At 46.8% G+C, this 46,987-nt stretch carries 47 protein-coding genes and 1 tRNA gene; 13 read left to right on the plus strand and 35 right to left on the minus strand.

Translation table 11 applies throughout. The features are described 5' to 3' along the window. The 19 genes from C1I60_RS06290 to rpsF form a co-directional block, all read right to left on the minus strand. Positions 1-682 (minus strand): ABC transporter ATP-binding protein (locus C1I60_RS06290; RefSeq protein ID WP_434784374.1); only part of this gene is annotated, 682 nt, incomplete at its 3' end. 49 nt (positions 683-731) lie between these two features. Continuing rightward, a complete protein-coding gene (locus C1I60_RS06295; RefSeq protein WP_137060955.1) occupies positions 732-1,556 on the minus strand; it encodes an ABC transporter permease in 825 nt (274 codons plus the stop codon). Between the two features lie 243 nt (positions 1,557-1,799). Continuing rightward, positions 1,800-3,086 (minus strand): adenylosuccinate synthase, encoded by a 1,287-nt coding sequence (locus C1I60_RS06300; RefSeq protein ID WP_137060956.1) that lies wholly within the window; start codon positions 3,084-3,086, stop codon positions 1,800-1,802. A 378-nt stretch (positions 3,087-3,464) separates the two neighbouring features. After that, on the minus strand, positions 3,465-4,823 hold the full coding sequence (gene dnaB, locus C1I60_RS06305) for a replicative DNA helicase (protein ID WP_014278975.1): 1,359 nt from the start codon (positions 4,821-4,823) through the stop codon (positions 3,465-3,467). 2 nt (positions 4,824-4,825) lie between these two features. After that, complete coding sequence (gene rplI / locus C1I60_RS06310) at positions 4,826-5,269, minus strand: 50S ribosomal protein L9 (protein WP_014278976.1); 444 nt, start codon at positions 5,267-5,269, stop codon at positions 4,826-4,828. Then, positions 5,266-7,254 (minus strand): DHH family phosphoesterase, encoded by a 1,989-nt coding sequence (locus C1I60_RS06315; RefSeq protein ID WP_137060957.1) that lies wholly within the window; start codon positions 7,252-7,254, stop codon positions 5,266-5,268. Before C1I60_RS06315 ends, rplI begins: the two co-directional genes overlap by 4 nt. Before the next feature lie 11 nt (positions 7,255-7,265). Further along, positions 7,266-8,183 carry a DUF2232 domain-containing protein gene (locus C1I60_RS06320; protein ID WP_137061024.1) on the minus strand — a complete coding sequence of 306 codons (918 nt, stop codon included), beginning with the start codon at positions 8,181-8,183 and terminating at the stop codon, positions 7,266-7,268. A gap of 5 nt (positions 8,184-8,188) precedes the next feature. Continuing rightward, positions 8,189-8,491: a MazG-like family protein gene (locus tag C1I60_RS06325; RefSeq protein WP_134911781.1), complete on the minus strand. Its 303-nt coding sequence runs from the start codon at positions 8,489-8,491 to the stop codon at positions 8,189-8,191. Between the two features lie 185 nt (positions 8,492-8,676). Further along, on the minus strand, positions 8,677-9,105 hold the full coding sequence (locus C1I60_RS06330; protein WP_137060958.1) for a CBS domain-containing protein: 429 nt from the start codon (positions 9,103-9,105) through the stop codon (positions 8,677-8,679). Between the two features lie 46 nt (positions 9,106-9,151). Beyond that, entirely contained in the window at positions 9,152-10,210 is a 1,059-nt protein-coding gene (locus C1I60_RS06335; protein ID WP_137060959.1) for an LCP family protein, read from the minus strand. A 246-nt stretch (positions 10,211-10,456) separates the two neighbouring features. Further along, on the minus strand, positions 10,457-11,398 hold the full coding sequence (locus C1I60_RS06340) for a D-alanyl-D-alanine carboxypeptidase family protein (RefSeq protein ID WP_137060960.1): 942 nt from the start codon (positions 11,396-11,398) through the stop codon (positions 10,457-10,459). A gap of 178 nt (positions 11,399-11,576) precedes the next feature. Next, positions 11,577-12,542, minus strand: a complete 966-nt coding sequence (locus tag C1I60_RS06345) for an ABC transporter ATP-binding protein (protein WP_137060961.1) — start codon at positions 12,540-12,542, stop codon at positions 11,577-11,579. Beyond that, positions 12,539-13,522, minus strand: a complete 984-nt coding sequence (locus C1I60_RS06350) for an ABC transporter ATP-binding protein (RefSeq protein WP_137060962.1) — start codon at positions 13,520-13,522, stop codon at positions 12,539-12,541. Before C1I60_RS06350 ends, C1I60_RS06345 begins: the two co-directional genes overlap by 4 nt. Positions 13,523-13,535: 13 nt before the next feature. Beyond that, positions 13,536-14,459 (minus strand): oligopeptide ABC transporter permease, encoded by a 924-nt coding sequence (gene opp4C / locus C1I60_RS06355; RefSeq protein ID WP_137060963.1) that lies wholly within the window; start codon positions 14,457-14,459, stop codon positions 13,536-13,538. Positions 14,460-14,470: 11 nt separating this feature from the next. Continuing rightward, entirely contained in the window at positions 14,471-15,433 is a 963-nt protein-coding gene (locus tag C1I60_RS06360; RefSeq protein ID WP_137060964.1) for an ABC transporter permease, read from the minus strand. Between the two features lie 71 nt (positions 15,434-15,504). Next, positions 15,505-17,238: an ABC transporter substrate-binding protein gene (locus tag C1I60_RS06365; RefSeq protein WP_137060965.1), complete on the minus strand. Its 1,734-nt coding sequence runs from the start codon at positions 17,236-17,238 to the stop codon at positions 15,505-15,507. A 535-nt stretch (positions 17,239-17,773) separates the two neighbouring features. Further along, positions 17,774-18,046 carry a 30S ribosomal protein S18 gene (gene rpsR / locus C1I60_RS06370; RefSeq protein WP_013312800.1) on the minus strand — a complete coding sequence of 91 codons (273 nt, stop codon included), beginning with the start codon at positions 18,044-18,046 and terminating at the stop codon, positions 17,774-17,776. A 21-nt stretch (positions 18,047-18,067) separates the two neighbouring features. Next, complete coding sequence (gene ssb / locus C1I60_RS06375) at positions 18,068-18,547, minus strand: single-stranded DNA-binding protein (RefSeq protein ID WP_069012449.1); 480 nt, start codon at positions 18,545-18,547, stop codon at positions 18,068-18,070. Positions 18,548-18,596: 49 nt separating this feature from the next. Further along, positions 18,597-18,881, minus strand: a complete 285-nt coding sequence (gene rpsF / locus C1I60_RS06380) for a 30S ribosomal protein S6 (protein ID WP_014278989.1) — start codon at positions 18,879-18,881, stop codon at positions 18,597-18,599. 318 nt (positions 18,882-19,199) lie between these two features. On the opposite strand from rpsF, the gene C1I60_RS06385 reads away from it, so the two are divergent. Further along, positions 19,200-19,394, plus strand: a complete 195-nt coding sequence (locus C1I60_RS06385; protein WP_137060966.1) for a YjzC family protein — start codon at positions 19,200-19,202, stop codon at positions 19,392-19,394. A gap of 366 nt (positions 19,395-19,760) precedes the next feature. Further along, the gene (locus C1I60_RS06390; protein ID WP_137060967.1) at positions 19,761-20,078 is read left to right on the plus strand and encodes a hypothetical protein; all 318 of its coding nucleotides are present in this window, start codon (positions 19,761-19,763) and stop codon (positions 20,076-20,078) included. A 79-nt stretch (positions 20,079-20,157) separates the two neighbouring features. On the opposite strand, the gene C1I60_RS06395 is transcribed toward C1I60_RS06390, so the two are convergent. Further along, positions 20,158-20,520 (minus strand): hypothetical protein, encoded by a 363-nt coding sequence (locus C1I60_RS06395; protein WP_137060968.1) that lies wholly within the window; start codon positions 20,518-20,520, stop codon positions 20,158-20,160. Between the two features lie 228 nt (positions 20,521-20,748). Here C1I60_RS06395 and C1I60_RS06400 point away from each other — a divergent pair, with 228 nt between their 5' ends. Further along, a complete protein-coding gene (locus C1I60_RS06400) occupies positions 20,749-21,009 on the plus strand; it encodes a hypothetical protein (protein ID WP_025683695.1) in 261 nt (86 codons plus the stop codon). A 328-nt stretch (positions 21,010-21,337) separates the two neighbouring features. Here the strand turns inward: C1I60_RS06400 and C1I60_RS06405 are convergent. The 3 genes from C1I60_RS06405 to C1I60_RS06415 form a co-directional block, all read right to left on the minus strand. Continuing rightward, positions 21,338-21,428, minus strand: a tRNA-Ser gene (locus C1I60_RS06405). A 76-nt stretch (positions 21,429-21,504) separates the two neighbouring features. After that, a complete protein-coding gene (locus C1I60_RS06410) occupies positions 21,505-21,729 on the minus strand; it encodes a DUF951 domain-containing protein (protein ID WP_137060969.1) in 225 nt (74 codons plus the stop codon). Then, a complete protein-coding gene (locus tag C1I60_RS06415) occupies positions 21,719-22,669 on the minus strand; it encodes a mechanosensitive ion channel family protein (protein ID WP_137060970.1) in 951 nt (316 codons plus the stop codon). Before C1I60_RS06415 ends, C1I60_RS06410 begins: the two co-directional genes overlap by 11 nt. A gap of 310 nt (positions 22,670-22,979) precedes the next feature. Between C1I60_RS06415 and yyaC the strand changes: the two genes are divergently transcribed. Then, entirely contained in the window at positions 22,980-23,585 is a 606-nt protein-coding gene (gene yyaC, locus C1I60_RS06420; protein WP_137060971.1) for a spore protease YyaC, read from the plus strand. On the opposite strand, the gene C1I60_RS06425 is transcribed toward yyaC, so the two are convergent. The 11 genes from C1I60_RS06425 to rpmH form a co-directional block, all read right to left on the minus strand. Continuing rightward, complete coding sequence (locus C1I60_RS06425) at positions 23,539-24,060, minus strand: DUF4446 family protein (protein WP_137060972.1); 522 nt, start codon at positions 24,058-24,060, stop codon at positions 23,539-23,541. The genes yyaC and C1I60_RS06425 overlap by 47 nt on opposite strands. Positions 24,061-24,240: 180 nt before the next feature. After that, positions 24,241-25,083, minus strand: a complete 843-nt coding sequence (locus C1I60_RS06430) for a ParB/RepB/Spo0J family partition protein (protein ID WP_137060973.1) — start codon at positions 25,081-25,083, stop codon at positions 24,241-24,243. Continuing rightward, on the minus strand, positions 25,076-25,837 hold the full coding sequence (locus tag C1I60_RS06435) for a ParA family protein (protein ID WP_025683689.1): 762 nt from the start codon (positions 25,835-25,837) through the stop codon (positions 25,076-25,078). The genes C1I60_RS06430 and C1I60_RS06435 overlap by 8 nt, the downstream gene beginning before the upstream one ends. Positions 25,838-26,025: 188 nt before the next feature. Further along, entirely contained in the window at positions 26,026-26,844 is an 819-nt protein-coding gene (noc, locus tag C1I60_RS06440) for a nucleoid occlusion protein (RefSeq protein WP_137060974.1), read from the minus strand. A 434-nt stretch (positions 26,845-27,278) separates the two neighbouring features. After that, positions 27,279-28,001 carry a 16S rRNA (guanine(527)-N(7))-methyltransferase RsmG gene (gene rsmG, locus C1I60_RS06445; RefSeq protein WP_137060975.1) on the minus strand — a complete coding sequence of 241 codons (723 nt, stop codon included), beginning with the start codon at positions 27,999-28,001 and terminating at the stop codon, positions 27,279-27,281. Further along, entirely contained in the window at positions 28,001-29,890 is a 1,890-nt protein-coding gene (mnmG, locus tag C1I60_RS06450) for a tRNA uridine-5-carboxymethylaminomethyl(34) synthesis enzyme MnmG (RefSeq protein WP_137060976.1), read from the minus strand. The genes rsmG and mnmG overlap by 1 nt, the downstream gene beginning before the upstream one ends. Before the next feature lie 100 nt (positions 29,891-29,990). Then, positions 29,991-31,367: a tRNA uridine-5-carboxymethylaminomethyl(34) synthesis GTPase MnmE gene (mnmE, locus tag C1I60_RS06455; protein ID WP_137060977.1), complete on the minus strand. Its 1,377-nt coding sequence runs from the start codon at positions 31,365-31,367 to the stop codon at positions 29,991-29,993. A gap of 186 nt (positions 31,368-31,553) precedes the next feature. Further along, positions 31,554-32,315: an RNA-binding cell elongation regulator Jag/EloR gene (gene jag / locus C1I60_RS06460; RefSeq protein ID WP_137060978.1), complete on the minus strand. Its 762-nt coding sequence runs from the start codon at positions 32,313-32,315 to the stop codon at positions 31,554-31,556. Next, positions 32,312-33,184, minus strand: a complete 873-nt coding sequence (locus C1I60_RS06465) for a YidC/Oxa1 family membrane protein insertase (RefSeq protein ID WP_137060979.1) — start codon at positions 33,182-33,184, stop codon at positions 32,312-32,314. The genes jag and C1I60_RS06465 overlap by 4 nt, the downstream gene beginning before the upstream one ends. Before the next feature lie 71 nt (positions 33,185-33,255). Beyond that, positions 33,256-33,606, minus strand: a complete 351-nt coding sequence (rnpA, locus tag C1I60_RS06470) for a ribonuclease P protein component (RefSeq protein WP_137060980.1) — start codon at positions 33,604-33,606, stop codon at positions 33,256-33,258. A gap of 263 nt (positions 33,607-33,869) precedes the next feature. Then, a complete protein-coding gene (gene rpmH / locus C1I60_RS06475; RefSeq protein WP_007433250.1) occupies positions 33,870-34,004 on the minus strand; it encodes a 50S ribosomal protein L34 in 135 nt (44 codons plus the stop codon). An 840-nt stretch (positions 34,005-34,844) separates the two neighbouring features. Here rpmH and C1I60_RS24750 point away from each other — a divergent pair. From C1I60_RS24750 to gyrB, 7 genes are all read left to right on the plus strand, one after another. Continuing rightward, positions 34,845-35,156, plus strand: a complete 312-nt coding sequence (locus C1I60_RS24750) for a hypothetical protein (protein WP_137060981.1) — start codon at positions 34,845-34,847, stop codon at positions 35,154-35,156. Beyond that, on the plus strand, positions 35,137-36,483 hold the full coding sequence (gene dnaA / locus C1I60_RS06485; RefSeq protein WP_137060982.1) for a chromosomal replication initiator protein DnaA: 1,347 nt from the start codon (positions 35,137-35,139) through the stop codon (positions 36,481-36,483). Before C1I60_RS24750 ends, dnaA begins: the two co-directional genes overlap by 20 nt. Positions 36,484-36,669: 186 nt before the next feature. Next, positions 36,670-37,812 (plus strand): DNA polymerase III subunit beta, encoded by a 1,143-nt coding sequence (dnaN, locus tag C1I60_RS06490; protein WP_137060983.1) that lies wholly within the window; start codon positions 36,670-36,672, stop codon positions 37,810-37,812. Between the two features lie 46 nt (positions 37,813-37,858). After that, a complete protein-coding gene (yaaA, locus tag C1I60_RS06495) occupies positions 37,859-38,077 on the plus strand; it encodes a S4 domain-containing protein YaaA (RefSeq protein WP_137060984.1) in 219 nt (72 codons plus the stop codon). Between the two features lie 54 nt (positions 38,078-38,131). Next, positions 38,132-39,247 (plus strand): DNA replication/repair protein RecF, encoded by a 1,116-nt coding sequence (recF, locus tag C1I60_RS06500; protein WP_137060985.1) that lies wholly within the window; start codon positions 38,132-38,134, stop codon positions 39,245-39,247. A 16-nt stretch (positions 39,248-39,263) separates the two neighbouring features. Further along, positions 39,264-39,515, plus strand: a complete 252-nt coding sequence (remB, locus tag C1I60_RS06505; RefSeq protein ID WP_007433255.1) for an extracellular matrix regulator RemB — start codon at positions 39,264-39,266, stop codon at positions 39,513-39,515. Between the two features lie 30 nt (positions 39,516-39,545). After that, complete coding sequence (gene gyrB, locus C1I60_RS06510) at positions 39,546-41,456, plus strand: DNA topoisomerase (ATP-hydrolyzing) subunit B (RefSeq protein WP_137060986.1); 1,911 nt, start codon at positions 39,546-39,548, stop codon at positions 41,454-41,456. A gap of 107 nt (positions 41,457-41,563) precedes the next feature. Here the strand turns inward: gyrB and C1I60_RS06515 are convergent, their stop codons facing one another. Beyond that, positions 41,564-42,391: a YheC/YheD family protein gene (locus tag C1I60_RS06515; RefSeq protein ID WP_137060987.1), complete on the minus strand. Its 828-nt coding sequence runs from the start codon at positions 42,389-42,391 to the stop codon at positions 41,564-41,566. A gap of 467 nt (positions 42,392-42,858) precedes the next feature. Here C1I60_RS06515 and gyrA point away from each other — a divergent pair, with 467 nt between their 5' ends. Next, positions 42,859-45,435, plus strand: a complete 2,577-nt coding sequence (gene gyrA, locus C1I60_RS06520; protein ID WP_137060988.1) for a DNA gyrase subunit A — start codon at positions 42,859-42,861, stop codon at positions 45,433-45,435. A 215-nt stretch (positions 45,436-45,650) separates the two neighbouring features. Further along, positions 45,651-46,739 carry an HD-GYP domain-containing protein gene (locus tag C1I60_RS06525; protein WP_137060989.1) on the plus strand — a complete coding sequence of 363 codons (1,089 nt, stop codon included), beginning with the start codon at positions 45,651-45,653 and terminating at the stop codon, positions 46,737-46,739. Positions 46,740-46,987: the final 248 nt, after the last annotated feature.

Raw genomic sequence — 46,987 nt, forward strand, 5'->3', positions numbered from 1 at the left:
ACTGTGGCTTATCATAAATCTCCTGTGGCGACGATAGCTGCTCAATCCGCCCCGCATTCATAACAACAATCCGGTCGGAAATGGACAGCGCCTCCTCCTGATCGTGGGTGACGAACACCATCGTCATCCCCGTCTGGGTCTGGATGTCGCGCAGCTCCTCCCTCATCTCCATGCGCAGCTTGGCATCGAGCGCGGAAAAAGGCTCGTCCAGCAACAATACATCCGGCTTGAGCAGCAGAGCCCGAGCGAGCGCTACCCGCTGCTGCTGACCGCCCGAGAGCTGCCCCGGCGTTTTACGCTCTGCGCTCTCCAGCCGAACCAGCGCCAGCGCTTCCTTTACCTGGCGGTCGATTTCGGCCTTTTTCACCTTGCGAATCTTCAACCCGAAAGCAAGGTTGTCATACACCGTCATATGCGGCCACAAATTATAGCTTTGGAACACCATAGCGGTTGGGCGTTTTTCAGGTGGCAGCTTGAGCACACTTTTACCCTGAATCTGAATGTCGCCACTGTCCGGGTCCAGAAAACCGCCAATGGAGCGAAGCACGGTTGTTTTACCACAGCCGGAAGGACCGAGCAGGGTTACAAGCTCCCCTTTCATCACGTCAAGTGAGATGCCCTTGACTCCGTCTCCCGTCTTAAAGCGTTTGGTTAACTCACGAATGGATAATTGAATGGACATTAGCTTTGGCTCCTTTTTCAGGATTTTGCAAAATTCGATTTCAGTCGCATTACTTCACCTGGAATCCGCCAGCCAGCACGTCCGCGCTTACGAAACGCCTTGCGGCCAGCAGCAGGATCACCGTGGGCAGAGTCAAAATGACGGAGAATACAGCACCCGTAGTACTCGGATAATCCGCAATAATGGAATACATAATGACAGGCATCGTTTTATAGTCCGGTGTCCCGACGAGCAGCGTTCCCTGAGCCTCATCTAATGAAGCGAGAAATGTAAAGATGGAAGCGACCACAATGCCGGGCAGCGCCATGGGGAACGTAATTTTCCAGAACACCCGTAACGGTCCCGCCCCGGCATCCCGGGCAGATTCCTCTTGAGCGCGATGGACGCTGCGGAACGCAGAGGAAGGAATCCAGGTCATGTACATCAGCGTGTTCACCATGTGGATCAATACAATGCCCGTAAAGGTGTTCATCAGCCCGAATTTGTAGAACAACACCGCGATAGACACGTACAATCCCATTTTCGGAAAAGCATGCGTGAGCAAAAATGAAAACAAAAACCACTTGCTAAGTGGAAACGAAATCCGCGCGAAGGCGTAGGCAGCGGGAACACATACGATAATCGAGCAGACTGTAACGGTAATAGCGATCAGGAAGGATAGAGATATGGAGCTGAGCACATCATCCTGCGTTAATACAAACTTCCACCATTCCAGTGACAAGCTCTGTGGCAGCGGTGCAGGATACTGCCATTTTCCCGAAATTGCCAGCAGCAATAAATTAGTTAACGGCCCCAGGAAAAAAATGACGAAAATAACGAGCACGATGAACTCCACAATTTTGCGTGTGCCAAGTGAGCGAAGATACCAGTTCATAATTCATCCCTCTCAAGACGTCTAGACGTCCGAATCTCTTTCTATCTGGATTATAGAGAGGGTTTGTTATCACAAATCGACATGGGCGATAAGATTTTGTAAAGGGGGCGGAAATCAGAGGAACGCTTTTTACATTAAAAAAGGAGAGGGAGGCTTTAACAGCCTCTCTCTCCTTGAACGTGCAGGAATAGCTATACAATTGAATAGGCGTAACGCCTTAACAGATAAAACGATTCCGCTGGTTTACAGATAAATCGGAAGCACCTGGTTCGTTTGGTCACGGTTACGACCAACAGAGAAGATTGCAATTGGAATGCCTGTCAGCTCAGATACACGTTGTACGTAATTACGAGTAGTCTCAGGCAATTCCTCCAGCGTTTTCACGCCAGTAATGTCTTCGCTCCAGCCTGGTAGTTCCTCGTATACGGCCTCGCACTCCGCCAGCATTTTCAAACTAGCCGGATAATGCGTAATCACCTCACCGCGATACTTGTAGCCTGTGCAAATTTTCACCGTTTTCAGACCTGTCAATACGTCCAGCGAGTTCAAGGACAGACCTGTAAGTCCGCTGACACGACGCGCATGACGCACAACTACACTGTCGAACCAGCCAACACGACGAGCACGACCTGTAACGGTACCGTACTCATGGCCTGTTTCACGGATGTAATCACCGATTTCATCATTCAGTTCCGTTGGGAACGGACCGTCACCGACACGAGTTGTGTAGGATTTAGCTACACCGATGACTTGTTGAATCTTGGACGGGCCTACACCGGAACCGATACATACGCCGCCAGCCGACGGGTTGGAGGATGTAACGTACGGATACGTACCTTGGTCGATATCGAGCATAACGCCTTGCGCGCCCTCGAACAGTACCTTTTGATTCGCATCAATCGCATCATTCAACACAACAGACGTATCTCCTACATAAGGACGGATAAATTCAGCATACTCCAGATACTGTTTCAGTATTTCTTCTACATCCAGCGGCTCGCCGCCATATACTTGTTCAATCATATGATTCTTTTCTTTTGTTTGATGGCGCAGCTTCTTTTCGAATTCCTCTGCATCCAGCAAATCAGCAATACGAATACCATTACGTGCAGCTTTATCCATATAAGCAGGGCCGATCCCTTTACGCGTCGTACCGATTTGGTTAGGTCCTTTGCGGTCTTCTTCCAGCACATCCAACGTGATGTGGTATGGCATAATAACATGTGCACGGTCGCTAATGACCAGATTTTTCGTAGAAAAGCCATTATCGTGAATGTAAGTAATTTCTTCAATAAGAGCGGCCGGATTAACTACCATGCCGTTGCCAATGACACACTTTTTATCTTCATAAAAAACGCCGGATGGAATCAGGCTCAGCTTGTACTTTTTACCGTCAATGAGAATCGTATGACCAGCATTGTTTCCGCCTTGGTAACGGGCCACCACTTCAGCGCTTTCCGCCAGATAGTCCGTAATTTTACCTTTGCCTTCGTCTCCCCATTGTGTTCCCACAACGACTACAGTTGACATGTTTCATTCCTCCGTGGAGTGCCCACAGACACTCTGATTTTGGGCTGACGCGCTACGTATATCTGACTTAAACCGCCTGAGCGGACAGATATAGAACGTTCTCGGACAGCAGGAAAAAACGTCCGTCGCAGACATTCCGTAGGTACGGAAAGCCCCGGGCGTAATGATCTCCCCACTGCGTTGAAGCAGCACTATAAGTGTAACAGCACCATTTTTCAAAGTCAAATAAAAAGCGAACATTATATCACATGAAAATAGTATTGTTCGTAATTGAGAGTTTCGGTCCTTATATGAAAACATATGAATACCGTGTGTAAAAGGCCCCTTCGACATCGCGGAACCGCGTCGAAAGAGCCTTTTTTCAAATATATCATTCCACTAGCCAGCGAATGCATCCGAATGAGCGCGCTCGTAATTGGCGAATTTATTATAATTTTTGAGAAACACCAGCTCTACCGTACCGACCGGGCCGTTACGCTGCTTGGCAATGATAATCTCAATAATATTTTTCTTTTCCGTTTCCTGATTATAGTAATCATCCCGGTACAGAAACGCGACGATATCAGCATCCTGCTCAATGGAACCAGATTCCCGCAAGTCACTCATCATCGGTCGCTTGTCCTGACGCTGCTCTACACCCCGGCTTAGCTGGGAAAGGGCGATGACAGGCACTTCCAGCTCACGGGCAATTTGCTTCAAGGTCCGTGAAATTTCGGATACCTCCTGCTGCCGATTCTCGCCCGACTTCCCGCGCCCATGAATAAGCTGCAAGTAGTCGATCACAATCATGCCGAGTCCCTTTTCCGTCTTGAGACGACGGCACTTGGCACGGATATCCGCAACCGTAATACCGGGCGTATCATCGATATAGATTTCAGCCTCCGACAAGGCCGCAATGCCCATCGTCAGCTTCGCCCAATCGTCGTCGCCTTTAAAATCACCTGTCCGCATGACGTTCGCGTCCAGATTGGCCTCGGCGCAGATCATCCGCTGAACGAGCTGGGCCGCCGACATTTCCAGACTGAAGATAGCAACCGTCTCCTTTGCCCGAACTGCAACGTTTTGCGCAATATTCAGGGCGAACGCCGTTTTACCCACGGATGGACGGGCTGCTACAATGATTAGATCATTGCGCTGGAAACCCGCTGTCATCTTGTCCAAGTCAACAAAGCCGGACGGAATCCCGGTCGTATTACCCTTGTTCTGATGCAGCAGTTCGACCCGATCGAACACTTCCATCACGACATCGCGGATGGCAATAAAACCGCTGCCCGAGCGTCCGTTGGAGATCTCCATAATCTTGCGCTCGGCATCGCTCAGCATACCAGCGACGTCCTCGCCGCCGCTATAGCCTTCGCTCACAATCTGCGTGGCTGCACGAATCAATCGGCGGAGCATCGCCTTTTCTTCAATAATCTGAGCGTAGTAATCCACGTTAGCCGCTGTCGGCACCCCGTGAGCCAGCTTCGCCAGATAGCTGACGCCCCCGATATCCTCCAGCTGACCCTTGTCCTGAATTTTCGAGGTCAGTGTAACCAAGTCTATCGGCTGTCCAGATTCACCCAGCTCAATCATCGCTTCGTAAATCATCTGGTGAGCCTTATCGTAAAAATCCTCGGTCTGCACCCGCTCCATCGCTGTAATCAGTGCTTCGGACTGGAGCAAAATGGACCCGATAACCGCCTGTTCTGCCTCCAGATTTTGCGGAGGAATCCGATCGAAAAATTCGCCGCCCATAATTATTCTTCGGTCACCTGTACCTTCAGCGTAGCTTTGACCTCAGGATGAAGCTTAACGGTCATTTGAGTCACGCCCAACGTACGAATCGGTTCTTCCAGCTCGATTTTGCGTTTGTCCAGCTTAATCCCCGTTGCAGCGACCGCTTCCGCGATTTGCTTGCTTGTAATTGCGCCGAACAGTCGACCGCCTTCACCAGCTTTTGCTTTAAGCTGAACAGTTGTGGATTCCAGCTTTTTGCCGAGTGCCTGCGCCTCTTCCTTTTCCTCTTGCTTGCGCTTTTCCTCAGCAGCGTTCTGGTTCTCCAGCGTCTTCATATTCCCTTCCGTCGCCGGGCGGGCAATACCGCGCGGCAGCAGGAAATTCGCTGCGTACCCGTCCGATACTTCCTTAATTTGACCCTTCTTGCCTTGGCCCTTCATATCTTTAATAAAAATCACTCTCATTCAAATAACCCCTCTTCCCCATCAATTTCGGCCAGCACGTCGACCACTCTGCGTTTGGCTTCCTCCAGCGGACAATCCAGCTGAACCGCCGCATTCGTCAGATGTCCTCCGCCGCCTAGCCGTTCCATGACGACCTGTACGTTCATGCGTCCGAGTGAACGGGCGCTGATCCCCACCAGGCCGTCAGGACGTTCACTGACCACAAAAGAGGCCAGTACATCCGTCATATTGAGTAATGAATCCGCCACCTGAGCAATCAGGAGCTGCGGTATCTTCTGTCCGGGCTCTGTCACCGCAAGCGCGATGTGCCCATATATCATTTTAGCATGCTTAATAATTTCCGCCTTAGCAATATATTCATCCAGGTCCTCTTTTAACAAGCGCTGGATCATCACTGTATCCGCCCCGCTACGCCGCAAAAAACCGGCAGCCTCAAACGTCCGCGAGCCTGTATGCAAGGAAAAATGCTTGGTATCCACCGTAATCCCCGCAAGCAGCGATGTCGCCTCCAGCGGCGTCAGTTGAACCTTCTCATGAATATATTGCAGCAGCTCTGTCACCAGCTCGCAAGTCGACGACGCATACGGCTCCAAATAAATCAAAACAGAGTCGTTAATAAACTCCTCGCCCCGACGATGATGGTCTACAACGACCACCCTGCTCGCCGTCTGCACCAATTTGGGCTCAATCGTCATCGAGGCCTTGTGCGTATCCACCACGACCAGCAGGCTGTGCTCAGTCATCAGTTGGAGCGACTGCTCCGGCGTCATGAGCGCTGCCGACAGATTCTCGTCCTTGTTCACCTGCTCCATCATCCGGTCGATGGACGGATTGGATTTATCCAGCACGATGTGCGCCTCTACGTTGTAGAGCGCTGCCGCCTTCCACACCCCGATGGCTGCTCCCAGTGCATCCATGTCCGGTATTTTGTGCCCCATGATCAGCACGCGGTCGCTCTCCTGCATCAGGTCGCGCAGCGCATGCGCAATGACCCGCGCGCGCACCCGTGTACGCTTTTCGACAGCATTGGACTTGCCGCCGTAAAAAGATAGACGCTGTCCGGCCTTCACCGCCGCCTGGTCGCCCCCCCGTCCGAGCGCCATATCCAGACTGGACTGAGCCAGCTCACCCAGCTCCTTGATGCTATCCGCGCCGAAGGACAAACCGATGCTCAGTGTCATCGGCACTTTCAAATCGGCCGTCATTTCCCGCACCGTATCCAGAATGACGAATCGACTTTGCTCCAGCTCCTGAAGCGCCTTGTGATTCAGCATGATGAGATAGCGCTCGGATGACAAACGGCGCAAATAAATATTGTACTGGTTCGCCCATGCTGTGATCTCGCTCGACACCTTCGCAATAAGCGCGGTACGCTGCTGATCGTCCATTCCCTGAGCAGCTTCATCCATATTATCAAGCATAACGATGCCGAGCGCCAGCCGCTCGTTCTCATACTGCTTGCGCAGCACCGCCAGCTCCGTTACTTCATACAAATAAATCAGACGCTCATCCAGCACGATGAGGAACTGATAATAGCGCTCATCATGCTGTAGCTCTACCTTTAGCTCACGAACAAGCTCCTTCGTTTCCTTTTTGGCACCCAAAGCCCCTGCCAGCTGGGGAAAAAGGTCCTGGAGCGGCTCGCCTATCAGTGATTGGTCCTCGAACATTTCCCCAGCGAACCGATTGTGCCATTCTACCGTTCGATTTTCGCTGTATAAAATGATGCCGAACGGCAGTGAGCTGACCGCTTCCCCTTCCACCCGCTTGATGCGAAAGGAAAGGCCGCTGATATATTGATTCAGTTCCCGACGGAAATCCAATTCCGTCTTCAGCATCAGCCCGCCGAGCAAGAATGACAGCAGCAGTCCCATCACACCCAGTTCCCAGTTATACATGGAAATACATATGACAAGCACCAGCAGCAGTAAAAACGCCCAGACAGTATGATAGCCGTGCCAGCGTTTTTGTAGAAATTTAGGCATGACTGTTCACCCTATTTCTTTGATCTTGTAATAGCTTCACGCAGCGGAAAGGCCAAATCAATAATACCGATAATGCGTAGCGGCTGGAACACCAGAACGACAATTGACAGCAGCACCGCGATGACAGGTCTCATGTTACGGCTATGTGTCCAGAAGTGAATAAAGCCGATCGTCTGGATAATAAAGCACGCATGGATCAGCGGCAACATACTAACAGAAACCGCCTGGACCCAACTGCTGTCAGAGGACATAGCTATCCACTCAAACACAATCGCCAGCAGGTAATACCAGATGAGCGCTCGTGGCAGTCTCCATTCCCGAGCAGGCTTCATTTTGCGTACAGGCACATCTAGGCTACTCAATGCCGGACGCGTCAGAGCGTGCGTGATCACAGCCAGTAAAAATGAGGTCAGGATCAGCACATATGGAACTTTGCCAATCATCATCGTACCGAGTCTCTGTGTATCTTCTGCTGTCCAATTCATGCCTGGAAGCATCGCATTTCCATTTAAGATTTGCTGTACCAGATTTGCCGATATAGCAGCCTGATCACGAAGATACTGGGAAAGATCAAACCCGAAGGTATACGTGGCGATGAGCAGTACAACCAACAACTCGGCTAAAACCACACCCGTTCCGGTCATCAGTGCCTGAAAAGCAGATGCTCCCTTTTTATAAACCCGTCCCATCAACAATGCGGGGATTAGAAAATAAATCGCGGGAAGCAGCAAATATACATCTTGTAGCGCTATAATCAACAGCACCGGTATGACATGAATCAGAAATCCCTTGAAAGGCAGCGATGAAAACAATACAACGCCAGGCACAATCAGCAAAAATACGGTAAAGATTCTTAAGGGTGTCAATAGAGACAGCAGCAGAAGCAAATAAATAACGCTCCATGCTACAGTTGCCAAGCGGAATTTCAAAGTTTTCACCTCTTACGCATATGTTCTTCCAGTGCGGATATGTCCTGATACCAATCCTCCAGCTGGTGTCCTTCTTTTCTGTGCTTTCTTAGCTTGTCGATGAGGAGATCATCCAATTCACGATAAGACACCCCAAGACGTCTTCCCAAAATATAACTGCTCATCATCAGACTCGCCAAACAATCGCCAATGCGGGCTGTACTGCCTTCCCACATCGCTTTAAACAGACGAGATACCTGTTCAAGCACCTCAGTTTTGAGCCATTCAATCACCTTGGCTCGTTTAACTACATCCAGTTCTTTAGGCATATGATGAAGAGTCACACCCCTCTGAAAAAGCTTTATTCTCCATTATAGCATATCCTATTCTGAAAATAACTGTTACCCCATAGGGTAAATCGTTATTTTCAGCGCAGCTATGCCTGCTTACTTTAAGCTCTTTTTCACCACTGCTGTCCGTAGCATTATTGTTCTGCGCAGCTACACTGCTTGCTTTAAGATGACGAGTTAAGCGATTCTCTGGACACGAATTTTTCACAATATTCAATAATCTGGCTACGGCGGACAATGCCGATAAACCGTTCCATATCATCCACAACAGGTACAAAGTTCTGCACCTTAGCCAAATTAATTAGATCCTCCATATTGGCATCAATGGACACCGGCTTTATTGAAACCCGAAGCGGGACGTCCTTGAGCATAAACTTCGAAGCGTTTTCAAAGGTGATCTTCCCCTCAGATTCTTTCATATGCCACAGCAGATCACCCTCTGTAACCGTGCCGGTATATCTACCTTCCTTATCCAAAATCGGAACCGCCGTGAAACGGTGATACTCCATTCGCTCCAACGTTTGCCGTAAAGTTGCATCCGCCATTACAAAAGCAACCTCTTGTTTGGGAAGCAAGAAAAAAGCGATATTCATGAGAAAAGAATCCCCCTCAAGATCAATTGTAAAATCAAATGATTACTCACTGAATGTCCTGCTTGTCGGGAAGCTTCAGCGTCTGCGGGGTTGTGCCGGAATCCAGCCAGTTTGCGATCATGAGTCTGGCATATTCGAGTTCCTTTTCATTGGCTCGGTCATAATACAGGCCCTTCTTCTTGAAACCTTCCCCCGTAATCGTAAAGCTTGAAATCTGTGGTTGACTCTGCGAAATGACCTGCTTGCCAAGCCCTGTAATAAAAGTAGGCTCCATATCCGTCTTGAAATTGGCTCCCATAATATCGAGCAGCTCCGGAAGCTTGGAAATCCCGTTGATATTCAGCAGCTTATCTGCCATTGCATTCAGAAAAATTTGCTGCCGTTTGGTACGGTTAAAGTCGCTGTCTTCCCTATATCTAACATAATACATCGCTTCTTCACCATTATAAAGCGGCTTGCCCGCCTCGATGCGGAACTTGATATGCAGCGGATTTTTATTCTCAATCGGCTTATCGATGGGAAGCTCAACCCCACCCACCGCATTTACAGCATCCTGAATACCCTGAAAATTAATCGTAGCATAATAATCGGCCTTATGCTCCATCAGCTTCTCTACCGTAGCTATGGACATATCCTCGCCTCCGAACGCATAAGCATGCCCCAACTTATCAAAATCATCCTCACCGTCATGATTTGGATCATGTCCGACAATCTGGACATACGTATCCCTTGGAAGGGAAACCAGAAGCACACGCGATTCTGCAGGCCGTACAGCCGCATAAATAACCGTATCCGAGCGGCCACGCGCCTTCTCGTTCGGCCTTTGGTCCGTACCGAGCAGCAGCACCGAAAACGGCTCTTTCCGATAAGCAACCGGCTCCGGCTGCTTCTGTCCCTCCGACTGGCGCGGCTGAAAGGACTTCTCCAGCTTGCTCTCCAACGTCGGAGATACAAACCAGTCAAAGGCCACCAGCGTTAGCTGTTTACGGAACAGATATCCTCCCACCGCAATCAGAAACAAAACAATACATGAAATATATAGAGCGGTAAACCTTTTTTTATTCTTGGGCTTACCGCCTGTCCTTCTCCTATGTCTTCGCTCCATAACAGTTTCCTTCCTTCTTTACGTCGATAAATCCCATCTCTTCATTAAACCGAATTTGGCTCTTATGAAGCGGAAACTTCCCCCCACAGCATAAAAGGTCTGCTACCTTGTTGTCAAAAGTGCCATGTCGTACGTAGTCAGACCCTCGTCACCACATCCACGCAAAAAAAGGCTTCCCCTCACGGTCAAAGCCTTGCTTGATGTTATAGCCAGTATCCTAAGTAGCTTTTAAAATCGTTCCTTACCTTAGCGCGGAGCCAGCTTCACTAAATTCTGCACCCTTACGGGGAAAGAGGTGAACAGAGCGAAACCATAGTCGAACAGCTTCCGTGTCTGCTCGAAGCGTTCCTCCTTGCTCGGCGCCCCCAGCACCACAGCTACCAGCCTTCTGCCATGCTGTTCGGCTGTGCCGGTGAAGCAATATCCCGCATCGCTGGTGTATCCCGCTTTCAGCCCATCCGTTCCTGCGTAAGAGTAGGGTCCCGCCAAGGAAGGCAGCATCCAGTTCGTATTACTAATATAGATGCCCTTATCCTTCAATTCCATCTGTGTACGACTGGACGTTCTCAAAATCTCCGGATGCGACGTAATCAGGTAGGAGGCCAGCTTCGCCGTATCGCTTGCCGTCATTTGCGTTTCTCCCCGAATATTCTCGGGATGGTTAGGACCCAGCTCACTCTGCCCCGCTCCTGATGCATTGCTGAATCGGCTGTAGGACGTCAATCCAATCTTAGCCGCCTTGTCGTTCATACGCTTCACAAAAGCCGGTTCATTGCCCGCCGAGCGCTCCGCCAGTGCCACAGCCGCGTCATTAGCCGAATACACAACCATGCTCTGGAACAGTTCGGACACCGTCAGCCTTTCACCATACCGGAGTGACAGATTTACACCACCCACCGTACTTGCGTAACGACTGATTTTCACTTCATCATTCCAGCCTAAACGCCCGGCACGAATATCCTCCAGCACCAGCAGCTCGGTCATGAGCTTGGACATATTTGCGGAAGGCATAGGCGTATCGCCATTCACATCCATCAACAATTCTCCCGTCTGCATGTCCATCAGCACCGCGGCTCCTGCATCCACATCCGGCTTACCGACCAGCAGCCTTGGTCCAAGTGTAATAAAAATCAATATAATAAGTACCGGGACCACAATAGCCCAACGTAACCAGTATTTTTTCATCATCGTAATAACCCCCATACTTTATTAGACGATGAAAAATCCATTTTGTCTGCAACTTTTCGAAAAAAAGATGTAATTTTTTTGTCTTTTCCACTCCACAGAAAAAAACCCGCCAATTCCTGCTTGCAGGCTGACAGATTTTTATAAATCAAATGATTCAAAAAGGCTTTCTACTATGGTTCTAGGCAAAATGACAGGCCACAAAATGCTGATCGCCCGCATCCCGATACGCCGGAATTTCCGTTTTACAACGGGCCTCCGCCATAGGACAACGTGTATGGAACTTGCAGCCTGACGGCGGATTTGCCGGGGAAGGAATGTCCCCTTTTAGTACAATTCGTTGTCTCTTGATCGTCGGATCGGGAATGGGAACCGCCGACAGCAGCGCCTTCGTATACGGATGAAGCGGATTGCGGAACAGCTCCTCTTTGGAAGCCAGCTCCACCATCGAGCCTAGATACATCACACCGATACGGCTGCATAGATGCTCGACCACACTCAGATCATGCGAGATGAACAGATACGTCAACTGCCGTTCCTGCTGCAAATCACTTAACAAGTTAATGATCTGAGCCTGAATAGACACATCAAGTGCAGATACCGGCTCGTCAGCCACGATAAAATCAGGATTCAAAATCAAAGCCCGTGCAATCCCGATCCGCTGACGCTGACCACCAGAGAACTCATGCGGATACCGATCATAGTGATAGGAGGATAGCCCGCAGATATCCAGCGTCTCGTTCACCTTTTTCCGCAGCTTGCTACGGTCAATCAATCCGTGATCCAACAGTGCTTCCCCGATGGCTTCGCCCACCTTAATTCTCGGGTTCAATGAGCTAAAAGGGTCCTGAAAGACAATTTGCAGCTTCGGACGAAGCGCACGAATCTGCTCCTTGCTTAACGCGTGCAAGTCCTCTCCCTTGTATCGCACCGAGCCCTCTGTCTTATCCATCAGTCTGAGAATCGTACGCCCAATCGTGCTTTTGCCACAACCGGATTCTCCTACCAGACCGAAGGACTCTCCCTTATGGATGTTAAAAGACACATCATCGACCGCTTTCACATGTCCCACAGTACGCTGAAAAATCCCGCCTGTGATCGGGAAATATTTTTTCAGACCTTCCACTTGAATTAAAGGCTCGCTCATCCCCGTTGCCCTCCTTCTTCCTCATATAGCCAGCAGGCAACCTTATGACCGTTCTTCTTTTCGTGCAGGGGAGGGGCCTGATCCTTACAGATTTGCATACATTGCGCACACCGATCATGAAAATGACAGTTTTCCTCCAGCTCAATCGGGTTGGGAACCTGACCAGGGATCGAATACAGCCGATCAATCTTCTGATTAATGACGGGCTTCGCCTTCAATAACCCTTGCGTATATGGATGCTGCGGATTCTTGAACAGCTCAATGACGGGGGCCTCTTCAATCACGTTCCCGGCATACATGACGACCACATAATCGGCCATTTCTGCCACAACACCTAGATCATGCGTAATCAGCATAATGGACGTTTTGAGCTTATCCTTCAAATCTCGCATCAGATCGAGGATTTGCGCCTGAATGGTAACGTCCAGCGCCGTTGTCGGCTCATCCGCAATCAGCAGCTTCGGATTACAGCTCAATGCGATAGCAATCATGATCCGCTGGCGCATACCACCGCTCAGTTCATGCGGATACGAATGAAATATTTCCTCCGAACGCGAAATACCCACCAAATTGATCAGCTCAATCGCCCGGGTGCGTGCTTCCTTTTTACTCATTAATGTATGCATCAGCAGCGGCTCCGTAATCTGTTCTCCAATGGTAAGGACGGGATTCAGAGAAGACATCGGCTCCTGAAAAATAATTGAAATGTCATTGCCGCGAATTTGCTGCATCTGACCTTTATTCAGCGTTAACAGGTTTTTGCCCTCAAACCAGATTTCACCGTCTGAGGTATGGGGGGAATCAATCAGTCGCATCATCGTCATGGCCGTTACACTTTTGCCGCAGCCCGATTCTCCTACCACACAGAGCGTTTCACCCTCACGTATTTTAAAACTGACGTCATTGACCGCTTTGACAGTTCCGCTGGAGGTATGAAAGTGGGTTTTCAGGTTACGAAATTCAATCAAAGCATTTTCCATAAACGTTCGTCTCCTACTTCTTCATTTTAGGGTCCAGTGCATCGCGCAAACCGTCGCCAATCAGGTTAATCGCTACAACCGTAATCAAAATACACATTCCCGGTGGAACCCATATCCAAGGCCGTTTGCGGAAGTCGATCAGATTGTTCGCAGCCGAAATCATATTTCCCCACGAAGGTGTGGGCGGCACAACGCCGATCCCCAGGTAACTGAGCGCAGACTCCGTGATAATCGCCCCGGCTACCCCGAGCGTAGCCGTAACAATAATCGTAGGAATCGTATTCGGCAGCAGATGACGGAATATTTTGCGGCGGTCTCTCAAGCCGAGCGCTTCCGTCGCCTGCATGAACTCCTGCTCACGCAGCGTAAGGATTTGTCCCCTGACCAGACGGGACAAGCTCGTCCAGCTCAAGATCCCGATAATGAGCATCAGAAAATAAATCCGGTTCGCTGGATCAACCTTCAAATCAGACAGAACAGCACCTAAAATAATCAGCAGCGGCAAGGTAGGCAATGCCATAAAAATATCGGCAATCCGCATAATGATCGTATCCACGCCCTTGCGATAGAATCCTGCCATTGCACCCAACGTCGCACCGATCACGACCGAAATAAACGTGGCCACCAGCCCCACCGTCAACGAAATACGGCCAGCCAGCATCGTACGCAGCAAAATATCTCTGCCAAACTTATCCGTACCGAGCCAGTACTGGGCATTCGGGGCCAAATTTTTGTCAGACAGCTTGTAATCATCCAGATGATAAGGTGAAATTATCGGTCCAAATGTGCAAATAATCACCATAAGAATCAATATAATGAGTCCGGCCAAAGCCAAATGGTTCTGGTTAAAACGGCGAACGGCGATTCTCCATGGAGACGCTTCAGGACGGATCGCCGCCTTTGGGTTAGTTTCAATCGTGACTGTTTCTGCGGGCAATAGTATCCCTCCTACTTCAAGCGAATTCTTGGATCTGCCATGCCATACAATACATCCGAGAGCAAATTACCGATGAGCGTAAGGACCGCCAGGAAAATAGTGAAGCCTAGCATAAACGGATAATCCCGCATACTGATCGACTCCAGGTAGACCTGCCCCACACCCGGCCACACAAATACCTTTTCCAGAATCATCGCCCCGCCAAATAAAGCGGGCAGCTCAAAGCCAAGCAGCGTGATCGCCGGAATTAGTGCGTTGCGCAACGCATGCTTGAAAATAACCGTCCGTTCCTTCAAGCCTTTAGCGCGTGCGGTACGAATATAATCCTGACGAATAACCTCCAGCATACCTGTACGGAAATACCGCGTCAGGCTGCCTGTGCTCAGCATCGTAAGCACGAGCGTTGGCAGGAACATATGCTTGAGAACATCCACAATATAAGCCCATGAGCCTGACTCCATCCCTGCAGTTGTCATGCCGCCAACTGGAAGGATACCCCATTCCAGTGCAAATATTTTGATCACCAAAAGACCGATAAAGAAAGACGGCAGCGACATACACACAAATATGAATAACGTAACGAACTTATCGAATAGCGAATATTGGAATTTGGCTGAAAATACCCCGGCAACAACCGCAATCAGCCAGCTAAAAATAAGACTGAAAAAAGCGATAATAAAAGAGTTCCATACATAATTGCCAATGACCTTCGTTACTGGCTGCTTATGCTGTAATGAGTCCCCCATATTCCCCTTCAACATATTACCGGCCCATATAAAATAGCGTTGGTACTCCGGCTTATCCAACCCGTAGATATGTCGTAGCTGCTGTGCCTTTTCGGCGGTCATATTCGGGTTCTGCTTGGCTGTAATATAATCACCCGGCACCATGGCTGAAATCGCAAATACGATAATAGATATGCCAATGAGTGTGGGGATGAGTTGCAGCAGTCTTCGAATAATATACTGCTTCATAATCATTCCTCCAGACGAATAAAGAAGTGATATGCCCAGCCCGTGAGAGCTGAGCATACGATTGGCAATCCTTATTGTGCGAGTTGAGCGTTATACAGACTGAATTCAAAATCCTTGTATGGTGTAATTTCTAAGCCGGATACACGCCCATTAACTGGCCACATATCTCTGCGCTGATACAAAAAGATGGCTGGCAAATCCTTGTTCAGCTCTTGATACAGCTCCTTGTAGATCACTTTACGTTTCTCTTGATCCAATTCCTTTTTACCCGCAATCGTCAGCTCATCGACCTTTTTATTGGAGTAGCCAACATCATTTTGTGAGCCGTTCGTCAGGTAGACCGTTGTATCTGGATCAGGTGTCAATCCCCAGGCGGCAAAGAACATATCAAACTTGCCCGTATCTTTTTTATCCATAATCGCGTTAAAATCCAGTGTTTCAGAATTCAGCTTAATGCCCAGTTCCTTGTAGTTGTTGGACATAATCGGCAGCAAGGCCTCTACTACTGGATTATCCGCAGTCGCTGAGAAGTTAATGGTAAACTTTTCACCATCCTTCTCACGGATACCGTCCGCTCCAACCTTCCAGCCAGCCTCATCCAGCAAAGCCTTTGCTTTAGCGGTATCAAACTCATATTTGTCAATGCCTTCATCCGTATAAGACCAGGCTTCTGTAGACTGTGGAATGTTAATGACGTTCGCATACGGACCGTACACCCCTTCCACAATCTCCTTCCTGTTCAAACCGATGGTCAGAGCTTGGCGCACCTTAGGGTCCTGAAATTTCTTTTCTTTGTGATTAAATGCAATATATCCGTAGCCGTTGGTCGGCATAATATTCACGTCCAGGAAGCCCAGAGACTTCAATTCCTCTACGTTATCTTCTGTAACCGTAACATTGTCTATATCCGTTTCACCCGTTTGCAGCATAGACAAGTTAGTTTCGTCTGTCGTCGTTTTGAAAATAACCGATTTTACCTTCGGTGCGCCCTTGAAGTAGTTAGGATTGGCTTCAAGCACGACTTGTTGACCTGGGGAGAAGCTTTTCAGCACATACTGCCCGGAGCCGATTGGCTTATTATTAAGCGCCTTGATGCTGTCCAGACTGCCCTTTTTGAAACCTTTTCCGTAATAAGCTTCTGGCATGAAGTATTGCTCACCCAGAAAATCCTTTGTATAAGCTGTTGCTTCTGTAACGGTTACCTCTACCGTATTATCATCAATGACCTTGATACCGGAAATATCATTCGCCTTGCCATCGTGATATTCTTTACCGCCTTTAATCTTAAAAGATAAAACATCGCTTTCTCCATCGTAATTCGGATCATGCAGTACCTTCAGGACAAAAGCATAATCCTTTACTGTTACTGGCGTTCCGTCACTATACTTCACACCTGGTTTCAGGTGGAACGTATATTTCAGGCCATCCTGCGACACATCAATCTTGTCAGCCAAGCTATTTTCGTATGTACCATCTGCTTTCACCTGTAAAAAGGAATCAAATACGGTTCTGACTACATATAGATCGTAAGTTGTTTGCCAGAATAACGGGTTAAATACCCCTTTAGGTGATACCATACCTACCACAATGTTATCCTTCCGGTTCGTAGCACCAGGCGGATTTTGCGTCAGATCACTTGCTTTGATTACACCCTCTGTGACTTGTGCACTGCCTTCTTTTCCCTCTGTTTTATTCTCCGTATTGCCCGGCTGCGCTTCATTAGCCCCTCCGCTACATCCTGCAAACAATACACCAACGAGCGTCAGTATCATAAGCAAAGAAACCCATTTCTTCGTTTGCACCATTCTGTTCATCCCCCTTAGTCGGTTCTTTTATTTAACAGCCTGTCTCTTTTCTGCGTTGATTCATTAAAGCTTGAGGTTTGAAAATAAAGTCTGTGCATCCTCCTTACCGTTACCAATGATAGCGTAAACACGTGTTTTAGACCCTTGGTCAATTTAGGTGCTGATAACCTTTATATTTTTATTAAGGCTTATCTTAAGTGTAAAATAATATCACGTCAATATCTTTTTTGTATAAAGTAAAAATGATCAACATCTATTTTTTGTACATTTTATGAAATATATTAGAAAAAAATACTAATAATATGAATTTTCATGTAATATAAAATAACATATCAGATATCTGATATGTTTACTCTGGCGAGTTGGGGAATGTACAATCACAAATGCGACTAGAAAAACTGAGCTACGCATACTGGTTAAACATGGATTGTATTATTAGTAAGTTACAATACATGGGACTTCTTGTCAACAAGAAATATCATAAAAAAAGACGCCCCCGAAATCGGGAACGCCTCTTTTCTCTTCCAACAAACTACTATTCAGTAGTGTAAGGAAGCAATGCGATTTGACGGGAACGTTTAACCGCAATTGTCAACATACGTTGATATTTCGCGCTTGTTCCAGTCACACGACGAGGAAGAATTTTTCCACGTTCGCTGATGAATTTTTTAAGCAGGTCTGTATCTTTATAATCAATGTGAGTAATTTTGTTCACAGTGAAGAAACATACTTTACGACGTTTGTTGCGACCACCACGACGAGCTGGTCTTTTGTTATCGTCTCCGCCTTCTCTTTGTCTGAAGCCCATTCTTTGTCAGTCCTTTCCCAATTAAAATGGTAAATCATCATCCGAAATGTCGATCGGTTTTCCGTCATCGGAAAAAGGATCCTGATTGTTTCGCGAGTTATTATTCCCGCGTCCACTATTGCTGTTACCGCCTCCGAAAGGAGACTCCTCACGCGCAGCTCCACCGCTATTGCCGCCATCGCGGTTAGATTCCAGGAAACGCACATTATCAGCTACAATTTCAGTCACGTATACACGTTTTCCTTCATTGTTCTCATAATTACGTACCTGAACACGGCCTTCAACAGCCGTTAAACGACCTTTGCGAAGATAGTTAGCGCATGTTTCAGCAAGCTGACGCCAGGTTACGATCGGCAAGAAATCCGCTTCCCGTTCGCCGCCTTGACTCGTAAACGGACGGTCTACAGCCAGGGTGAACTGGGTTACTGCTACACCAGACGGTGTATAGCGCAGCTCTGGATCTTTGGTCAAACGACCGATCAAAATGACACGGTTCAACAATCCAATCCCCTCCTTTGAGCGTTGTTCATTACATAATCACGTACAATAATTAAGCTACGTCGTTCGTAATGAGATAACGAATTACTTCGTCAGAAATTTTCATGATACGCTCAAGCTCAGCAACTACAGCAGGTTCTGCTGTGAAGTTTACCAGAACGAAAGAACCATCACGGAATTTCTTAATCTCATACGCAAGACGGCGTTTAGTTACATCGTGACTCGTAATTTCGCCACCGCCGTTGGAGATGATACCTTGGAATTTATCGACTGCCGCTTGAACAGCTTCTTGTTCAATGTCAGGACGAATAATGTACATCACTTCATATTTGCGCATTCTTTACACCTCCTTATGGACATAAGGCCCTCAATCTCGGTTGAGAGCAAGGAACGAGCCTAAACTCGCACTAAAACAGTTTACCAAATCGAGCAACTGATTGCAACCTGCAATTGAGTCAATGCGATGTAAATCAGCTAATAAGCTTCATACATTCCATTCTTCACAATTTTATATGTACAGTAAGATTTATCTATATATTAGGAAGGAACTCGGTTTTTTCTGACATTCAGTGTGCTTGTTCCCGGATGTTTCTGCTCATATCGGCGCACAATAACCGTTGCAGTTCAATCCATGTAGTAAAGGAGGAATAACCTTATGGGTGAAAAAACCGAATTCGAACCAGGTGACAAGGTCCCAAATGACGGCGTATATATGGAAGTGGGCGAAAAAAGCTTTCATACCGAAATTCAAAATCCGCAGTCAGTAACGCTGGAAAGAGGCGACTCTTTTCCGGAGACGACCAACCATAATCGCAAATGGAAGAAAAAAACGAAAGCCCGCGTTCATTAATGTATATTTTCTCGACATTCGGGCCATATTATAATCAGGCGATACAACAGAGAGGTGTGGTTCCGTTGGATGACGTAGCCGAACAAACTGTTAGGATATCCATTCCGGGCATTAGAAGCGTTAGGTTTGTGTAAAAGGGCTCTGTCTTTTCAACACTGGTATTGCTTGTCAGTACACCGAGTTTCGTGATGTGATTGGACAGATCGTATCCTGTTAAAAATGTATCGCCTACGATGGAGGACCTTTGAGGTCCTCCTTTGTTGTATGATCGGACTTTTTGCATATACTGGTAAAATGCAGATTAATCTGGCTCCTTCTGCTAGAATATATCCAAGTACAAAGACCTACTTTTACGGAGGTTTTAAGATGAGTTATTCTCGAATATTAAAGTGGATATCAGGTATATTCGAATTGGTGCTTGCCGTACCGATTGTAGGAGGAGCTATTGTTATGGGGACCGGTTACTCGGCTCTGGGATTCATGCTTATCCTGCATGCAGTAACACTCATCCTGTCGTTACGCAATCAGGAAGCGATCTACGGCTCTGTATGGGGAGTACTCACTTCTTTACTGGCTTGGATTCCCGTAGTGGGCTGGATACTACATTTGATCGCAGCCATCCTACTGATGATCTCCGGCTCGAAAAAAACAAAACGCTATAACTACCCGCCAAACCAGCTATAACAACAATGGGGTGTTCTTTAACAGATGATATCGTTCACTGTTAAAGGGTACCTTCTTTATTGTATCCGCACCTCAACTATTATTCCTTATTCCTCACAAGGTCCAGTTCCATATCTCCCCTCCCCGGCAGACAAAGTAATTCATCGAATAAAAAAGCCAGTCCACTCTTATCTCTCCAGCACTGAATAATGTCCGTGACAACCTCCGTAATTTCACGCTGTACACCTCTCGCTAGTTGAAGCCCGCCACACTCTCCTTCTACATAAAGGTGTGTATGATACGGCTGTTCCACCTTTTGAACATGGCGTAAACACAAAGCGCCATGTTCGAGATAAAAGAAATAGCAGCCCTCATAAACAACTCCCTCGAATATCTCATACATATGCGGCAGATCATAAGGTCCATACACCATAGCCGCCTGTTCCAGTTTTAATGAATCCATAGATAAAATCTCCTCTCCTCTTTCAAAATCGTTCACTCTTCCCTAAAGAAAATTAATGCTTTACTTAATTAGTAATACCTTATTAGTAATAATATAATACTACTCTGTAAGTAGTACGTCAATAGAATATACGAAAAAAGTTTTACGATAAAGGGAGGATAGGATATAATAACAACATCAATAGGAAAACTAATTTAATAACAATTTATTCTCAAGGAGGCTTGTGTCATGGGTCAAATCAACTTTAGATTAAGTGAAACGCTCGAAGAGATCGGAGCTACGAGGAACAAAATAGCAGTTGAATCCAAAACACGACCTGCGACTATTCTTGATCTTGCAAGTGGTGATACGAAAACCATTAAGCTAGATACGCTGGTAAATATCTTAAACGCGATTAATGAATTTGCTCATAGCCACGGTGTGGAAAAAACTTTTGGTATTGAAGACATCATTCAGTACGTTCCTAAAAACATAGAGAATGAGCGCTAACCCGCTTTGGGGCAGCGCTCATTTTTTATCAGTTTACATAAATTTATTACATGATGAATAAGCTGAACTTAAAAATGCACATTTAAAACGAAGTAGGCGGATGGTGCTGTACAAGCGAAGCGGTCGCTTTTGTCCCCGGATTTCTCCCTGATGAAAGGCTTTATTCTAGAAATCCGGGGGCGGTGGCGATGGGAAGCACTATCCGACTGCGCAGTGGCGCATCGGTAACTTTTAAGTTCAGTTTATATAGCTATATATTTTTCCATAAATCAAAAAATCTCCTACGCCACAGGCGTAAGAGATCGGTTTATTTATTGAATGAAGTTAGTGGCGGAAAGAGTGGGAGTCGAACCCACGCACGCCTTGCGACGCCTAACTGATTTCGAGTCAGCCCCCTTAGACCTCTTGGGTACCTTTCCGCAGCAAGGATTATTATATCATCATTGTGCCCATGATGCAAGTTCATTGTTGCCCAAAATCACTCATCTGCCCGGCTCAGTTCGTTTCCGAATGCTGCCCGTCAGCGTTGGCTTTTGAACGCAGCACCTTCTTCATATTCTTTTCGAACTTGGCACGCGGAATCAGCACACTGTGCTGGCAACCGACACATTTGATCCGAATATCCATCCCCATACGGATAATTTCCATTTCATTCGTTCCGCAGGGATGGGGCTTCTTCATCTGCACAATGTCCCCCAGTTCAAACGACTTACGCTCCACCCTTCTCTCCCCCTTTTCTTTCTTGCTCGTCTTCCTTCTCAAGGGTTACCGCCGTCTCTAGCGCGCTCTGACGATGTTCCTCATCCTCTAGTGCCTTCTTGATGTTATTCTGAATATCACGTTCTACCGCAGCCCCTGTATTCGGCATACACTCCGCCACAACACGCACAATATACTCTGATGTCGTCATCGACTGAACCCCCAGAACATCCGGTATATTCAGTACCTGCACATTGGACTCTTCAATGCCATGGATCGCTTGCTTTACCAAACCAACAGCTTCCTCCAGAGTACGTTCTGCCTTCATAGGTACATCCACCACCGCCAACGAGTTGGACATGGAAAAGTTCGTAACTGTCGTAATGGAGCCGTTGGGTAAAATGTAAACCTCCCCTTTCCAGCTCACCAGCCTGGTTGTACGCAGCCCAATCACTTCTACTGTACCTTTGAAGGTTCCTGTCTGAATAACATCTCCTACGGCAAACTGATCCTCGAAAATGATAAAGAACCCGGTAATCACATCCTTGACCAAGCTCTGCGCCCCAAAACCAACGGCCAATCCAAGCACTCCAGCTCCGGCAATCAGAGGCCCGAGATTAATGCCCATTTGAGACAATACCAGCATAATCAGAATGAAATTGAATACGATATTAGTTACATTTTTCAGCAGTTCTCCAACGGTTGTTAGCCGCCTGGTATTCAAGCGAAATCTTCCATTCTCTCCCTTTTGCTGCATCGACTTATCTATAATCTTATTAATAACCCGAATAAAAATACGTGTGATGATGAAAATAATAACGATCTTCAAAACCACAAACAACAAGGTCGACCACATTGAACTATCAGTAAGCCATTCCCATATAACATCCTTCCAATGCATCGCATCCTTCACAACAGCAGCCGTCCCTGTATTGTTCTCCAACCAACGCATTAAGGTCATTCAGTTGCTCCTCCTTACACAAGGGACCTAATCCTCTGGTTTCCCACATTCTATTTTCTACTACATAAGCCCATCTATAGGCTTCATTCATTTTGCTATGAATAATCTACTTCGCCGAGTATAAAACCCCACACTTATCCATATACTAGCTACTATCTTGAGAATAAATGTTACCCGCAGGCTAATTATCATTCTCTAAGTCAGCTATACTGCTGGTTTTCATTTCTGATCAATGCTATGCCAACAGCTAACGGTGTATATAAAGCGGGCGCAACCTGCACACTCCATTACAGAGCGAAAGGAAGATTCCATGACTCATCCATCTGACTTCATTCCAGGGCAAGAACCCCTTAGCTTAAAAATATCACACACCGACCCCGGGATCCAATCAGCCATCATCCATCGTTTGTTGTTCCATTTGCACCAGGCGCCTAGTCTGCAAAATATCGTTATTATTTGCATCGGCACCGACCGTTCTACTGGAGATTGTCTCGGCCCGCTCGTAGGTACCCAGTTGTCACGTTATAAAAGCCCGCTCTTTCACCTTTACGGAACCCTGGAGGAGCCTGTACATGCTATGAATCTGCAAACAACACTGGACGGCATACACACCCGGTACGACCGGCCCTATGTCATCGGCATAGACGCATGTCTTGGACAAACCTCCAGCGTCGGATGCATCCAGGTTGCCGACGGGCCTTTGAAGCCTGGAGCGGGGGTAAATAAAGAATTACCGCCGGTCGGCGATATCCATTTGACAGGAATCGTTAACGTCGGCGGCTTTATGGAATACTTTGTGTTGCAAAATACAAGACTAAATCTGGTAATGAAATTGTCAGATATCATCGCTGGTAGCTTATACTCCGCGATTAAGGAGTGGCATTACCGTTCCGTCCTGCTTGCTGCGCAAGAGTAATGGCTTCTTTCTCTTCAGGGGATAAGGAATAAGTTGACTGCCCCGCTTCCAGGGGCTTGGCATACACATAAGAGCCATCCCGGTTATAAATACCTGTTAAAACGATACCAGTCTGATTGTCATCTACAATAGCCATGGAGAAGCTTAGATCGCTCCCTCGCTCGCCAAAGGCATTATAGCGTTTGATACCTATATGTCCCTTCAGGCCAGCCAGTTTACTGCGTAGCGATTCCATACTTGCACGATGGGCTTCCTGCTCATCCTCAATTGTATCCATTTGCACCTTCAAATCAATCAGCAGCGTTTCCAAATTCTCGACACCGCTGCCTGCCATCATGGTTTCATACTTTCGCCGCATCTTCTTCAACTTTGCACCCTGCACAATAATAACAATCAACAGGATGAGCAAAATGAGCACAATCCCTGCAACGATTCCGGCAAGCTGTTCCATGAATAGTCCGTTCAATTCAGCCATATGCTTGCTTCTACTCCTCCACCTCAAAAATCATGTCACTGCATACCTCTTATTTTATACGTTTGAGAACCGCGAAACAAATAACAGAGAGCCATTAGTTTATCCATTCACTTCCAGACAAAGCAAAGACATATCTCACTTCCCATTTTGATCAAGGAGACATGTCCTATTTCGTACAGACTACTGTAATAATTCCAGTAATCTTTCCAAATCCTGCTGGCTGTAATAATTCAATTCGATTTTACCTTTATCCTTGTTATGCTTGATTTTCACAGTCGTTTTAAAACGTTCACGCAAGGACTCTTCCATATGATCAATAAAAGGGTCCTTTTTTCTCACTTTGGGCTTGGCCTTCGCTTCACCAAGCTTATGATCCAACTGTTGTACAGCTTCTTCCAGTTCCCGAACACTCCATTGTTGCTCAATACATTGTGTTGCCAATTGCTTCACCATATCTGGATCTTTAAGCCCAACAATCGCTCTGGCATGTCCCATAGATAATGTTCCACGTGAAACATGATCCTTAACTTCCTCCGGCAATGCAAGCAAACGAAGAAAATTCGCAATATGAGAGCGCGATTTGCCCACTTTCAAGGACAATTCCTCTTGAGTTAATGAGAACTGATCCATTAATCCCTGATAAGCTACTGCTATTTCCATAGCGTTCAGATTTTCACGCTGCAAATTCTCAATCAGGGCAATTTCCATTACCTGCTGATCAGTAAAATTGCGAACAACCACAGGTATCGTCGAATTCCCACAATATTGGGAAGCCCGAAATCTTCTTTCACCTGCAATAATTTCATAGCCTCTTAATACACTACGCGCAATAATAGGTTGGATAACACCGTGTTGACGAATAGATTCTGCTAGTTCTTTAATTGATTCCTCATCAAACGTTTTTCGAGGCTGGTACGGATTTGCACGCAACTGGCTAAGCGGAATGTCAACAACCTTGTCCTCATCATTGACTGTAAGGGAGGGAATGAGTGCATCGAGTCCTTTTCCCAACCGTTTACTCATAAGATGCCACTTCCTTTGCCAACTCAATATATACCTCTGCCCCACGGGAGCGGGGATCATACGTAATAATGGACTGGCCATGTGATGGTGCTTCACTGAGTCTCACATTGCGTGGGATAATCGTTTGATAAACCTTGCTTTGAAAATACTTTTTCACTTCTTCAATCACCTGAATACCCAAATTGGTGCGGGCGTCAAACATCGTCAACAGCACGCCTTCGATTTGCAGCGAGGTATTTAAGTGTTTTTGTACCAATCGTACAGTATTCAGTAGCTGACTTAAACCTTCCAATGCGTAATATTCACATTGAATGGGAATAATGACCGAGTCAGAAGCTGTTAAAGAATTAAGTGTCAAAATCCCCAGCGATGGAGGGCAATCAATCAATATATAATCATACTTATGCTTGACGAGCTGAAGCGATCTTTTTAATCTTAGTTCACGAGAAATGGTCGGTACCAGCTCGATTTCCGCTCCTGCCAGCTGAATGGTGGCTGGAATAATATCCAATCCCTCAATCTGTGTACTGACAATCGCTTCGCTAGGATCAACCTCATTAATGAGTACATCATAAATGCAATTTGCCACATCCGCCTTATTGATACCCACACCGCTGGTTGTATTACCTTGCGGGTCGATATCCACGAGCAATACCCTTTTGCCGAGGGAAGCAAGTCCGGCGCCCAAATTCACGGAAGTAGTTGTTTTGCCCACTCCGCCCTTTTGATTGGCTACGGCTATTATTTTCGACACTTCATTCACCTCATAATTTAATCGGAATCCTGCTATATTCCTTTATTGCAAAATCCTTTATTAAGACGATTCTCCATCATTAGCTTACGGATAACGGCAATTTTTAGAATAGAATACGAGTATGCTGCGGCTTTAATTGGCGTTAGACAGAAAAAGCGGCAATTGCTGCCGCCTGTACGCTTCATCCCTTACTTACGTTTGGGAATTTGAATGACAATCTCATAGTGATCCTCATGATCGGATTCCTTGGTCTTGATATCCAAGCCTGAGCCAGACACCATATCAATGGATTGACGAATCGTATTCAGCGCAAGCCGGACATCCTTGGTAAAGGAAATCCGCTTGGATTTCTTCATCGTGGACACTTGTTTATAAAAGGCGACTCTCGCCTCTGTCTGCTTCACATTGAGTTCCTTGGCGATGACTTCATCCAGAACCTTATACTGTAGCTCCTCAGTCTCTAATGACAATAACGCACGGGCATGACGTTCGGACACTTTCCGTTCCATTAGAGCATTTTTCACTCTCTCTGGGAGGTGAAGCAGCCGTATCTTATTAGCAATAGTGGATTGGCTTTTGCCAAGTCGCTGAGCCAGACTTTCCTGGGTGAGCTGATGTAGATCAATCAGCTTCTGATAAGCTACAGCCTCTTCAATCGCTGTTAGCCCTTCCCGTTGAAGATTCTCAATCAACGCAATAGAAGCAGCTTGTGAATCATTAAACTCACGAACAATGGCTGGAATGGTATCCATCCCCAGCTTGGTGACAGCTCTCCATCGACGTTCCCCTGCTATAATTTCGTATTGTCCATTACGGAAACGAACGACAATCGGCTGAATTACACCATGCGTCTTAATGGTCTGGCATAGCTCATCAATCTTCTCGTCGTCAAATATGGTGCGGGGCTGATAAGGACTGCTGACAATATCCCGAACTGGAATTTGTTTTATTTCGTCCCCAGTAGATCGCTCCGTCAAACCAAATAGCTTGGAAAATTGTTCTTTCATTCCGTATAATACCACCTAATTTCATAATAGCACCATACTAACAGCGCTTCGTGAAAAACAGTTCCTTACGCGGATCGTAGCCCCTTTTATATGAGACAGCGTCGTAATCGGGTACACTCCACGTATTCTCCCTGGCATTGTTGTCCCGCTTCCCCTTATGTATATCGGAATCGAACGGTACGGGAAGCAGTCAACTTACATCAAAAACGATTATCTCTATTCTATCACTTTTCCAGCCATAATCCTATCGTCTCTACCAGCTTTTCGGAAGGATCAGATAATAAATTGCACACCCTATCAGATGCCTATTTATCCATGCTTCTCTACGCCGTAAATAAAGACCTTCTGCATCTATACGTTGTTTATGTTAAGAGCATTGCAAGCCATAAAAAAAGTGAATGTTTCACGTGAAACATTCACTTTTTTTCAATTGGTTACACTAACGGTGTTTTTAAAGGCGTACCTGGCTTTCGCGGATATTTCCGTGGTGTAGCTGCCCTTTTTTCAATAATAATCATATGTCTGGCTGCATCCTCCACAGGTAACTGAAAAGCCTGAATATGCTTAATCTTTCCTTTAAGCTCTTTCAAGCTATAGGAAGCTTCCTTGATTTCTTCCGTTGGGTCACTGCCTTTCATCGCAGCAAAGTGACCCCCTTCACGGACAAACGGTAAACAAAACTCATTCAGCACTGCAAGACGGGCAACGGCTCTGGCTGTGACCAGATCGTAGCTATCCCTGTATCCCGTTTTACGACCCAATTCCTCTGCCCTGCTATGGATCAGCTCCACGTCTTCCAAGCCTAGCTGCTCTACCACATGCGCCAGAAATTGTATACGTTTGTTCAATGAATCCACAATAGTCAACTGAATCTGCGGAAAGCATATTTTCAAAGGAATCCCCGGGAACCCTGCCCCCGATCCGATATCCGCCAAGCTTTTCACATCATTTAACGGAACATAAAAGGCCAGTGAAAGAGAATCGTAAAAATGCTTGGTGTACACCGCATCACGCTCTGTAATGCCTGTCAGGTTCATCTTTTCATTCCACTCAACCAGCACACGATAATACGTTTCGAACTGCTCTAGCTGACTGTCATTAATCACAATGCTATGCTCTGCCAGTCGCTGCTTAAATTGCTGTTGTATCGCGTCCATTATGATCCCCTTGCTGCCGTTACGCGGTTATAATGCTCCAGATAAACGAGCAAGATGGAAATGTCCGCAGGAGTCACACCCGAAATACGGGATGCCTGACCAATCGACATCGGACGAATTTTGGCAAGCTTCTGCTTGGCTTCAATCGCCAAACCCTGAACCTCATCGTATACGATATCCTCTGGAAGCTTTTTCTTCTCCATTTTTTGCAGACGTTCTACATGCATCAGTTGTTTCTCGATGTAGCCCGCATACTTAATCTGGATTTCCACCTGCTCCTGTTCCTCCTCAGTCAGAGCTACAGGTGAAGGTGAAATTTGTGCCACTTGTGCATAGCTAATCTCTGGTCGACGCAGCACGGTTAACAAATTACTGCCGTCCTGTATCGGTGCAGATCCACCTTGCTCCAGCATCTCATTGACATCAACCGGACGCACTTTTGCCAGACGCAAACGCTCAATCTCTTGCTCTACCTTTTGTTTCTTATCCAAAAAGCGCTCGTACCGTTCATTCGTAATCAGGCCGATATCATGTCCGATCGGAGTCAAACGCAAATCTGCATTATCATGACGCAGCAACAGACGGTATTCTGCACGGGAGGTTAGCAAACGGTAAGGCTCATTCGTCCCCTTGGTCACCAGATCGTCGATCAGAACCCCGATATAGCCTTGTGAGCGGTCCAACACGACAGGTTCTTTGCCCTGCACCTTACGAGCCGCGTTAATGCCTGCCATAACCCCTTGGCCCGCAGCTTCTTCATAACCGGAAGTGCCGTTAATTTGACCCGCCGTGAACAGGCCAGGTACTCTTTTTGTTTCCAACGTAGGCCACAATTGTGTAGGCACCATGGCATCATACTCAATCGCATAGCCGTTACGCATCATTTCTACCTTTTCCATCCCCGGAATCGAGCGCAGCACAGCTAATTGCACATCCTCAGGCAAGCTGGTCGACAAGCCTTGAACATAGTATTCAGATGTGTTTTTACCCTCAGGCTCCAAAAAGATCTGGTGCTTCGGCTTATCACTAAAACGTACCACTTTATCTTCAATAGATGGACAATAACGCGGTCCTGTTCCTTCAATCAGACCGGAGAACATCGGTGCACGATGCAAATTATCATTAATAATCTGATGAGTTTCCACTGAAGTATAGGTCAGCCAGCAAGGAAGTTGCTCATTATCCGAAGACTTCGTTTCATACGAGAAAAACTTCGGTTGATCGTCCCCCGGCTGAATTTCGGTTTTGCTAAAATCAATCGTGTCCTTATGCACGCGCGGCGGTGTACCCGTTTTGAAGCGGACCAAATCAAAGCCCAGCTCGCGCAAATGCTCAGACAGTCTCAACGAAGGCTGTTGATTGTTCGGGCCACTCTCATACATCAGCTCACCCATAATGATTTTACCACGTAAATAAGTGCCTGTAGTCAATACAACCGCTTTGCTTCGGTACTCCGTACCAGTCTTCGTGATGACGCCCACGCAATGACCGTCTTCAATAATCAGCTCTTCCACCATTCCCTGGCGCAAGGTCAGATTTGGTTCCTTTTCCATCGTTTCCTTCATCGTATGCTGATAAGAGAACTTGTCAGCCTGCGCGCGCAATGCGTGGACCGCAGGCCCCTTACCTGTGTTCAGCATCCGCATTTGGATAAACGTCTTGTCGATGTTCCGGCCCATTTCGCCGCCCAGAGCATCAATTTCACGCACCACATGCCCCTTGGCAGGACCACCAATAGACGGGTTGCAGGGCATGAACGCAACCATATCCAGGTTAATCGTAATCATCAACGTACGACAGCCCATCCGGGCTGCTGCCAAGGCGGATTCCACACCCGCATGGCCCGCGCCCACGACAATTACGTCATAGTCGCCTCCTTGATATCCCATACCTCTCTTACCTCCTTATGCACTTCGGTCTTTGCGTACCAAATATGCTCTTGTATATCTATAACGATAGTAGGGCTTAACACAGCCATACTCGAATGTCCTATTTGCCCAGACAGAATTGTGAAAATATTTGATCGATTAACGCATCATGCGCCGTATCGCCCACAATCTCGCCCAAATGCTCCCACGCCAGCCGTACATCAATCTGAATCATGTCAATCGGAACGAATTGATCAGCGGCCTCATAGGCATCTACCAACGATTGGCGAGCCTTCTTTAACAAGGCAATATGCCGTACATTGCTGACATATGTCATGTCGGCTGATTCCAGCTTACCACTAAAGAACAACTGCGATATGGCCTGCTCCAGCCGATCCGCTCCCTCATTTTCCTTTACAGACATTGGTACGATAAGCTCTTCTGGAACATACCGCAGCAGCAAATCCCGGTCTACTTGGGCCGGTAAGTCCATTTTATTCATAATGACAATCGCTTGTCTACCGCGGATTTGTTCCATTAATGCCATTTCATCCTCATGCAGCGGTTCGTTGGCGTTAATTACGATGAGCAGCAGATCCGCTTCACTGACCGCTGTTCTCGAACGCTCTACCCCGATCCGTTCCACTACATCCATCGTTTCCCGAATGCCAGCCGTATCCAGCAGCTTCAAAGGAATGCTGTTAATCGTCACATATTCCTCAATAACGTCACGGGTCGTGCCCGGAATATCGGTCACAATCGCCCGTTCGCCCTGAGCCAGTGTATTCAGCAGCGAGGATTTCCCCACATTCGGTCTTCCAACAATTGCTGTGGTCAGGCCCTCACGTAAAATTTTCCCTTGCTCCGCTGTATGCAGCAGCCGATCAATTTCGGCCATGACCTGACTACTCTTATCCTTGATCAACTCAGACGTAAAAGATTCCACATCATGCTCAGGATAATCAATGTTCACTTCAATATGAGCCAGTGTCTCTACCAGAACATGCCGCAAACGGCGGATATTTTGTGACAGTTGTCCATCTACTTGCTTCAAAGCGACTGAAAAAGCTTTATCCGACTTCGAGCGAATCAGGTCAATGACTCCCTCCGCCTGACTCAGATCAATACGACCGTTCAGAAAAGCACGCTTCGTGAATTCGCCCGGCTCGGCCAAACGTATATTTTGCAGCAGTAGTAAATCCATCACCCGTTTAACGGCTACAACCCCGCCATGGGTACTGATTTCTACGACATCTTCTGTTGTAAAAGAGCGGGGCGCCCGCATAACCGTAACTAGAACTTCCTCCACCTTTTCATGGCTTTGAGGATCTATAATATGTCCATAGTGTACCGTGTGAGATGGAGCCTTGCTTAGAGGCGTCTTGCTCAGGAACAAAGCTTCCACCTCTGTAACGGCTTCCGGGCCGCTGACCCGTACAACCGCAATGCCCCCTTCGCCGACTGCCGTTGCAATGGCAGCTATGGTTTCGCTCAGCATATGGTTTCTACCTCCTGTCTAGTAGAAACGGATTGCCGTCCTTCATCAAGGACGGCAACCGTTTCAGCAAGAAATATAAGAACAAATGAGTGAAACTTATAAAGTCTTATATTTCAAAATTTTGCAAAATCCTCATTTGAAAAAAAGCAATGGCTTCTGCACCTTGCAGAGAGCCATTGCGTCGGATTATTTTTTGGCAATGACGACGCGCCGATTCGGCTCGTCCCCCTTGCTGTATGTTCTAACCTGCGCATGCTGTTGAAGCTTGGCGTGAATCAGCTTCCGCTCCTGTGACGGCATTGGCTCCAGCACTACTTCCTTGCCGTAACGAATAGCTTGGTTGGCCAGTCGATCCGCCAAATCCTCCAGCGTTTTTTGCCGACGTGCGCGAAATTGCTCGGCATCCAGCACAATTCGGATGAATTTGTCAGAATGACGATTGGCAACGATATTCGTTAGGTACTGCAATGCATCCAGCGTCTGTCCCCGGCGGCCGATCAGCATGCCGAGCGACGGACCGGATATATCCAGTATGCTTTCATCCTTGCGGTGACGAACATCCACTTCAACATCCAGTCCCATTCCCGCTGCTGTTTCATGGATAAAACGTACAGCTTCTTCATAGGGGTCTGCATGGCCTATGGAGGCTTCCTTGCTCGTGCGTACTTCCTGCTGCGTAACAGGTTCAGCTTCTGGAACAACAGCCTGTCCCATGGTAGACACCTGAGCCGATACATGATGTTCAGCCGTGTGTGTGGTTTCGGGAGACGGATCAGATAGCAGCGTAAGCTCTACCTTCGCCTTCTTGACCCCGAGCCACCCCAGGAATCCTTTTGACGGCTGTTCCAACACGTTTACGGTTACCCGCTCACGGCTTACTCCCAGCTGGGAGAGTCCTTGTTTTACAGCATCTTCAACGGTTTTTCCTGAAGTCACGACTTTGGTCATCTCGACTTTTTAGCCCCCTTCGAGTTTCTGCCACCTTTTTTCTTGTTATTGCTATTGGAGGAACCTGTTTTCGTAAGACTGGCTGTTTTCACATTTGCCAGCGCAACTTCTTTATCCTTATTCCGATAAAGGAAATAGTTTTGAATAATCGTGTAAATATTACTGTAGAACCAGTATAACGGCAAAGCAGATGGGAAGTTATACGACATGAACAGAATCAGAACCGGATAGACGTACAGCAAAAATTGCATCGGTCCCTGCTGCGGAGTCGGATTCATTTTCATCATCATCCAGGTTTGGACGAATGTTGTAATTGCCGCCAGAATTGGCAGGATAAAGAAGTGATCCGGTTTACCTAACTGGAGCCACAAGAAATCATGATCCCGTAATGCCGAATTATAGTAAATGGCATTATAAAGCGCGATGAAAATCGGCATCTGAACGATCAAAGGAAGACAGCCCGCCATCGGGTTAACCTTGTTTTCCTGGAACAGCCTCATCGTCTCTTGCTGGACCTTCTCAGGCGTATCCTTGTATTTCGCTTGAATTTCTTTTAATTGCGGCTGAATGGCCTGCATTGCTTTAGAACTGCGTACTTGCTTGAGTGTAAGCGGCAAAATAATGGTACGCACGATAATCACCAGTATCAGTACGGCCAGGCCATACTCTCCAGAGAACCATTGGGCAAACGTATCCAGCGCATACGAAAACCAGTAAACGACATATCTTTGCCACCAAGATCCATTGGCCAAGTCTGCCGTCGTGTAAGAATTGTGGACTGTCGGAGCACATCCAGACAGCACAGCAACAAGTGCCAATAAGGCAATCAGGAGGAACCATTTCCCCCGTTGAGTCTTCAAACGCGACACTTCATAACCCCTTTCTTAACCAATCCATTCCAACGTAAATCATACCATATCCTGTAGGACAAAGATACTGACTATCGGCGTGAAGACTTGAGCAGCGAGGCTTTGCGCAGAACGTGCAGCACGCTTTTCTCCAGCTCCTGATACGACATTGTAACTGCTCCCTTGCGGACGATAAAAATCAGATCCATTTGCTCCACCAATTCATGCTCATGATGGCGCACAATTTCCTTGACGATCCTGCGCATCCGGTTGCGGACAACTGCATTGCCGATCTTCTTGCTGGCCGAAATTCCAACGCGGAACTGCTCTACCTCTCTGCGGCGGAACCAGTACACCACAAACTGATGGTTGGCAAAAGATTTGCCATGGCGGTATACGCGCCCAAAGTCCGCCCGGTTTCGTAGACGCAATTTTTTTTGCACGGCGCTTCTCCTTGCTCATCTCTTTTACACATGCCGGCATGCCAATCCTTACCCCTTATATAGTAAGAAGTATGGACAACATTCCACCATGGTAATCTCGCTTATTTTACATCCATTTTCAAAAGCTTCATCTAATATAGATCAGGTTGCGGTGCTCCTCCCTCTTTTTTCACTGCATTTCTACAGACATAGGGAAAGCAAACCGCCCCATAAATACCTCCATTATGAAAAAAAAGACCACCGTAGTGGTCTTTATGCACGCATTACGCACTCAATACTTTTCTGCCTTTTTGGCGACGAGCTGCCAAAACTTTACGGCCATTCTTTGTGCTCATTCTTTTACGGAAGCCGTGAACTTTTTTACGCTTGCTGACATTCGGTCTGAAAGTCGGTCTCATTGTACTGCACCTCCTTACAAGGAATACGTTTTATATGGAATATACCTAACATAGCAATCTCCACAAAAAACACCTTTGTACATTTAACCATAAATAGCGGCCAAAGTCAATGTACAGCTTCATCTTCTCCCTCTAAATCACACAATCCTCTCCCTCTTTTTCATGACCAAAGATTTCGCTCCTTCATCCAGTTCACTGATCCCACGCTCCTTTCCCCTTTTTGATCGTGGATTCGTGGATTTGCTTCGACTTTCCTTCTTCAATATCAGCTTGTCTACATTTTGTGGTCCATCCACCACTCCTGTTCCTTACAGTTCGTTCTTCCTTCCTACTTCCTAATTTCTTTACACCGTCTTTTATTTTGAGATCGCATATTTCCAGGCATCATAACCATATCATTAAAAATATTGTCGGAAACGTTACCGGAAATTTTCAACAGGAAAAACGCCTCCTGTGACCAAAAGGTAACAGCTGTTATGCACAGATCCACAAAAAAAGCTGAATTGTGATTTAAATGGTCATAACCTGTGCATAACATTTTGAGACGAAAAAGAGTTATTGTCGAAAACTGAACAAATTATAAACAATATCTTGTGTTGTGAATAAAAATTGTACACAACAGATTGAATTTGTGGATAAATAACCACGAGTCATTGAAATACAAGGCTTCTTTTGCTATGATGATATTACTTTTGAATGTGAATATGTTGTTTTACCCTCCATATTATCAACACCCTGTGGATAAAGTTGTGAACAAGTTCAATTTATCCATCTTTTTATTTTTGTGCGGATTCGGGATTCTGGGGATATATTCTACATTTATCAATTGATTTCGACATATTGCAGTCCCGTTTTGGCCTGCGGGATCAAGAGAACGGATCGTGCCGCACATTCCCTCCTGAGAAATATCGCCTTTCTTCTGCCGATCAGCAGCGGATTTTTCCATTAGCTATTTTTCAGGACTATTTTGTGCTGCGTTCTCTCATCACACTGCCGCATGATTTAGGCGGCGGTATGTCTTTTTATGGCCTTCAACAACATTTTTGGGATTTTAGGCGTTTTGCCGAAGCGCTGGGAGCAGCCCTTTACAGCTTAAACGGCAAAATGTCAGGATTTAAAAGGAGTGACGTCTGTGGACAGCCATACCTCTGAACTATGGCAGCAAATTCTATCCATCATACAAACCAAGCTGAGTAAGCCGAGTTACGACACTTGGTTTAAGGCTACCAAGGCAGCGAAACTGAATGACCACTCCATTGTGATTTCTGCACCGACAACTTTTGCCGTGGAATGGCTTGAAAGCCGCTATACCAAGCTAGTCGGGGCAACGGTTTATGAAATTTTGGGCAAGCAGCTGGAGGTCAAGTTCGTCATTGAAGAGAACAAGCCCGCCGAGTTCGATCTCCAGCAACAACCTCAGCAGCAGCCGGTCATACATGAAGAAGCCGTGTCCCATATGCTGAATCCCAAATATACATTCGATACGTTCGTCATCGGATCGGGGAACCGTTTTGCCCATGCAGCATCGCTGGCCGTCGCCGAGGCGCCGGCCAAAGCTTACAACCCGCTGTTTCTGTACGGCGGCGTAGGTCTGGGCAAAACGCATCTGATGCACGCCATCGGGCATTATATTTTGGAGCACAACCCGGCCAGCAAGGTGGTATATTTGTCATCTGAGAAGTTTACTAACGAATTTATTAATGCCATCCGGGACAACCGTGGTGAAAGCTTCCGGAACAAATATCGTAATATTGATATTTTGCTCATCGATGATATTCAGTTTATTGCAGGCAAGGAGTCGACGCAGGAGGAATTTTTTCACACGTTCAATGCGCTTCATGAGGAACGCAAACAAATTATTATCTCAAGCGATCGTCCGCCTAAAGAGATCCCAACGCTGGAGGAACGGCTGCGTTCCCGCTTTGAGTGGGGATTGATTACGGATATTCAGCCGCCGGATTTGGAAACGCGAATTGCAATTCTTCGGAAAAAGGCGCGAGCGGAAAACCTGGATATTCCCAATGAGGCCATGATGTATATCGCCAACCAGATTGATACGAACATCCGTGAGCTGGAAGGGGCGCTGATTCGCGTCGTTGCCTATTCCTCGCTGACCAATCAGGATGTGACAAGTCATCTCGCGGCCGAGGCGTTAAAGGATATTATTCCTTCCAGTCGTCCCAAAATGATTACCATTCAGGATATACAGCATCAAGTCGGGGAATTTTACAATCTGCGCCTGGAGGATTTCAAAGCACGCAAGCGGACGAAGGCGGTGGCTTTTCCACGGCAGATCGCTATGTACCTGTCCCGTGAGCTAACCGACTATTCTTTGCCGAAAATCGGAGAAGCCTTCGGTGGACGCGACCATACAACCGTCATTCATGCGCACGAAAAAATCTCCAAATCCATTCAAGTGGATCAGGAGCTGTTCAAAGTTATCAACAGCCTAATCGAAAAAATCAAAAATCCAACCTGAACAAGTTCAGAGCCTATACACAACTTATACACATGTGGATAGGCTTGATTTTATTAGGCTTGCAGCGACTTATCCACATATTCAGTGCGCCTATTACTATTACTAATAGATTTTAAAGATATACATCACCTAAATAAGGCCCGCGTCAACGCGTGCTTGAAGGATTAAAACCCGTAGGAGGAACTTATGAAGATCAGCATTTTGAAAAACGTATTGAACGAGGCTATACAACATGTATCCAAGGCCATATCAAGTCGGACCACGATTCCAATTTTGAGTGGTATTAAGCTGGATGTGAATCATCAGGGAGTAACGTTGACTGCCAGTGATACCGACATCTCCATTCAATCCTTTATTCCTATGGAGGATGGTGACCAAACTGTCGTTCAAGTTGAACAACCGGGAAGTGTTGTACTGCCAGCCAAGTTCTTTGTCGAAATTATCAAGAAGCTGCCGTCTCAGGAGATCCGTATGGAGGTAAAAGACCATTTCCAAACCTTCATCTCATCCGGTGCAACCGAAATTCAGATGGTGGGTCTGGACCCTGAGGAATTCCCGGTGCTTCCAAGCATTGAAGAAAATCAGGTCATCTCTGTACCAGGCGATTTGCTCAAAAACATGATTAAGCAGACCGTTTTCTCCATTTCCACCCACGAAACGACACCTATTTTGACAGGGGTATTGTGGAATTTGGCTGAGGGCGAATTGAAATTTGTAGCAACGGACCGCCACCGCCTCGCCACCCGAAGCGCCCGTTTGGAAACGTCTGAAGGCTTGCGTTTCAGCAATGTTGTCATTGCAGGTAAAACGTTGAACGAGCTGAGCAAAATTATTCCGGATCAAAATATACTTGTGGATATCGTCGTAGCAGACAACCAGGTATTATTCAAAATTGACCGAGTTCTGTTTTATTCCCGCATTTTGGACGGAACGTATCCGGATACTTCTAGAATTATTCCAACCTCCTACAAAACAGAACTGATTGTGGATACAAAAAGTTTGAGCGAATCCATCGACCGTGCTTATTTGCTGTCCCGTGAGGAAAAAACGAATATTGTAAAAATGCAGTCGCTGGAAAACGGCGGCTTGGAGATTTCCTCCAGCTCGTCTGAGCTGGGTAAAGTACGCGAGGAAGTCACAGTCTCCAAATTTGAGGGAGAGCCGCTCAAAATCTCGTTCAATTCGAAATATATGCTTGATGTGCTGAAGGTGATTGACAGCGAGCAACTGACGATTGCTTTTACCGGCATTATGAGCCCCATCATTTTAAAACCGGCGGACTCCAGCAATGCGCTGTACATCATCCTGCCATATCGCACCACCAACTAACGTCTAGCGTCACCCACCCGAGAACAAGCGAAAGGATGAACAAGCCTTGAAACAGATATCTATACAGACCGAATACATCAAGCTCGATCAATTTTTAAAATTAGCCGATTGTGTTTCTACAGGAGGAATGGCCAAAGCTCTGTTGCAGGAGGGGCAAGTTCGTGTCAACGGTGAGCCGGAAGAACGACGCGGAAGAAAACTGTACCCGGGCGATACCGTAGAAGTAGAGGACAACGGAAGTTTCGAGATCACGGCAGGAGCATGATCGCCTGGTCGGCAAGGACTCCTTTTAGGTGCGGAGTAACAAGGGGGACCCTATGTGTTTGTGAACAACATTGTTTTGCAGCAATATCGGAACTATGAACAGCTGGAGCTGAATGAATTTGGGCCCGTTAATTTGCTGATCGGACAAAATGCGCAGGGCAAAACGAATCTGGTAGAGGCGATTTTTGTCCTGGCTTTGACCAAAAGTCACCGGACGTCGCGCGACAAGGAGTTGATCTCTTTCGGGGCTACCTCGACTCACATTGCTGCGGATGTAGATAAGAAATACGGAAAAATCAGGCTGGATCTGTCGTTATCCACACAAGGAAAAAAAGCGAAGATCAACGGACTGGAGCAGCGAAAGCTAAGCGACTTTATCGGTTCGCTGAATGTCGTTATGTTTGCACCTGAGGATTTGGAAATCGTCAAGGGAACGCCGGGGGTTCGCCGCCGGTTTCTTGACATGGAAATTGGACAGGTTGCTCCAGGATATCTGTACCATTTGCAGCAATACCAGAAAGTGCTGGTCCAGCGTAACAATCTGCTCAAGCAAGCTTGGGGCAAAGATATGGCTTCCGTACAGCTCATGCTGGAGGTATGGAATGAGCAACTTGTTGAGCACGGTGTTAAAATTGTTAAAAAGCGGAAACAATTTATAACAAAGCTACAAAAGTGGGCTCAGGCCATTCATGAAGGGATCGCTGGAGGAGCTGAAGAGTTAAAATTAACCTATGTTCCCTCCTTCAGCGAGCCGGAGGAAGAAGATGAAGCTGTCTTATTGGAGCGATTTATGATAAAGTTATCCCAAATGAGGGAACAGGAAATCCGCCGTGGTATGACTTTGGCAGGACCCCATCGTGATGATTTGGCCTTTGCCATTAACGGCAGGGAAGTGCATACGTATGGCTCTCAGGGGCAGCAGCGGACGACTGCCCTGTCCTTGAAGCTGGCTGAAATTGAATTAATCCATGAGGAAATTGGTGAATATCCTGTCCTGCTGCTGGATGATGTTCTATCCGAACTGGACCCCTACCGTCAGACCCAACTGATCGAGACCTTCCAGAGCAAGGTGCAGACCTTTATCACGGCAACCGGTATTGAGACCTTGAATGCAGAACGGCTCAAGGATGCCAGTATTTACCACGTCCACGACGGGCATGTGGAACACTAAGGAGTGAGTGACCGCTATGTATATTCATCTGGGTGGAGAAAAAATCATCCGCTCGTCAGAGCTTGTGGCTATTTTCGATATCTCGATTGAAAAATCCTCTAAAATCTCCAAGCAGTACGTGAACCACGCCCAACAGCAAAAGCATGTCGAGATGATTGGTGAAGAGGAAGCCAAGTCCATCGTGGTGACTCAAAATACGGTGTATTATTCCCCCATCTCCTCAACAACTCTCAAAAAGCGGGCAAACCAGTTTGTTGCCAATGCTTAACCATAGAATCTATAGAAGTAGGTGAAAGGCATGTCTATGAATCAACCGTCTTATGATGCGGGTGAGATTCAGGTCCTGGAGGGCCTGGAGGCGGTTCGGAAACGTCCCGGGATGTATATCGGTTCCACCAGTGCCAAAGGGCTCCATCATCTGGTCTGGGAAGTTGTGGACAACAGCATTGACGAAGCGCTGGCAGGCTATTGTGACAGCATTCAAGTTGTCGTTCACGAAGATAACAGCGTCACCGTTACAGATAACGGACGCGGTATTCCGGTAAGCGAACACGCCAAAATGAAAAAATCTGCGCTGGAAGTAGTCATGACTGTACTTCACGCAGGTGGTAAATTCGGAGGTGGGGGGTACAAGGTATCCGGCGGTCTGCACGGCGTTGGTGTATCCGTAGTGAACGCCCTCTCCAGCAAAATGATCGTTCACGTTAAACGGGATGGACATGTGTATGAGCAGGAGTACCATCGTGGTGCTCCGCAGTATGATGTCAGAGTCATTGGCGATACGGACGAAACCGGTACCCAAACGACGTTTTACCCGGACGATCAAATTTTTACAGAAACGACTGTATATGACTATGATACGCTCCAAACGCGGATTCGTGAGCTGGCTTTCCTGAACAAAGGAATTGCGATTAGCCTGACCGATGAACGGACTGGCGCCAGTGATACGTTCCACTACGAGGGCGGAATCAGTGAATACGTACAATTTCTGAATCAGAAAAGAGAAGCGCTTCATGAGCAACCGATCTATGTCGAAGGCTCACGCGATATGATTCAAGTCGAAGTTGCGCTGCAATATAACGACAGCTATACCGAAAATATTTATTCTTTCGCTAACAACATCAACACCCATGAAGGCGGCACCCACGAATCTGGCTTCAAGAGCGCATTGACCCGGATCATTAACGATTATGCACGCAAAAATGGCTTTATCAAGGACAACAGCGCCAACCTGACGGGTGACGATGTGCGTGAAGGACTGACAGCGATTATCTCCGTCAAAATCCCGGAACCACAGTTTGAAGGTCAGACCAAAACGAAGCTGGGTAACAGTGAGGTACGCGGGATTGTCGAATCCCTGTTCGCAGAGAAACTTCAGGAATTTCTGGAGGAAAATCCGTCTGTCTCGCGCCGCGTTGTTGATAAATCATTACAAGCAGCCCGTGCTCGTGAGGCTGCACGGAAAGCGCGTGAGCTGACTCGTCGTAAAAGTGCGCTGGAAATCAGCTCTCTCCCAGGTAAGCTGGCAGACTGTTCCTCCAAGGATGCGTCGATTAGCGAACTGTACATCGTCGAAGGCGATTCAGCGGGCGGATCGGCCAAGCAAGGCCGTGATCGTCACTTTCAGGCTATTTTGCCGATTCGAGGTAAAATCCTGAATGTCGAGAAGGCACGTTTGGATCGTATTTTGTCCAGTGATGAAATTCGGTCAATGGTAACGGCTATGGGAACGGGGATTGGCGACGACTTTGATATTGCTAAAGCTCGTTATCACAAGGTCATTATCATGACCGATGCGGACGTCGATGGAGCCCATATTCGGACGCTATTGCTGACATTTTTCTATCGGTACTTGCGTAAAATTATTGACGCCGGTTATGTCTATATTGCTCAGCCGCCGCTGTTTAAGGTAGAGCGCAATAAGGTCGTACGTTATGCAAACTCTGAAGCCGAACGTGATGCTATCATCAGTGAATTCGGAGAAAATGCGAAGTACAACGTACAGCGTTATAAAGGCCTGGGTGAAATGAACGCAACCCAGTTGTGGGAAACGACAATGGACCCTGAGAGCCGTACAATGCTTCAAGTTACCATCAGTGATGCCATGCTGGCTGATACGATGTTCGATACCCTAATGGGCGATAATGTTGAACCGCGTCGCGACTTTATTCAGGAGCACGCTAAGTACGTGAAAAATCTTGATGTTTAATACATGATGTGATTTTAGAAAGAATTCACCAAGGGGCGCTCAGATGGAGCGTCCCTTGTCTTGTCATTAACCCGTCGGAGAAAATTTGAATATTTAATTTCAAAGCTTTACGCCTTTTTCTTAGTGCGTGCAGGCTTACCCGTGGATGCTGTATAACGGCCGTAGCCTACAGCATACCTGAATATTTTATGATATAGGCTTTTGTTGGGCAGGGAAGAGAACACCTTAATGGCTGGCATCGTATTTACTTCCAAAATCCACGGATAGATTTGCTGATCCAGTCCTATATCCAAACCAATTTCCTTCAAGCGGGGGTACCTCTTTTGCAACTGCCAAGCTACCCGCTCGCCCATTTTCGATAGCTTTTGCTCCAGCCGTACCGCTTCCTTTACATCCAGATATGGAGCTACCAGTTCATTGAAAAAGCGTGTTGTGCCTCCGCTGTGATGATTGGTGACGACTTTGTCGGGAGCAGCAACACGCCCTATGATGAGCGTCGTTTCCCATTGCTTTCTTAAGTTCATCTGCGTTAATACTCGTAGATCAAAGGGTCGTGCATCATGATGAAGAAGGGGGATTCCTCGTTGAATTAGATAGGGACGCTTCCGTATGCGGTGAGAAACTGCTTTATGCAGGTCTTCCAGATTTTCGAAGGTATGGGTCTCTACCTCATAACGGAGGATGTACCACGTTCTTTCTCCGATAATTCCCTCTTCATTCGGCGGAAGTGGTTCAGTGAGTCTCTCTGCCCGCATAACCCCTTTCCCATAAGTACCGTTATCCGGCTTAATATAGACGGTTCCGTACAATGCCAGCATTTCATTCAAATGCTCCATTGCATACAAACGTGTTTCCGGTACATAAGCGGACAACATTGAATTGGGGAGAATGATATTTGTTTTGGTCCACTTACTGGATACTCGTTGAATAGACAAGTATTCTCATCCCTTTCTTTTGGAAATGTAAGCTACGTTCATGGAAATTACAACGCTTGAACAAAACAAGGGAAACTAAAGGACAAGTGCGTAAAACAATGATATAATAGAGAAATACGGCGTTTTTTCGGAATTGTGCTCAGTTAACCCTGACCGTATACGTATTGTATGTGGAAAAGGCCTTCAGGGTGGGGGCTAATCCCCAGTTCGGGGGAATTTGTCATAATCATGACCTGTGAGTTGTATGATGGGTAGCCATCTGCTGCTCATAGCAGGGCAATCACTGAGAGTTTTACGCTGTAAAGCGGACAGATGCGTTTAATTGTGCTCTTTTTGTGAAAGTAATATAATTATACAGATGAGGATTTCAGCCAAAATCCTGCGCACAGAGCGGAGTATATAGGCAGTGTCTTGTTAGGCTTTTCACATAGAGAGCAATGTATTGAAGGATGAGAAGGAGGACCAGCATGGCGGATCAAAAAAACTCGCAAATCATCAACAGGGATATCGGAGTGGAAATGCGCGAATCCTTTATGGATTATGCCATGAGTATTATTGTTAGCCGTGCCTTGCCTGATGTGCGGGACGGACTGAAGCCGGTACACCGACGTATTTTGTTTGCGATGTCCGAGCTAGGCATGTCGCCAGACAAGCCATACAAAAAATCGGCAAGAATCGTCGGTGAAGTTATCGGTAAATATCACCCTCATGGTGATACGGCCGTATACGATACGATGGTTCGGATGGCGCAGGATTTTTCCTTGCGTTATATGCTGGTGGACGGACACGGTAACTTTGGCTCCGTTGATGGAGATATGGCGGCTGCGATGCGTTACACGGAAGCACGATTGTCGAAGATCGCGATGGAAATGCTGCGTGATCTGAACAAAGAGACCGTTGATTTTATGCCGAACTACGATGGGGAGGAGAACGAGCCGGTCGTGTTGCCTGCACGTTATCCTAACTTGCTGGTGAACGGTGTCGGCGGGATTGCGGTCGGAATGGCTACTAATATTCCTCCGCATAACTTAGGAGAGGTTATTGACGGTGTACAAGCACTGATTGAGAACCCTGACATTACACCGATGGAACTGATGGATTATATTCAAGGGCCGGATTTCCCGACAGCAGGCTATATCTTGGGACGCTCGGGCATTCGTCAGGCATACCAGACCGGCCGCGGATCTGTAACTATGCGTGCGAAGACCACCATAGAAGAGATTGGCAATAAAGCACGGATTATCGTGCATGAGCTGCCTTACCAAGTAAATAAGGCTCGTTTGGTCGAAAAAGTTGCTGAATTAGTACGTGACAAACGTATTGAGGGCATCACCGATCTGCGGGATGAATCAGACCGTACGGGCATGCGTGTCGTTATGGAGTTGCGCAGGGATGTGAACCCGAACGTTGTTCTGAACAATTTGTTCAAGCATACGGCAATGCAGTCCACTTTCGGTATCAATATGCTCGCAATTGTAAATAACGAGCCGAAGATTCTGAACCTGAAAGATGTCTTGTATCATTACCTCAAGCATCAGGTTGAAGTCATTCGTCGTCGTACAGAATTTGATCTAAAAAAAGCCGAGGCCAGAGCACACATTCTGGAAGGCTTGCGCACTGCCCTTGACCATCTGGACGAGGTCATTGCATTAATTCGTTCCTCACAGACCGCAGAAGCAGCACGTGAAGGATTGATTGAACGGTTCTCGCTGTCTCACGAGCAGGCTCAGGCCATTCTGGATATGCGTCTGCAACGCCTGACTGGCTTGGAACGTGAGAAGATCGAGAACGAATACAATGAGTTGTTGCAAAAGATTGCGGAATACCGCGAAATTTTGGCCAACGAGCATCTGGTGCTTAACATTATCAGCGAAGAGCTTAATGAGCTAAGAGGGCGTTTCGCAGATGAACGCCGTACTGAAATTACAGTGGGTGAAGAGAGTATTCTGGACGAGGATCTTATTCCGCGTGAGGATGTTATCATTACTGTAACCCATACCGGATATATTAAGCGTCTTCCCGTGACTACTTATCGTAGTCAAAAACGCGGCGGTCGTGGTGTAGTGGGGATGGATACCAAGGATGAGGATTTCGTAGAGCATCTGTTCATTACGAATTCACATCATCATTTGTTATTCTTCACCGACAAGGGGAAAGTATATCGGATTAAGGCCTATGAGATTCCTGATCTGAGCAGGACAGCCCGGGGGACACCGATCATTAACCTGATTCAAATTGAGCAGGGCGAGTCGATCAATGCGGTCATTCCAATTGAGGAATTTGTAGAGGACAGCTACCTGTTCTTTGCTACTCAGCAAGGGATTATCAAGAAGACACCGCTCGATAACTACGCTAATATCCGTAAGGGCGGCTTGATTGCTATCAACCTGCGTGAGGATGATGCCCTGATCGAAGTGAAGCTGACCGATGGACAGCAGGAAATGATCATTGGTACGGCGCAAGGTATGTCTATTCGCTTCCCTGAGAGTGATGTACGTTCCATGGGTCGTAGTGCTACTGGGGTTAAAGGTATTACTCTCGACAAGAGTGACGCTGTAATAGGCATGGATATTGTTGATACTAGCCTGGATATCCTGATCGTAACGGCCAAAGGATATGGCAAACGTACGCCTGTAGTGGATTACCGTATTCAAAGCCGTGGAGGTAAGGGGATCAAGACGATTAACGTCACAGATAAAAATGGTCCAGTTGTCGGCCTCAAGGTTGTAAAAACCGAAGAGGATCTAATGATCATTACAGCCAGCGGAACTTTGATTCGGACCAGCATGGAAGAAATTTCGACGATGGGTCGGAATACACAAGGGGTAAGGTTGATCAACATCCGCGAAGATGATTCAGTTGCTACCGTTTGTCGTGCGAACAAGAATGAGGAGCAAGATGAATTGCTAGATGAACTGCTTGATGAGCAGAATACTAACCTAGAAGTTGGTGAGGGTGCATCTCCATCAACAGATGATTCAGCCCTTGGGACGGATGTAGAAGGAACACAAGGTAACGATTCGGAGCCTTCTGAGGACGCATAACAATCCACCGATATAAACAGTGGTATTGGTTTCTAAATGACGGGGAAGACTCCTTGGCCATTGGTCAGGGAGTCTTTTTCTATTGCCGAAAAATGAATACAGCAAGTATGCTACAAATCATATAAAATGAATGTACAGGAGCAAGTTCAAGTAATATAATGACTTAATAAAAACTGACAGCTAGAGCTGCTGCTATGAGAACAGAGAGGTTGACCATGACAACAGTTTCCGTATCCGAATTAAAAGCAGGACTAAGATTGCAAAGCGACGTATTTACTGAAATGGGCAGCTTGCTGCTTCCGAAGGGCCGTATTCTGCTACCGCGTGATTTGGAGATTTTACAAGCGTTCCTGATCCAGCAAGTAGAAGTAGGGCCTGATGGTTTGGAAAAAGCTGGTGAAGATCATGCTACTGCCCGAGCTGGAGCGCCTGAATCGCAATTCCCTTCGCTAGAGGAGCGAGATGAGTCCGTTTTATTTCAGGAAGAGTACGACAAAATGGTGATGCTCGTGAAAAATGCGTTCCAATCGGTGCTCGTATCTAATTTATCCATATATGAGTTGCGGGGGCAGCTGGAAGCCTTGCTGGTATACATCCAGCGCTATAATGTAATGACATATTCTCCGCGTGCCATGATTGAAGTTGATTATATTTTTCATAATGCGGTCCTAACCTCTCTGACCTCGTATTCTATTGCTCAATGGATTGGCTTGCCCCAAAAGGACTGGATGCAGGTTGCTTTTGCCGGATTACTCCATGATATTGGGAATGCTAAAATGGACCCGGACATTCTGTACAAGCCTTCTACATTAACGTGGGAGGAGCAGGAAGAAATTCGACAGCATACCTCATTAGGCTACCAATTACTCAAAAATGTGAAGGCCATTAATGAAGGAGTACGTCTGGCAGCTCTTCAGCATCATGAGAAAGTGGATGGTACCGGATATCCATTGCGACTCAAAGGGGAGCAAATTCATATTTACGCTAAAATCGTTGGAGTGGCTGATGTATTCCATGCCATGACGCTGGAGAAGACCTACCGACCAGCACAATCCCCGTATCTGGTACTGGAGCAAATCAAATCGGAATCCTTTGGTAAGCTGGACCCGGGTGTTGTACAGGTTTTCATCCAAAAGCTTACTCAATTCAATAACGGAACCAAGGTGCGTCTGAATGATAGCCGTACAGGGGAAATCATATTTGCCGATCGAGACCATCCGACACGTCCGTTGGTGCAGGTAAACGGAGAAATCGTTAACTTAATGCTTCAAAGAGAGCTTTATATTGAGTGTATTGTTACTTAAGTACTTTTTTTTGAAAAAACAGTTGCACAATATAATAAAAGTATGATATATTATTTCTTGTCGCTTCTAGTGTTATCAAATAAGAGTGAAAAACACTTTTTAAAAAAAGTGTTGACACAACTGAGAAAAACATGATATACTATAAAAGTTGCTGAGGGGATGAAAGAAACCCTAAAGCAGACGCGAAATGTTTGATCTTTGAAAACTGAACAACGAGTGAGTAAATGATTTTGTTCGCAAAATCAACC

This window comes from Paenibacillus terrae, from assembly GCF_005217525.1.
GTDB lineage: Bacteria > Bacillota > Bacilli > Paenibacillales > Paenibacillaceae > Paenibacillus > Paenibacillus terrae_C.

Coding starts and splice junctions, on each gene's coding strand:
- C1I60_RS06295 (WP_137060955.1), bottom strand. CDS start 1,556: ATGAACTGGTATCTTCGCTCACTTGGCACACGCAAAATTGTGGAGTTC.
- C1I60_RS06300 (WP_137060956.1), bottom strand. CDS start 3,086: ATGTCAACTGTAGTCGTTGTGGGAACACAATGGGGAGACGAAGGCAAA.
- dnaB (WP_014278975.1), bottom strand. CDS start 4,823: ATGGGCGGCGAATTTTTCGATCGGATTCCTCCGCAAAATCTGGAGGCA.
- rplI (WP_014278976.1), bottom strand. CDS start 5,269: ATGAGAGTGATTTTTATTAAAGATATGAAGGGCCAAGGCAAGAAGGGT.
- C1I60_RS06315 (WP_137060957.1), bottom strand. CDS start 7,254: ATGCCTAAATTTCTACAAAAACGCTGGCACGGCTATCATACTGTCTGG.
- C1I60_RS06325 (WP_134911781.1), bottom strand. CDS start 8,491: ATGCCTAAAGAACTGGATGTAGTTAAACGAGCCAAGGTGATTGAATGG.
- C1I60_RS06330 (WP_137060958.1), bottom strand. CDS start 9,105: ATGAATATCGCTTTTTTCTTGCTTCCCAAACAAGAGGTTGCTTTTGTA.
- C1I60_RS06335 (WP_137060959.1), bottom strand. CDS start 10,210: ATGGAGCGAAGACATAGGAGAAGGACAGGCGGTAAGCCCAAGAATAAA.
- C1I60_RS06340 (WP_137060960.1), bottom strand. CDS start 11,398: ATGATGAAAAAATACTGGTTACGTTGGGCTATTGTGGTCCCGGTACTT.
- C1I60_RS06345 (WP_137060961.1), bottom strand. CDS start 12,542: ATGAGCGAGCCTTTAATTCAAGTGGAAGGTCTGAAAAAATATTTCCCG.
- C1I60_RS06350 (WP_137060962.1), bottom strand. CDS start 13,522: ATGGAAAATGCTTTGATTGAATTTCGTAACCTGAAAACCCACTTTCAT.
- C1I60_RS06360 (WP_137060964.1), bottom strand. CDS start 15,433: ATGAAGCAGTATATTATTCGAAGACTGCTGCAACTCATCCCCACACTC.
- C1I60_RS06365 (WP_137060965.1), bottom strand. CDS start 17,238: ATGGTGCAAACGAAGAAATGGGTTTCTTTGCTTATGATACTGACGCTC.
- rpsR (WP_013312800.1), bottom strand. CDS start 18,046: ATGGGCTTCAGACAAAGAGAAGGCGGAGACGATAACAAAAGACCAGCT.
- rpsF (WP_014278989.1), bottom strand. CDS start 18,881: ATGCGCAAATATGAAGTGATGTACATTATTCGTCCTGACATTGAACAA.
- C1I60_RS06385 (WP_137060966.1), top strand. CDS start 19,200: ATGGGTGAAAAAACCGAATTCGAACCAGGTGACAAGGTCCCAAATGAC.
- C1I60_RS06390 (WP_137060967.1), top strand. CDS start 19,761: ATGAGTTATTCTCGAATATTAAAGTGGATATCAGGTATATTCGAATTG.
- C1I60_RS06395 (WP_137060968.1), bottom strand. CDS start 20,520: ATGGATTCATTAAAACTGGAACAGGCGGCTATGGTGTATGGACCTTAT.
- C1I60_RS06400 (WP_025683695.1), top strand. CDS start 20,749: ATGGGTCAAATCAACTTTAGATTAAGTGAAACGCTCGAAGAGATCGGA.
- C1I60_RS06415 (WP_137060970.1), bottom strand. CDS start 22,669: ATGACCTTAATGCGTTGGTTGGAGAACAATACAGGGACGGCTGCTGTT.
- yyaC (WP_137060971.1), top strand. CDS start 22,980: ATGACTCATCCATCTGACTTCATTCCAGGGCAAGAACCCCTTAGCTTA.
- C1I60_RS06425 (WP_137060972.1), bottom strand. CDS start 24,060: ATGGCTGAATTGAACGGACTATTCATGGAACAGCTTGCCGGAATCGTT.
- C1I60_RS06430 (WP_137060973.1), bottom strand. CDS start 25,083: ATGAGTAAACGGTTGGGAAAAGGACTCGATGCACTCATTCCCTCCCTT.
- noc (WP_137060974.1), bottom strand. CDS start 26,844: ATGAAAGAACAATTTTCCAAGCTATTTGGTTTGACGGAGCGATCTACT.
- rsmG (WP_137060975.1), bottom strand. CDS start 28,001: ATGGACGCGATACAACAGCAATTTAAGCAGCGACTGGCAGAGCATAGC.
- mnmG (WP_137060976.1), bottom strand. CDS start 29,890: ATGGGATATCAAGGAGGCGACTATGACGTAATTGTCGTGGGCGCGGGC.
- mnmE (WP_137060977.1), bottom strand. CDS start 31,367: ATGCTGAGCGAAACCATAGCTGCCATTGCAACGGCAGTCGGCGAAGGG.
- jag (WP_137060978.1), bottom strand. CDS start 32,315: ATGACCAAAGTCGTGACTTCAGGAAAAACCGTTGAAGATGCTGTAAAA.
- rpmH (WP_007433250.1), bottom strand. CDS start 34,004: ATGAGACCGACTTTCAGACCGAATGTCAGCAAGCGTAAAAAAGTTCAC.
- dnaN (WP_137060983.1), top strand. CDS start 36,670: ATGAAGATCAGCATTTTGAAAAACGTATTGAACGAGGCTATACAACAT.
- remB (WP_007433255.1), top strand. CDS start 39,264: ATGTATATTCATCTGGGTGGAGAAAAAATCATCCGCTCGTCAGAGCTT.
- gyrB (WP_137060986.1), top strand. CDS start 39,546: ATGTCTATGAATCAACCGTCTTATGATGCGGGTGAGATTCAGGTCCTG.
- gyrA (WP_137060988.1), top strand. CDS start 42,859: ATGGCGGATCAAAAAAACTCGCAAATCATCAACAGGGATATCGGAGTG.
- C1I60_RS06525 (WP_137060989.1), top strand. CDS start 45,651: ATGACAACAGTTTCCGTATCCGAATTAAAAGCAGGACTAAGATTGCAA.